We start from the raw sequence: 55,378 nt of genomic DNA on the forward strand, positions 1-55,378 counted from the left end.
CCCCCCCCCCCCCCCCGCTTCTCTTGCACGGCGACGGGCGCCGCTGGATTGCGCATCAAATCCCAAGTTGAGGCCAAAAGCCTCTAACTGCCGCGACAGGCAGGACAGCGACACCGGCGGCAACGCCCTTTTGCTTCCTGACCTGTTCCAGAGAATTCGGTGCCGATCTCTCGATCGGCGCCCTAACGAAAGGAACAAAACCATGGAAGTCATTCTTCTCGAACGCGTTTCCCGCCTCGGCCAAATGGGCGACACCGTCAAGGTCAAGGACGGCTTTGCCCGCAATTTCCTGTTGCCGCAGGGCAAGGCGCTGCGCGCCAACGAGGCCAACAAGAAGAAGTTCGAAGGCCAGCGCGCGCAGCTCGAAGCCCGCAATCTCGAGCGGAAGTCCGAAGCCTCGCAGGTCGCCGAACAGCTCGACGGCAAGAGCTTCATCGCCGTTCGCTCGGCCGGCGAGACCGGCCAGCTCTACGGCTCGGTGTCGACGCGCGATATCGCCGACCTGCTGACGGCAGAGGGCTTTTCGGTCAACCGCAACCAGATCCAGCTCAACCAGCCGATCAAGACCATCGGCGTGACCAATGTGGCGATCGCGCTGCATCCGGAAGTCGAGGTCACGATCACGCTCAACATCGCCCGCACGGCCGACGAAGCCGAGCGCCAGGCCAAGGGCGAGACGCTGACCACCGCCGAGGCCATCTATGGCGAGGACATCAACGACAATGCCCGGCCGGAGAACTTCTTCGACCCGAACGCCGAGTTCGAGGGCGGCGAAGAGAACGCCTGATATCGGCGCGGCGCGCCTGCCGGCGCGCCGCATTCGGCTTAGGCCAATCAGCTCCGATCAGACTGGCAGCTCCGATCAGACCGGCAGCTCCAGTCAGACCGGCAGTTCAAGTCAGACTGGACCAATGCCCGGGTTCACCACCTGGGCATTTTTGTGCCAAAAGGAACTTTTCGAAACCCTATATATTGATGCAGAGTAGGACAGCCTGTCTGACCGAGAGGGGACATTTGGGTCATGAATATTCTGTTGAAACGCGTTCTCGACCGCCTGGTGCGCACAGGCAATCTCAAGGTGACCGGCCCACAGGGCACGACATTCGTGTTCGGTGACGGCAGCGGCGAGCCGGTGCACCTGCACATCAAGACCAGGCACGCCGAGCGCGCCATTACCTTCGATCCGATGCTGGCCGTGCCGGAAGCCTACATGGATGGCGAACTCGACATCCTCGAGGGCGGCGTTCTTGGCCTGATGCGCATCGCTTTCCAGAACATGGGCAGCGGCGGCATCGACGCGACGTGGTCGAAAGCCATCGAAGGCCTGCGCCACGCTTTCCGCCGCCTGCAGCAGATCAACACCGCGTCGCGTTCGCGCCGCAACGTGCAGCGCCACTATGATCTGTCGGGCGACCTTTACCGGCTCTTCCTCGATGAGGACATGCAGTATTCCTGCGCCTATTTCGAGCAGCCCGACATGACGCTGGACGAGGCGCAGGCAGCCAAGAAGCGCCACATTGCCGCCAAGCTCAGGCTGAAGGCCGGGCAGACGGTGCTCGACATCGGCTCCGGCTGGGGCGGGCTAGGCCTCTACCTCGCCAAGGCCTTCGACGTCGACGTACAGGGCGTGACACTGTCGACCGAGCAGCACGGTGTCGCCACCGACCGGGCGCATGCCCAGGGCCTGGAAAACCACGTTCATTTCGAGCTGAAGGATTACCGCGAACTCAACGAACGCTTCGACCGCATCGTTTCGGTCGGCATGTTCGAACATGTCGGGGTCAACCATTACCGCACCTTCTTCGACAAGAGCGCGACGTTGCTGAAGCCTGATGGCGTCATGCTCCTGCACACGATCGGCCGCTCCGGCGTGCCGTGGGCGACCAGCGCCTTCATCCGCAAGTACATTTTCCCGGGCGGCTACATTCCCGCGCTTTCCGAAGTCATGCCGGCGATCGAGAAGTCAGGCCTCGTCGTCACGGACATCGAAATCCTGCGGCTCCATTATGCCGACACGTTGAAGCATTGGGGCCAGCGCTTCGCCGTCAACCGCGACAAGGCCAAGGCGATCTATGACGAACGCTTCTGCCGCATGTGGGAATTCTATCTGGCAGCCTCGGAAGCCGCCTTCCGCTGGCAGGATCTGGTCATCTTCCAGATCCAGCTTGCCAGGAAGAACGACACCCTGCCGATGGCGCGCGACTATATGGTCAAATGTGAAAAGGCGCTCGAAATGCGCGACATGGGCCATCGCGAAGCGGCTCCGGTCGAAGAGCCCGCCAAGCCCGCCCGGCGCCGCAAGGTGGCGGAGTAGGAACAGACCGCTTTGCCGCATTGGCGCTTGCCATTCCCGGCTCGTGCCCTGAAAAAGGCCTCGTGATCGTCGCGAGGCCTTTTTCATGACCTACTTCCTCTATGCAGCCGCGGCGCTCGCCGAGATCGCTGGCTGTTTTTCGGTGTGGGCGTGGTGGCGGCTGGAGAAATCGCCGCTGTGGCTGCTACCAGGGTTCGTTTCGTTGGTTGTGTTCGCCTGGCTTCTGGCCCTGGTGGACACCGGCGCGGCCGGCCGCGCCTATGCCGCCTATGGCGGCATCTACATCGCGGCGTCGCTGGCCTGGCTTTGGTTGGTGGAAAGCGTGCGTCCCGACCGGTGGGACCTTGCGGGGGCGGCGCTCTGCATAGTGGGCGCCTCTGTCATCCTGCTCGCACCACGAGGGGCATGAGCCGTGGAACTGCCTGCCCCGCTTCGACAGGCTGTCGATCGTGCCCTCGAAAATGTGCCGCTACCGGTGCTCAGGCAGGCGGCGAAAACCCTGTCGGACCGTTACCGCGCCGAGATGCGCGACGGTCGCCTGCATATGGCGCAGGATATGGCGGTCAAGGCTTATCTGGCGACGCGGCTGCCGGCGACCTATGCCGCCGTCCGCGCCAGTCTCGACGCGGTGAACGAAGCGCAGCCGGAATTCGCGCCGGAAACCCTGCTCGATGTCGGCGCCGGCCCGGGCACGGTGCTTTGGGCGACGGCGGACCTGTGGCCCGGTCTTCAACAGGCGGTTTTGCTGGAAGCCAGTGCTGCGGTGCGCAAGGTCGGCGAGGCGCTTGCCGCCGATGCGATCGCTGCCCGGATCGCCTGGCAGGCCGGCGACGTGACCATCGACCTTGACGGTTTGCAGCCGGCGGACCTGATCACCTGCGCCTATGTGCTGGACGAGATCGCACCGGCATCCCTGCCCAAAATGGTCGATCGGCTGTGGCAGCTCACGACAGACACGCTGCTGATCGTGGAGCCGGGCACGCCGGCGGGCTGGCAGCGTGTTCTCGCGGTTCGCCGGCAACTGATAGAAGCGGGCGCGCATGTGCTGGCACCTTGCCCGCACGAAGCCCCCTGCCCGCTCATCGCGCCCGACTGGTGCCACTTTTCGCGGCGCGTCGCCCGCTCGCGCCTGCACCGGCTGGCCAAGGGCGCCGAAGTGCCATGGGAGGACGAGAAGTTCATCTATGTCGCGGCTTCGAGGCAGCCGGCGCCAGTCCGCGCGGCGCGGGTGATCGCGCCACCGAAAACCGGCTCGGGCAAGGCGGCGCTCAAGCTTTGCCGGCCGGACGGCAGTGCCGGAGAGACGCTTTTCAGCAAGCGTGACGGTGAACTGTTCAAGGCGGCACGGCGGTCGGACTGGGGCGATGTGCTCGATACAGCGTAGGGATTCGGGTGACGATCGTTCTTGCTTTGTTCCAAACCGTTGCGTAGAATCAGCACCTTGTCGAGTCAATCGGAATCAGGGCACGGGAATACTGTCCTGTGGACGGTTTTTTGTTTCTGTGAACAGTGGGCATCAAATCTGCTTGGGTGATAACTGTTGCAGATAAGTCAGCACTCAATTTTCCGATTCTGATATCGAGAGACCGGGATCGAAATCGGGGACATCATGGCAGAGGCAGCGCGGAAATTCGGCGTGGCGGAGCAACCGCTCTATCGCGAGGCGCCGAACAACATCGAGGCGGAACAGGCGCTGCTCGGCGCGATCCTGGTCAACAACGATGCCTTCTATCGCGTCTCCGACTTCCTGAAGGCCAGCCACTTTTACGAACCCCTGCATCGCAAGATCTTCGAGATCGCGGCAGAGCTCATTCGCATGGGCAAGGTGGCGACGCCGATCACGCTGAAGACCTTCCTGCCGGCCGACGAGAAGGTCGGCGACATGACGGTGGCACAATATGTCGTGCGCCTGGCGGTCGAAGCCGTCACGGTCGTCAACGCCGCAGATTACGGCCGCGCCATCTATGACCTTGCGACGCGTCGCGCCCTGATCACCGTCGGCGAGGACATGGTCAACATCGCCTATGACGCGCCGGTCGACATGTCGCCGTCCGAGCAGATCGAGGATGCCGAACGGCGCCTGTTCGAGCTGGCCGAAACCGGACGCTATGACGGCGGCTTCGAGAGCTTCACCGACGCGGTCAAGACCGCGGTCGACATGGCCAACGCCGCCTACATGCGCGACGGCCACCTGTCGGGGCTGGCCACCGGCATGCGCGACCTCGACCGCCGCATGGGCGGCCTGCAATCGTCCGATCTGATCGTCCTTGCCGGCCGTCCGGGCATGGGCAAGACGTCGCTCGCCACCAACATCGCTTTCAACGTCGCCGAGGCCTATGTGCCGGCGCAGCAGGCCGACGGGTCGTTCAAGGCGGCGAATGGCGGTGTCGTCGGCTTCTTCTCGCTCGAAATGTCGTCGGAGCAGCTCGCGACCCGTATCATCTCCGAACAGACGGAAATTTCCTCGTCGAAGATCCGCCGCGGCGAGATTACCGAAATGGACTTCGAAAAGCTGGTCGCCTGTTCGCAGACCATGCAGAAGATTCCGCTGTTCATCGACCAGACCGGCGGCATCTCGATCGCCCAGCTCTCGGCCCGCGCCCGGCGCCTGAAGCGCCAGCGCGGCCTCGACCTCATCGTCATCGACTATATCCAGCTGATGCAGGGCTCCAGCGCCAGGGCCTCGCAGAACCGCGTGCAGGAAATCACCGAGATCACCACGGGCCTCAAGGCACTGGCCAAGGAGCTCGCGGTGCCGATCATCGCGCTGTCGCAGCTCTCGCGCCAGGTTGAAAGCCGCGACGACAAGCGCCCGCAGCTCTCGGACTTGCGCGAATCCGGCTCGATCGAGCAGGACGCCGACGTCGTGATCTTCGTCTACCGCGAGGAATACTACCTCAAGAACCGCGAGCCGAAGCTCGGCACCGACGAGTACATCAAGTGGGAAAACGAGATGAACGAGATGCGCGGCAAGGCCGAGGTGATCGTGGCCAAGCAGCGTCACGGACCGACGGGCACGGTCACGCTAGCCTTCCACGGCGAATTTACCCGCTTCTCGGATCTGGCGGAGGAACATCATATCGCGGAAAGGTTTGAGTAGCTTTTTTGACTCACCGTCACGCTCCGTCACACCCCCTCTGTCCCGCCCACCTATCCAGCATCGGCGATCCCGAAGCAGGCCTCGCTAATGGCTAAATCCCGCGTCCAGTTCATCTGCCAGAACTGCGGATCGGTGCATCAGCGCTGGGCCGGCAAATGCGACGCCTGCGGCGAATGGAACACGCTGGTCGAGGAAGGTACGTCCGGCGGCATCGGTTCCGGGCCGGCCAATACGCGCAACGCCCGCAAGGGCCGCGCGGTGGTGCTGACCACGCTTTCCGGCGATATCGAGGACGCGCCGCGCATCGTGTCGGGCATCGGTGAGCTCGACCGCGCCACGGGCGGCGGCTTCGTGCGCGGCTCGGCGCTGCTGGTCGGCGGCGATCCCGGTATCGGCAAGTCGACGCTGCTCACCCAGGCTGCTGCTGCCCTTGCCTCGAGGGGCCACCGCATCGTCTATGTCTCGGGTGAGGAGGCGGTCGCCCAGATCAGGCTGCGCGCGCAGCGCCTCGGCGTTGCTTCCTCGCCGGTCGAGCTTGCGGCCGAGACCAATGTCGAGGATATCCTTGCCACGATCGCCGACGGCAAGCGGCCGGACCTGGTGATCCTCGATTCGATCCAGACGCTGTGGACCGACCTCGCCGATTCGGCGCCCGGCACCGTCACCCAGGTGCGTGCGGCCGCCCAGGCGATGATCCGCTATGCGAAATCCACGGGTGCTGCGATCGTGCTCGTCGGCCATGTCACCAAGGAAGGCCAGATCGCCGGCCCGCGCGTCGTCGAGCACATGGTCGACGCCGTGCTCTATTTCGAGGGCGAAGGCGGCCATCACTACCGTATCCTGCGCACCGTCAAGAACCGTTTCGGCCCGACCGACGAGATCGGCGTCTTCGAAATGTCGGACAAGGGCCTGCGCGAGGTTGCCAATCCTTCCGAGCTGTTCCTCGGCGAGCGCCACGCGAAATCGCCGGGAGCGGCGGTTTTCGCCGGCATGGAAGGCACAAGGCCGGTGCTGGTCGAAATCCAGGCGCTGGTCGCGCCCTCCTCGCTCGGCACGCCGCGCCGCGCCGTCGTTGGCTGGGACGGCGCCCGGCTGTCGATGATCCTGGCGGTGCTCGAGGCGCATTGCGGCGTGCGCTTCGGCCAACAGGACGTCTATCTGAACGTAGCCGGCGGCTACCGCATTTCCGAGCCCGCGGCCGATGTGGCGGTGGCGGCCGCACTGGTTTCCTCGCTCACCGGTCTTGCCCTTCCCGCCGATTGCGTCTATTTCGGCGAAATCAGCCTTTCTGGCGCCGTGAGGCCGGTTGCGCATGCGCAGCAGCGTCTCAAGGAGGCCGAAAAGCTGGGTTTCGCAAGCGCGGTTCTGCCCTTGGGCAGCGAGGAACTTGCCGGAGGAATCGGGGCCGGCGCTTTCCAGCCCACCGAGCTCGCCGACCTCGTGGCGCGCATAGCCGGCTCACGGCGCAGCCGCGCCAACGACGAAGAATGACGGGCTCACCTGGTGGTGAGCGACAGGGAGTGGGGCGACAAAGATGCCGATAACGCTGCTTGACGGAATTCTCGTCGGCTTCACCCTGGTCTCGGCGATGCTCGCCATGGTTCGCGGCTTTTCACGCGAGGTCCTGTCCATCGTGTCCTGGGCGGCGGCAGCCGCGGCGGCGTTCTTTTTCTACAAGCCCGTGCTGCCCTACCTGAAACCCTACATCGACAATGAAAAGATCGCCATGGCGGCCTCCGCCGGCGTCGTCTTCATCATCGCTTTGATCGTCGTCAGCGTCATCACCATGAAGCTCGCCGACTGGATCATCGATTCCCGCATCGGCGCGCTCGACCGCACGCTCGGCTTCCTCTATGGCGCCGCCCGCGGCATTCTGGTGGTTGCCGTGGCCCTGCTGTTCTTCAATTGGCTGGCCGGCGCCAAGGCACCGGCCTGGGTCACGGAGGCCAAGTCGCGGCCGCTGCTGGAACAGATCGGCGCCAAGCTTGAAAGCCTGCTGCCCGAGGATCCGGAAAACGCCATCCTCAAGAAGCTCAATCCGAATCAGCCGGCCGCCGAAACGCCCGCCGCACCGGACGCACCGGCCACGGATGCCCCGGCGGGAGGGGACGATGCCAATGCGCCGGCTCCTGACGACAGCGATGCCGGAACGCCTCCCGCGGACAACGCACCGGCCAATCCGGCCCCGGCGGCGCCGGCGAATTGATGAGTGATCGGGCGCCGCAGAACAGGCGCCCGAGACTGGCGGTGATCGTGAACCATCGCCGGGCGCGTTGCTTTTACGACGCTGTCGCCTTATATGGCGATTTTAGCGGAGCTTGAGCCCCATGGCAGACGCAGACCACGTGCTTTCCGCGGAAGCTGACGATCACTTCCACGACGAATGCGGCGTGTTCGGCATTTTCGGCCGGCAGGACGCGGCGGCCATCGTCACGCTCGGCCTGCACGCGCTGCAGCATCGCGGCCAGGAAGCGGCCGGCATCGTCTCCTACGACGGCACCCAGTTTCATGTCGAACGCCATGTCGGCCTGATCGGCGACACCTTCACCAAGCAACGCGTCATCGACAGCCTGCAAGGCAATCGCGCCATCGGCCACACGCGCTACGCCACGACCGGCGGCGCCGGCATGCGCAACATCCAGCCCTTCTTCGCCGAACTGGCCGATGGCGGTTTTGCCGTGGCCCATAACGGCAATCTGACCAACGCCATGACCGTGCAGCGCGCGCTGCAGAAGCAAGGCGCGATCTTCTCCTCGACCTCCGACACCGAGACGCTTCTGCACCTCGTCGCCACCAGCAAGGAGCGCGATCTCAACTCGCGCTTCATCGATGCGGTGCGCCAGGTCGAGGGCGCCTTTTCGCTGGTGGCGATGACGGCCAAGAAGATGATCGGTTGCCGTGACCCGCTCGGCATCCGCCCGCTGGTACTGGGTGACCTCGACGGTGCCTGGATCCTGGCCTCCGAAACCTGCGCGCTGGACATCATCGGCGCGCGTTTCGTGCGCGACCTGAAGCCAGGCGAGATGGTCGTCGTTACCTCCAAAGGCATCGAGAGCCTGTTCCCGTTCGAGCCGCAGAAGACCCGCTTCTGCATTTTCGAATATGTCTATTTCGCACGCCCGGACTCTTCGGTCGAAGGCCGCAACGTCTACGAGGTGCGCAAGCGCATCGGCGCGGAACTCGCGCAGGAAAATCCCGTCGAGGCCGACATCGTCGTGCCGGTGCCGGATTCCGGCACGCCGGCGGCAATCGGCTTTTCGCAAGCCGCGGGCATCCCCTTCGAGCTCGGCATCATCCGCAACCACTATGTCGGCCGCACCTTCATCCAGCCCGGCGATTCGATCCGCCACATGGGCGTCAAGCTGAAGCACAACGCCAACCGCCGCATGATCGAGGGCAAGCGCGTCGTGCTGGTCGACGATTCCATCGTGCGCGGCACCACCAGCCAGAAGATCGTGCAGATGGTGCGAGACGCCGGCGCCAAGGAAGTGCATATGCGCATCGCCTCGCCGCCGACCAGCGCCTCCTGCTTCTACGGCGTCGATACGCCGGAAAAATCGAAGCTTTTGGCATCACGTATGTCGATCGAGGAGATGGCCGAATTCATCCGCGTCGATTCGCTCGGCTTCCTGTCGATCGACGGACTCTATCGCGCCGTCGGCGAGGCCAGCCGCGACAACGAGCAGCCGCAATTCTGCGACGCCTGCTTCACCGGCCAGTATCCGACCCGCCTGCTCGACTTCGAAGGCCACGACAATGTGCGCACGCTGTCGCTGCTGGCGACGAGCGGCGCATAGGATTGCCGCACTGCCAGTTGCCATAGCCATATTTCCGGAATCTATCGCATGACCTTCGACCTTTCCGGCCGCGTTGCGGTCGTCACCGGCGCCTCGCGCGGCATCGGTTACTTCATCGCCAGGGAACTGGCTGCCGCCGGCGCCCACGTCATTGCCGTGGCGCGCACCGTGGGCGGGCTGGAAGAACTCGACGACCAGATCAAGGCCGAGCGCGCCAAAACCGGCAAGGGCGAAGCGACGCTGGTGCCGCTCGACCTTGCCGACATGGTCGGCATCGACCGCCTGGGCGGCGCCATCCATGAGCGGTGGGGCAAGCTCGACATTCTCGTCGCCAATGCGGGCGTGCTCGGCGTGATCTCGCCGATCGGCCATGTCGAGGCGAAAACCTTCGAGAAGGTGATGACCATCAACGTCACCTCGACCTGGCGGCTGATCCGCTCGGTCGACCCGCTGCTGCGGCTCTCCGACGCCGGCCGGGCCATCATCCTGTCGTCCAACGCTGCTCACTCGGCGCGCGCCTTCTGGGCGCCCTACGCGGCTTCCAAGGCGGCGGTCGAGACGATGATGCGCTCCTGGGCACATGAGACGCAGAGTCTGCCCTTGCGCGTCAATGCCGCCGATCCGGGGGCCACCCGCACCGCGATGCGCGCGCAGGCCGTGCCCGGCGAGGACCCGGAAACGCTGCCGCATCCCTCCGAGATCGCCAAACGCATCGTGCCGCTGGCAAGCCCCGATCTGAAAGAGACAGGATTGATCTTCCAGGCCAAACACAACCGTTTCGTCGCCTACCGACAGCCGGAATAGCCGCATCTTTTTTATCGGAAGAATTCGGCTCCGGGCGGCGTTCCTCGAATGTAGATTCGAAGCTCAAACCCGGAGGACCGACATGCGCAGACTTATTCTCATCGCCGCCACCGCCATTGCCTCAGCCTTGGCCGCCGGCACAGCCTTGTCACAAGATGCCAAGATGAGCTTCTTCGTCACCAGCGTCGGCTCGGGCAAAGGGGCAGACCTCGGCGGCCTGAAGGGCGCCGACGCGCATTGCGCCTCGCTGGCGGAAGCAGCCGGCGTCACCGGCAAGACCTGGGCCGCATATCTGTCGACCAGCACCGAGGATGCGCGCGACCGCATCGGCAAGGGACCGTGGGTGAATGCCAAGGGCATCAAGATAGCCGACGACGTCGCCTCGCTGCACGGCGATGCCAACGGCATCACCAAGCAGACGGCGCTCAACGAAAAAGGCGAGATGGTGAACGGCCGCGGCGACACGCCGAACCGCCACGACATGCTGACCGGCTCGAAGCCCGACGGCACCAGGATCGCCGACCAGACCTGCGGTGACTGGACCCTGAGCGGCGCGGAAGGCGCTGCCATGATGGGCCATCACGACCGCACCGGGCTCGACGATTCGGCTGCCGCCAAATCCTGGAACTCTTCGCATGCTTCGCGCGGCGGCTGCGGCCAGGAGGCGCTGAAAGGCACCGGCGGCGACGGCTTGTTCTATTGTTTCGCAACGAATTGACCAGACCCCGCCCGCCCGCCACATCACGCGGCTGTGATGTGGCGGCGGAAAGCTGAGTCGCGGTCATGCTTTCGTCATTTCCGCAGAGTTGATAGGATCGCATAGATTCCCACAACAAGCCCGGCTGGGCAGAGCAAGGAAATTCCCATGGCTTCGAGCGTAGCGTTGGTCTGGTACCTAGTAATCGCCGGCCCGCAAGGCGGCATGGTCGTGTTGCCCAGCACGTTCGACAAGCGCGAACAATGCACCGCCGCCATCACCGAATACCAGAAGCAGCCGGCCCCGACCGGCTGGTCGCTGCAATGCGTGCCGAGCGCGTCACCCTTCACCGACGAGGGCGACGCGGAGGAACCGGCAGCGCAGTAAGGCGCGATGCGGCGTCAGCGCCGTGCGCTGACCGTCAGTTCCGGCTTCTGGTTGATGGTCTGGAACACCACGCAGTAGCGTTCGGTCAGCTTCAGCAAGGAATCGATGCGCTCCTGCGGCTCATCGGTGTCGAGACTGAAATTCAGCCTGATGGCGCAAAAACCGACCGGCGCATCCTTGGCAACGCCAAGCGTGCCGCGAAAATCAAGGTCGCCTTCGGCCTCGACCGTGGCGGCGCCGAGCTTGAATTCGAGCGCCGTCGCCACCGCCTTGAGCGTCACGCCGGCGCAGGCCACAAGTGCCTCCAGCAGCATGTCGCCCGAGCAAAGCTCGAGCCCCGAGCCGCCGGTTGCGGGATGCAGACCGGCAATCGCGAGAGCCCTGCCCGTCTCGACCTTGCAGGCGATCGACTGGTCATCGAGACTGCCTCTGGCCCTGAGCGTGATGAGCGCGCGCGAAGCATCATCGCGATAGGTCTCTTTCAGCGGCGCCTGCATGGCCTTCAGTGCGGTGGCGTCCATTTCGCTGCCCCTTTCGACGATCGTTTCTGGCGCTGGCATGCGTCAACCCACCGAGATTTGACCCGATCACACCGGAAAGCAAACATAATCATCGCGTTGGGACACAGGCGCGCAATCACTATCCCAAATGGACATTGACGGACGAGGTCTCAAAGACCGTCTGAGCCGTGCGAGTGCCGTCGTCCCATTTTCTGGTGACTGACTCGGGTCAACAAGGGCTGGCGATGGGCAGTCGGGTGTGCCAACGGTTTCTCCTGATAGGAATTTTTTCTTGACAGGGTGAAGGCAGCTATGGTACATTTCTGGTTATGGTGCTGAGTTGCGCCAGGGACCCGCCGTACAGGCGGTTTTTTTCATTCAATGCTCTCTCAATAGCGCGTCGAGAAGGCTTGCACGGAACCCGCTGACCCGGATTCGTTGCTTGATGGCGGGCGATCCGTCTTCAGCCGGACAAGCCTTTCCTTTGACTTCGATCGCATCGGCTATAGCTATGCGACAAGCGTTCTCGCGGAGGCGTCATGCCGTTCAAGTTGAAACTGATCTCTCTCATCCTGCTGATGCTTGCTGCCTTCGCACAGCCTGTCCTGGCTGAAACGCCGGAGAGGCCGGCGCCGACCGGCGGTGTGCTGTCGCTGCTGCCGCCGCCGCAGGTCACCAGCCATTCGATCACGGTTGCCGGACGCAAGCTGGACTATCAGGCCAAGACCGGCACGCTGTCGCTGCTTTCAGGCAAGGCCGACGTCACGGCGGAGATCTTTTATGTCGCCTATACGCTGCGGCCACCGGCTGACGCGGCAAAAACGGCACCACGCCCCATTACCTTCGTCTTCAATGGCGGCCCCGGGGCGGCTTCCGCCTATCTGCATCTCGGTGCGCTCGGTCCGCGCATCATCACGACCGGAGCCGATGGCGAATTCCTGCCGCCGCCGCAAAAGATCATCGACAATCCGGACAGCTGGCTCGACATGACCGACCTCGTCTTTGTCGATCCGGTCGGCACCGGCTACAGCCGCGAGGCTCCCGGGCAGAACACCCACGACTTCTGGGGCGTCAACCAGGACGCCAGCTCGATCGGCGCCTTCATCCGGCTCTATCTGGCGCAGAACGGCCGCAGCAGCTCGCCGCTTTTCCTGGCCGGAGAAAGCTATGGCGGGTTTCGCGCGGCGCTGCTCGCCAGGACTTTGCAGGAAGATGTCGGCCTTAGCCCGAGCGGCATCGTGCTGATCTCGCCGGCGCTGGAATTCATGCTGGTGCAACCCGACGAATTCGAGCCGCTGCACTGGGCTCTCGAACTCCCCTCGCTGGCGTCGGTGCGGCTCAGTGCCGACGGCGTTACCGGCGAGGCGCTGCGGGCGCAGTTGGCCGCGGTCGAGCGCTATGCGCTTGGCGACTACCTCACGGCGCTGGCCAGCGGGCTGGAGCAAGGCGGGCGGCTGGCGAGCCAGCGGGTGGCCGAGATCACCGGCCTGCCCCTCGACCTCGTGCAGCGGAATTTCGCGCGTATACCGACCAGCCTTTTCGCGAGGGAGTTTGCCCGCTCGAAAAGCAAGGTGCTCAGCCCCTATGACGCCATGATCGGCACGGCCGACATCGCTCCTGAAAGCGCTCGCACCGCCGGACCCGATCCGGTGCTCGACCGCAGCGTTCCAGCATTGACCTCGGCTTTTGTCGGCTATGCCCGGGACGAATTGAACTACCACACCGATGTCAGCTACCGGCTGCTCAATGGCGAGATCAGCCGCAATTGGGACTACGGCACATCGCGGCAAGGCTATGCCGGCGTGATGAACGATCTGCAGCGGGCGCGCTCGCTCAATCCCGCACTCGGCGTCGTCATCGTCAACGGCTACACCGACCTCGTCACGCCCTATCTGGCGTCTCGCTATCTGGTGAACCAGGTACCGACGCTGGCCGGTGCAAAGCCCATCCGCGTCGATGTGCTGGACGGAGGACACATGATGTATTTCAGGCCGGACGGAAGGCGGGCGCTCAAGGCAGCGGCGGCGGAGCTTTACCAAGCGACGCAGTAAGCGTCGCTTGGTAGCACCGGAGTGACCGGCAGTCCGCGACACGCTGGCGGGACAGTGCCCTCCTCTGTCCTCCAGGCAAAGGAGCCGCGAAGGACATTGCAGTTCATCTTGGCGGCCGGCCGCCTTCAACCGGCCTGCGGCGCCGAAGCGATCTCACACCCGTGGCTGTGACTTCACATGGGCAATGTAGCCGCGCACGTCGCTGGCCGGGTCTGCATAGGCCTTGCCGAGCTTCTTCTCCATCGCGGCCATGTAGTCGCTGGCCCATTCGGGCAGGGCATAGTCGATGACGGCGAGAAATTCGAGTGTCGCCGCCAGGCGGATATCGGCGATAGACGGGTTCTTGCCTCCGATGAAGGGCTTGCCATCCCTGAAGAAGGAGTGGAACACCTCCAGCGGTTCGGAGATGGCGGCGATCGCCGCCTTCTGGGCCTCGGCCTTCCTGTCGGGATGAGCGTCGCTGTGGCCGACCTCTCCGGCATATTGCGGGAAACCGAGCGCCGGATAGGTGGCGCGCGCCACATAGGGATAGAGCGTGCCGATCAGGTAGAACATGGCGCTGTCGATCATCGCCCGCTTGGCAGGCGCCTTGGGGTAGAATTTCTCCAGCCCGTGCTTGTTGGCGAGATACTGCATGATGGCGCAGCTTTCCCAAAGCACCCCTCGCGGCAGGCCCTTGTCCTCGATCATCGGAGTCAGATGGGCCGGGTTGCGCGCCATGAATTCGGGCGAACGCGTGCTGCCCCAGGCGTCGGCCTCGGCATGGTCCAGCCCGGCGGCGCGGGCAAACACCCGAACCGTCATGTTGTTGACGCTGGGCTTCAGCATGCTGATCATCAGGGCGGGGTTCTTCGCCGATTTCCCCTTGGTCCTGGACGCGGTTTTGCCGGCGGTTGCTGCTTTTGACGCCGCCTTGGCCGAAGGCTTTGCCGATATTTTTGGCGCCGGCTTGGTTGAAGCTTTTGCTGCTGGTTTTGCCATAGCCTTTGGTGTGCCCTTAGCCGCCGGCTTCCTCGCACCCTTCGTCGCTGTCTTTGCCATGTGTTCCTCCCTTTGCTTATTCAAAAATCAATATGGATTGCGCGGCGCCCTGTCGGCCGACAATGTCGCGCGCGAGCGCTCGACCAGCGCCTGGATGGCGTCGGCCAGATGCGCCTCGGCGATGTTGTAGTCGCCGCGCGCGACGCGCAGCTTGTGCGCTTCCATCAGCACGTCGGCATGGCCAAAGCCGGCCGGCGGCTCGAAACGGTAGGAAGCAAGTTCGATCAGCAGGCCAAGCGGATCCTCGAAATAGATCGAATCCATGAAACCGCGGTCCTTGACGCCACTGTGCTTGATGGCGCGCTCGTCAAGCCGGGCGACCGCCTGCAGGAAGGTCACGCGCGACACGGCGAAGGCGATGTGGTGGACGCAGCCGGTATCGGTCGGGGTGCGGCGCTTTGCCGGCGTGCGGGTCTCGTCGGTAAAGATGGTGATCAGCCGCCCGTCGCCCGGATCGAAATAGAGATGGCTTTCGGCTGCCTTGTCGAGGTTGGGTTGCTCGAAAATGAAAGGCATGCCCAGCACGCCTTCCCAGAAATCGATCGATGTCTGGCGACCGGCGCCGACCAGCGTGATGTGATGGACGCCTTGCGATTGCAGTTTCTGCATTGCGTTCTCCCCCTGATGTCGGCGTTTCGATATCCGTAAGTGCCAGCTGTCAGGCCCACCGCGCATGATGCGAATGGCGTCTCTTATGCGAGCGCTGGCTTCCTGATCCGCACCGTTCCCTTGGCTCGCCGAACCTTACGCGCCGGCTTTGTGAGACGATGCTAAACCAATCAGTCGCGCCGCGCCAGAAGCCGCATCGGGATCGGCCCTGCCCCAACGCAAGCACGGCGCTGGAGCAGCGCCATGCAAGGTTTCGCCCCTATAGCTGGCGGGAGCGGAGCCGACAGGGGCCGGAGCCGTTTTCACACAAGGCCGCTTGTCGCATGGCCGATGTCGCCATTCTCGAAACACGCGAAAGGGTTCTCGCCGGTATCCTCCTGACCGGCGCCGCCTATTTGCTTTTTTCGACGCAGGACGCTTCGATCAAGCTGCTGGTAGCCGGCATGAGCGTCTGGCAGATCCTGTTCTTCCGCAGCATCACCATACTGACCGCCTGCGCGGCGATCGGCGGACGGCATCTCTATGCGGAGACGGCGCGGTCGCCGATCGTGTGGCTGATGCTGTTGCGCAGCGTCTTCACCCTGGCGGCGTGGCTTTGTTATTACAATGCCGCGCGCAGCCTGCAGCTCGCCGAACTGACCACCGTCTATTACGCGGCCCCGATCATCGTCATCGTGCTTTCGGTGGTGATGCTTGGCGAAAAAGTGCCCATGCTACGCTGGCTGGCGGTGGCGATCGGCTTCGCCGGCGTCTTTGTCGCCTGCGACCCTGCCCATCTCGGCCTGTCCGTGCCGGTGCTGCTGGTGCTGGCCGCCGCTTTCCTGTGGGGCGTCGCCATCGTGCTGTTGCGCAAGACAGCACTTGCCGAGCGCTCGATGATCCAGCTCATGCTCAACAATTTCTATTTCCTGATATTCTCGGCGGTGCCCGCGCTGCTCTGGTGGAAGATGCCCGGCTGGAGCGAACTGCTTCTGCTTGCCAGCGTCGGCGCGCTCGGCGGCTTGGCGCAGTATCTTCTCTTCGAAGGCATGAAACGGACGCCGGCCTCGATCATCGCGCCGCTGGAATACACTTCGCTGTTGTGGGCCTTCGCGCTCGGCTTCGCCATCTGGGGCGACGTGCCGCGTCGCGAAGTGTTTTTCGGCGCTGCTCTCATCATCACCGCAGGGCTCCTGATCGTCGGCGGCGAGCATTTCCGCAAACGGCTGTGACGGGCCAGACTGCTGACACTACGATGTCAGGACAGAACCACGTAAATTGGCTTTCATGACCGATGTAGCAGCCGCCACCGACACCGCAGAACGGACACTTGGCATCATCCTGGTGTCGTCGTCGGCGGCGGTGTTCGGATTGACCGGCGTGCTGACCAAATCGATCCATGCCGATCCGCTGACCATCACCTGCTGGCGCGGTTTCGTCGGCTCGATCCTGATCAGCCTCTATGTGCTGTGGCGCCGCCACCGCTCCGGCAACCGCCAAACGCTGCGGCTCGGCTGGCGCGGCTGGCTGCTGGCGGTGGAAGGCGCGCTGGCCAGCATCGCCTTCATCTGCGCCTTCAAATTCACCTTCGTCGCCAATGTCACGGTCATCTACGCGACGTCGCCTTTCATTGCCGCGCTGCTCGCCCTCCTGCTGGTGCGCGAACCCTTCCGCCTGCAGACGATGTTAGCCGCCGCCGTCTCGCTTTGCGGCGTCGCGGTCATGGTCTGGTCGAGCTTCGGCACTGGCAATCTGTTCGGAGACGGGCTGGCGCTGCTGATGACGATCGGCAGCGCGCTCTACATGATCATGGTGCGCGCCTTCCGCGACACGCCGGCGGTCTGGGCAGGCGCGGTCTCGGCCCTGCTGTTGTTCATACTCGGCTGGTTCGTCACCGACCCGCTTGCCGTCTCGGCAAGGGATGCCGTGCTGCTCGTCGCCTTCGGCTCGAGCTTCGCACTCTCCTCGATCCTGTGGACGGAAGGCGCGAGGCTCATCCCGGCGGCTGAATCCGGCCTGCTCGGCTCTGCCGAAGTGCCGTTCGCGATCCTGTTTGCCTTCCTTTTCCTGGCCGAGATACCGCCCATGGCCAGCATGATCGGCGGCGCAATCGTGCTTTGCGCGGTCTTTGCCCATGCCGGCCGCGACTGGCTGTCGGCAAAGCCGCAACAAGCGCCAGGGCCGTTGTGAAAGCCGAGCCCAAAAAAATTTGCGCAGTCACGGAACCATCATCCCGTTCAGGCATTGTTGAGCTGACGGACCACCCCCCGAGTCCCCCCAAACCCCTCGGTCCGTCCTACTCCAAGCCGACCGCAAGGTCGGCTTTTTCTTTGGCCCCGCGCGGGACGACGGGCGGCTGTCAGCCAAAAAGTCCTGGCACAGCCAGGCCGGTGCCGAGCAGTGCGGCCAGATCCCGCGCCGGGTTCTCGGCATCGGCGCGCAGCCGGATGGCGAATTCGGCAACGGGCACGGGCGGCAGGTCGAACGTGCGCGGTGCTTCGACGATGCCGGAATGGGCAAAGCGCGCGGTGCGCAGCGTCAGCGCGATGCCGGCCTTGACCGCCGTGCGCAGGCCGGCCAAGCTCGCGCTGCTGGCCGCGATGCGATAGCGCCGGCCGGCCGCATCGAGCGCCGAGATAGCCGCTTCGCGGAAGCCGCAATGCGGATCGAGCAGTGCAAGCGGCAACTCGTCCTGTCGCGCTGCCAGTCCTTTTTGCGAACAGAGCCACATCATCGGCTCGCGCAGCATGCCGATTTCGTCCGGCGTCGCAGCTTGCCGCATAACGATCGCCAGATCCAGGCTACCGCCCTGAAGGGCTTGCGCCAGCTCGGCGGAGCGGCCGACGCGCAGCTCGATCCTGACACGCGGATGGCTTTCGGCGAAAGCACGCAGCAGATCGGGCAAGCCGCTGTCGGCGAAATCCTGCGTCGTACCGATCGCGATGCGTCCATCGGCCCTTGCGCCCTTCAGGCCGAGCCAGGCTTCACGATGCGCTGCAAGGATACGCCGGGCATGGCCGACAAGCTCCTCACCGGTCGGCGTCAGGCTGCGGCCCCTGCCCTGCGGTGCCAGCAGCGGTTCGCCGACAGCCTCTTCCAGACGCTGCATCTGCGCCGTCACAGCCGACGGTGAACGGCCGACGATAGAGGCCGCCTGCGCCAGCGAGCCGCCGTCGGCGAAGGCGAGGAATGTCCTCAAGAGGTCGGGATCGAGCGTTTTCATAATTCGATATTATCGAAGTATTCTCTGAAAACAATTCGATTTTCATGTTTCCTGGTTGGTGACAGGGTTGCGTCATCGGCTGACAGAGGCCGCCAGAACCAAGGAGAAGGACAATGCCCATCATCAACGTCAGCGTCACCGGGAAGCCCGACGCGACGCTGTCCGCCAGGATCGCCAAGGAGGCGACCGAACTCACCGCCACGCACCTTCGCAAGGATCCGACCATAACGGCGGTTGCCGTCTCTTATCTCGATCCGCAGCACTGGTTCGCCGGCGGCACGTCGCTGGCCGAGCATGGGACCAATACGTTCTGGCTCGACATCAAGGTGGTCGACGGCACCAACACCAAACTCGAGCTGGAAGCCTATCTCAAGGCGATCTTCGCCGCCTTTGGGCGCCTGCTCGGGTCCGTGCACGAAGAAAGCTACGCCTTTGTCCACGAAGTGCCGGCCGCCGCCTACGGTTATGGCGGCAAAACGCAGGAATTCCGCTTCATCAGCGGGAGACTGAAGACGGCGTGAAGGATGCCGCTTTTGCCCCTCGCTTCGTGAGAGGCGCAGGAGGCCTTCCTCATTGACCTTGCCCGCACATCGTCTAGGTTCTTGCCGAAGCGGCCGCAGAGCCGAGGTGCAAGGAACGTTGGGAGAGACGCGGCATGATCCTGACACTGGCGCTGCTTGCGGGTCTGGTCGTGGCCTGGCTGCTGATCGGGGTGATGGAAAAGTTCCGCCTCGGCCTGCGCTTTACCCAGGCGCTGCTCTACGTGCCGTTCAAGCTCGCCTACCGGATCAGCGACAGCCGCATCGCAATCGCGCGCGATGCGGCGGCGCCAGTCATCTATGTCATCTCACATCAGTCGCACTTCGAACCGGCGCTGATGCTGTCGCTGCTGCCTGACGACACGCTGCACATCCTCGACGGAGCCTCGGCCAGGGCACCATGGCTGGAGCCGTGGCGCGAGCTTGGCCGCACCATCGCCTTCAACGCCGAACACGTCTTCGTCAGCCGCAGGCTGGTGCGCGTGCTGAAGGGCAAGGGCCGGCTTGCCGTCTACCTGCCGGACGCGGTCGAGCCCGACGTCAAGTCGTTCCGGCTGTTTCGCGCTGTCACCCGCATCGCCATGCAGGCCGATGCCCGCATCGTGCCGATCTTCGTCGGCGGCGCCCGCGACCTTCCGGTCTCGTTGACGCCGGCCAGCATCGTGCCCCGGCGCTGGTTCCCGCGCCTGTCGATCAGCGCATTGGAACCAATGACCATCGCCGAGCTGGTGGCGCGCATTCGCGAGCAGGCCTCGAACACCAACGCGCTGTTCGACCGCTTCGCCGAGGCGCGCTTCGCAGCCGCCGATCTCGATCGCGGCCTGTTCCTGGCCATGCGTGATGCCGCAACCAGGGTCGGCGCATCCCATCCGATCATCGAGGACGTCGTCTCGGGCGCGCTCAGCTATCGAAAACTGTTCATCGGCGCGCGCGTGCTGGGCAGGCGTTTCGAGGCGGTGACGGCGCCCGGCGAAGCGGTCGGCCTGCTCCTGCCCAACGCCAATGGCGTGGTGCTGTCCCTGGTCGGGCTGCTCTCGGCCGGGCGGGTGGCCGCGATGATCAACTACACCGCTGGTCCGGCCAGCGTCACCGCCGCCATCCGCACGGCGGTGATCCGCACGGTCGTCTCCTCCCGCGCCTTCATCGAGAAGGCCGACCTCGGCGATATCGTGACGGCGGTCGAAAAGGGCGGCGCGAAATTTCTCTGGCTGGAGGATACACGCGCAAGCGTGACGGCGCTGGAAAAGCTTACCGCCGCCTTGCTGTGGCGCTGGCCGCTGCAGCGCCAGGACGCAGCCAAACCCGCGGTCATCCTGTTCACCTCCGGTTCGGAAGGCACGCCGAAGGCGGTGGTGCTGTCGCACAAGAACCTTTACGCCAACGCCATGCAGGCGGAAGCCCGTATCACCATCTCGCCGGCCGATATCCTGCTCAACGTATTGCCTGTGTTCCACTCCTTCGGGCTGACGGGCGGCACCATCCTGCCGCTGGTTACAGGCGTAAAGCTGTTCCTTTACCCTTCGCCTCTCCACTACAAGATCATCCCCGAGATCGCCCGTAAGGTGAAGCCGACGGTCATGTTCGGCACCGACACTTTCCTCGCCAATTACGCGCGCACCGCCAAGGACGGCGATTTTTCCAGCCTGCGCTTCGTCGTCGCCGGCGCCGAAGCGGTGAAGCCGGAAACCCGCCGCACCTATCGCGAGCGTTTCCAGGCCGAGATCATCGAAGGCTTTGGGCTGACCGAGGCCGCGCCCGTGGTTGCCGTCAACACCGCCATCCATAGCCGCGACGGCACCGTCGGGCGGCTGCTGCCGGCCATCCGCATGAAGCTCGAACCCGTCGACGGCATCGATGGCGCCGGCCGTCTGTGGCTCGACGGCCCGAATATGATGATGGGCTACATGACCGCCGACCGACCGGGCGAATTGCAGCGGCTCGAGGGCTGGCACGACACCGGCGACATCGTCTCGGTCGACCGCGAGGGCTTCATCACCATTCGCGGCCGGGCCAAGCGTTTCGCCAAGATCGCCGGCGAGATGGTGTCGCTGGGTGCGGTCGAGATGCTGGTGCAGTCGCTGTGGCCGGAAGAGCGCCATGCCGCCGTGGCGGTGCCCGACAAACGGCGCGGCGAGCGCATCGTGCTGGTGACCACCGCCGACGATGCGAGTGCCGAGGAACTGCGCCAATTCGGCAAGAAGGCCGGGGCGGCCGAACTGATGGTGCCCAACGACATCGTCAAGGTGGAAGAGATCCCGGCGCTGGGCTCGGGCAAGACCGACTACGTGTCGGCCCGCAGACTGGCCATCGATCGTCTGGGGCTGAGTGCGGCGGCGTAGGCGAACGGCCTGAAGGGTCGTCTCGCCTAAATCGCAGGGCCCGGGCGCAAAGCGCTGGCCTTCAATGCACCCTCTGTCGCCTTCAAAGAGGGATAACAGCGTTATCCTATATCCGAAGGCGGCACCTGCTCGCCTTCCAGCCTGGCGCGCTTCGAATAGGCACGCACGCTGAACGGCAGGAAGAGGAGATAACCGGCGACGGAGGCCGTCAGCGTGTACCAGGGATAGGTCATCAAGAGCAGGATATAGAGCACGACCCCCAGGATGACGGGCAATACCTTGTCACCCGGCACCTTGATGCTCTTACCCGAATAGACCGGCAAACGGCTGACCAGCAGGAAGGCGACCAGTACGGTGAAGCCGGTGGCGATGAAGGCGGCCGGGCGGCCGGGCTCCAGCCCAAGCCGCAGGAAATACAGATAAAGCGGCAGCATCACCAGCACGGCGCCCGCCGGCGCCGGTACCCCAACGAAATATTCGGTCTGCCATGCCGGCCGCTCGGCCTTTTCCTCGTCAAGAACATTGAAGCGGGCGAGCCGCATGCCGCAGGCGATGGTGAACAAAAGGGCGGCAATCCAGCCCGGCGATCCCGCGCGGTCGAGCAGGAAAGCGTAAAGCACCAGCGCGGGCGCGACGCCGAAATTGACGATGTCGGCCAGCGAATCCATCTGCGCGCCGAATTTCGACGTCGCCTTCAGCATTCGCGCCAACCGGCCGTCTATGCCGTCGAGGAACGCGGCGAGCAGCACCATGACCACCGCGGGCTCGAAGCGGTTCTCGAAAGCGAAGCGGATGCCGGACAAGCCGGCACAGATGGCGAGCACCGTAACCAGATTGGGCAGCACCATGCGCATCGGGATTTCGCGGATGCGCGGGCCGCCGCTGGCATGCGCCTCGAATTTCTTGAACGGCGCGCCCACCGGTCAGGAGATCCGCACGAGAGGCGTGGCGGCGATACCGCCGAATTCCGCCAGCACCGTTTCGCCGGCGACCGCCGTCTGGCCGACGGCCACGCGTGGTGTCGCCGCCTCCGGCAGGAAGACGTCGACGCGCGAGCCGAAGCGGATCAGGCCGAAACGCTCGCCGATGGCGATCGAGCCGCCGGTCTCGGCCCAGCAGACGATGCGCCGCGCCACGAGGCCAGCGATCTGCACTGCCGCGACGGTGCCGTTGGGGCTGTCGATGACCAGCCCGTTGCGCTCGTTCTCGGTGCTTGCCTTGTCGAGTTCGGCATTGAGGAATTTCCCCGGCCGATGCTCGATACGGGAAATCTTGCCGCGCACCGGGGCGCGGTTCACGTGGCAGGAAAAGACGTTCATGAACACCGATATGCGGGTCATTTCGGCATTGCCGAGGCCAAGCTCGCGCGGCGGCACGGCCGGGCCGACCGCCGAGATGACGCCATCGGCGGGGCTCACCACCAGACTGTCATCGACCGGCGTCACCCGCTCGGGATCGCGGAAGAAATAGGCGCACCAGGCGGTGAGGATGAGCCCGATCCAAAACAGGATCGAGGAGAAATAGCCGAGGAAAAGCGTGCCCGCGCCGAAGGCGGCGATGAACGGATAGCCCTCGCGATGGATCGGTACGAACGCGTTCTTGACCGTATCGACAAGGCTCATGGGATGGGGCAGTCCCTGTTTCAGGTTCGGCCTCAATAACCGAAACACCCTCTGCCCGCAACGCGACAATGGGGAAGGAGGGTGGACGAGCTAGCCCGCAGCAGCGGAACGATCAAAGTGCTCGGCGAGTTCCGGGATTGTAGCGTCGGCAAGCTTTTCGTTATCTTTGCCACGCAAGAGCACACTACCATTCCACGAAGACAGCAAGAGGAAGGCCCGGTCAGACGCCAACACCACCCAGTTCACGACCACGCCTTCCGCCGTTTGCACGATTGAGTTCGCTGAAACGATGGCGTCCGTCGGGTCGAATCCGGCTTTGCGCAGTAGAAGGTCGACAGCAGCCGGGGCATGATACTGCTCAGCCAATTCGACAACCATTTTGATTTCCGAGCCTTCAGCGTGGCCAAGTCGGTTGCCTACTCGCGGAGCGATGGCTCCCAAAGAATTCTCACCCGGGCGTATGACCGGTGGGTCTTCCGCCGCGATGTATTCGTAGATATCGGCGTGCGTCTCAGTTGCAACGCATAGCCGAGGCTCCTTCGCACTGGTACGCAGTTGGAAAACCATCTGCATCTCACCCCCGACATCCAGCATTCTTGCCATGCCAAAGCCCAATCTGACCTCAGGCGGAGACACCTTGGCGCAGGCGAGACCGGCCCCAACGTCGCGCCAGCCGATCATCTGGCGCACCAGCTTGCTAATCGAACGATGAAGAAGCCTGGCTTCGCGTTGCGGGTTGGCCATCACCAGACCGTGTATAACATCGCTGTAGTCGTCATCTTCGACAATCTGTAGATCAGGCCACGAGACGATCCAGCGCGCCAAGAAACCCTGCATCGGTGCAGCCTCATCTGCGTGGTAGAACTCACCGTCAAGCGCATCCAGAAAATCGTCGCAACCACCCTCGAAGCCCGTTTGTTCGGCCGCCTCATCGGGATGCTCGGCAATCCAGGAGGACATCTTTTCCAAAGTCGCCAATTGGCCGCTCGCACCGCTAGCAGCGAGTCCAACTCGGGCGTTCGTAATCATGGCGTTGGTTTCCTCTGCGCCATTGTAGATGAATTGACTGTGCCCGCCATTCTTCACCTCAGCCGAGTACGAGTTTGCGTGGGAAACCTGCATCGCCCTCGGGCTGATCTCCGGATATCGGTAGAGCCCTTCATAAGTCATGGTATGGATGAAAATCTCAACGGCGAAGACGAGTTCCGAGGGGCTATCGATTGCCTTTTCTACTGTTGAACGGCGCACAAAAACCGGCAGCGGCAGCCTGACCTGTGGCCACCTGGCAGCATTCGGCGCGAGTTTTTCAGACGTTTTTTTAGACTTGCGAAAGAAAAATCCGAACATCGAAAATGCTTTCATAGACCGCAAAGCAACCGCGGCTGGTTGTTCCCGAGGTGACAATATCACCTGCTTTTAGATTTGAAAGAGACCCAGGTATGTGCAGATTTGGCGGGATCACCATCGCGTATTAGCCTTTCAGAATTGTCGGCCGCAATGTCGGCAAGCCATACGCTCGCCCGTCCTTGGCAGGACAGTGCCTCGCGACGCCTTCGGAAGGGTGACGTGGGTCACGCAGCCAAGGAGCCAGCCAATGTCATCCGTTGCCGAGAACGCCAAGATTATCACCATGGGCCTCGCTTTCGGGGAATCGCCGCGTTGGCATGAGGGACGCCTGTGGCTCTGCAACTGGGGTACCGGAGAGATCGTCGCCGTGAGCGAAGACGGCAAGAGCAGGGTGATGCTCACCATGCCAGCGGTCCTGCCCTACTCCATCGACTGGCTGCCGGATGGCAGGTTGCTCGTGATTTCAGGCCGCGAAGGCCTGCTGCTAAGGCAGGAGGTGGATGGCAGGCTCGTCACCCATGCCGATCTGCGCGACCTTTCGAAAAGCCCCTGGAACGAGATCGTCGTCGATGGGCGCGGCAATATCTATGTCAATGGCGGCGGCCCGGCGCCGGCACCCGGCCAGCATTTCGGCCCGGGCACGATCGTGCTGATCACGCCGGACGGGACGGCCAGGCAAGTGGCTGGGAATATCGCGTTTGCCAATGGCATGGCTGTGACCCCGGACAACAGGACGCTGATCATTGCCGAATCCCACTCCAACCGGCTGACCGCCTTCGACATAGCCGCCGACGGCACTCTGGCTAATCGGCGGGTGTGGGCCGATGTCGACGGCTATCCCGATGGCATCTGCCTAGATGCCGAAGGGACGGTCTGGTACGCGGATGTTCCCAACAAGCGCTGTGCGCAGGTACGCGAAGGCGGTGAGCTGCTGCAGACCGTGACCGCCGATCGCGGCTGCTTCGCCTGCATGCTGGGCGGTGTCGACGGCAGGACGCTGTTCATCACCGCAGCCGAGTGGCGCGGCTTCGACCACATGTCGAGCGACGCCCGCACTGGTCAGGTGCTGGGCGTCGCTGTTTCCTCGCCTGGCGCGGGATGGCCGTCTTACATTTCGGGCACACGCTGATTGGCGAAAGCGACGGAGATAGCCAACGCCGCTACGACAGCTCCGACGTGCGCCTGCGCACCACCACACCCAGTTCGTCGCTTTCGCGGGCGATGCGCAGACGCTCCTCGGCTTCGGTCGCCTCGCGCTGGCGGTCCCACATCGAGGCGTAAAGCCCGTGCTTGCGCATCAGATCGGCATGTGTACCGCGTTCGGCGATCTGGCCGTCCTTGAGCACGATGATTTCGTCGGCCGTGATCACCGTCGACAGCCGGTGGGCGATGACGATGGTGGTGCGGCCCCGGCTGACCAGGTCGAGCGCGGCCTGGATTTCCTGTTCGGTATGGCTGTCCAGCGCCGAAGTCGCCTCATCGAGCATCAGGATTGGCGGCGCCTTGAGGATGGTGCGGGCAATCGCCACGCGCTGCTTCTCGCCGCCGGAAAGCTTCAGCCCGCGCTCGCCGACCATCGAGCGGTAACCCTCGGGCAGCCGCTCGATGAAGGGGCCGATCTGGGCGAGTTCGGCCGCCTTGCGCACCTCCTCCTCGCTGGCGCCGATGCGGCCGTAGCGGATGTTGTAGGCGATGGTGTCGTTGAACAGCACGGTGTCCTGAGGCACCATGCCGATCGCCGCGCGCAGGCTCTCCTGCGTCACCTCCCTGACATCCTGGCCGTCGATCAGCACCTGGCCCGACTGGATGTCGTAGAAGCGGAACAGCAGCCGCGAGATGGTCGACTTGCCCGCGCCCGAAGGACCGACGATGGCGACGGTCTTGCCGGCCGGCACCTCGAAGCTGATGCCTTTCAGGATCTTGCGGTTCGGGTCGTAGGAGAAATGCACGTCACGGAATTCGACCTTGCCGGCCTCGATCGCGAGCGGCCTGGCATCAGATTTGTCGACGATCTCCTGCGGCACGTCGAGCAGGTCGAACATCTGCTCGATATCGGTGAGGCCCTGGCGAATCTCGCGGTAGATGAAGCCGATGAAATTGAGCGGCACCGAGAGCTGCATCAGCATGGCGTTGATGAAGACGAAATCACCGACGGTCTGCGTGCCACGTTGCACTTCGAGCGCGGACATGCACATCACGATGACCGTGCCCAGCCCATAGATGACGCCCTGGCCGAAATTCAGCCAGCCGAGCGACGTCCAGATTCTCGTCGCCGACATCTCGTAGCGCGCCATGGAGCGGTCGAAGCGCTCGGCCTCCATGGCCTCGTTGTTGAAATATTTGACCGTCTCGAAATTGAGCAGAGAGTCGATCGCCTTGGTGTTGGCGTCGGTGTCGCTGTCGTTCATGTCGCGGCGGATCGAAATGCGCCAGTCGCTGGCGCGAACCGTGAACCAGACATAGAGCCAGACGGTGACCGCCACCACGGCTACGTATTTCCAGCCATAGGTGTAGGCGAAGATGCCCGTGGTCAGCGCGAATTCGAGGATGGTCGGCGCCGTGTTGAGCATGATGAAGCGCACGATCGTCTCGATGCCCTTGGTGCCGCGCTCGATGATGCGCGACAAGCCGCCGGTGCGCCGTTCGAGATGGAAGCGCAGGGACAACTGGTGCATGTGGACGAAGGTGCGGAAGGCAAGCTGGCGCACCGCGTACTGGCCGACGCGGGCAAACAGCGCGTCGCGCAACTGGTTGAAGCCGAGTTGCACGAGCCGCACCACATTGTAGGCGACAACCAACATGACCGGGGCGAGCAGGAAGGCGGGCAGCGGCGGCGTCGATCTGCCGTCACCGGCCAAGGCGTCGGTCGCCCATTTGAAGAAATAGGGTCCCGCGACCAATGTCAGCTTGGCAACCACCAGCAGAATTGTCGCCCAGGTGACGCGCGCCCGCAGATCGGCACGATCCGCCGGCCACATATAGGGCCAGAGGTTAAGCAGCGTCTTGAAGGTCGGGGAATCGGCGGAGACGGTTTTTTCGGCCACTTTTCTTGCCTTTTGGGTGAGAGGGTCAGCGGCTGGTCGAGCAGGAAACGACGAGCGCGCTCAGCGAAGCCGACACGCCGGCAAGCGCGGCTTGGTCCACCTCGTAGCGCGAGCGCTGGCGGTCAGGCGCGAAGCGCACCAGCCCCGCCTCGACCAGGATCTTCAGATGCTGCGAGACGGTCGACTGGGCGAGATCGAGATGGTCGACAACGTCCCGACAGCAGCAGAAACCGCTGGCGGACAGGCGTTTCAGGATCTCGATGCGCGCAGGGTGCGAGAGCGCGGCGAAGCGGGCCGCGATGGAGTGGCTGTCGGTGGTGCAAGAGGTTGGCGCGCTCGTCGCGCGGTCCGGTTCAGGCAGGGATTCGGTCATCGTTCATCGGCGATAGACGATGAACGATGACGAGGCAAGCTGGCCGGATGGGGAGATTGCAGGCGGAGGGCTGCGAAGGATCGGCTTCGGAACGGCTTGCAGCCGCCCCGCTGACGCTTGCCTACTCCGTCTTCGCCGAATGCGTCGTCATCTGGTCACCCATCGCCTTGAGGTCGGCGGCCTCGCCTTCCTTCGACCGTGGCGGGACCTTGAACACCTGTCCCGGCCAGATGCGGTCGGGATTGCGGATCTGGTCCTGGTTGGCGAGATAGATGGTCGAGTAGCGCATGCCATAGCCGTAAACGCGCCGCGAAATCCGCCACAGCGTGTCGTGACGGCGGATGATCACGGCGCCGTTGGCATGTTCGAGCTTAGGTGAAACAGTCTCGGCCACATCGGAAGGCGGCGTGGCCACTGCATCGGCCGGAGCCGGTTCCGCCGGGTTGGCGGGCGCTTCAGCGGCAGCCGACGGTTCGGCAGACTTTGCATCGGCCGCCTTGGATCCAGCAGGCGCCACGGCGGCGACCGCCTCGCCCGGTTCGCGCTCGAACGGTACGGCGGCGCGGGCCACCACCTTCACCCCGTCGGCATCGAGGCCATCGACACGGATGGTGTAACTGCCGACCGGTACGTCGCGCCTCGCCTCAACCAGGAAATGGCCATTCGGCGATGTCTGCGCTTCGCCAAGCAGGATGTCGTTGGCATAGGCGCGCACCTTGCGGCCCGGGTCGGCGAGGCCGGCGACAAAAATCTTGCTGCCGTCAATCTCGACCGCTTCGACGACGATCTTGGGTTCGGCCACGGATGGCGCGGGCGGCGTTGTCGGCGCCGCAGGAGCAGGCGTTGCTTCGATGGCGGCGGACGCGCCTGGCGCCGGAGCCGCGGCTGCAGGCGCTTCCGGTGTTGTCTGCGGCTGGGGCACGGTCAGCAGTTCGGCCGGCTTGCCCGGTTCCTCGACCATGGCCAGCACCTGACCGCTCGCATTGGCGGGAATGGAGACGACGGCCGTCTGGGCCGAAGCGGTCACCACATCGCCGGCGGTGGAGCGCAAGGCAATCGTATAGTCACCGGGCTTCAGCGGATCATCGAGCACGATGACGAAGGCGCCATCGGGACCAGCGACCGTCGAGCCGATCACGGTCGAACCGTTGAGGATCTCGACCTTTGAATTGGGCGCCGCATTGCCGGCGACGACGATCGAACCATCGCCTTCAACGCGCACCACGTCGAAGGTCGGGGCGATCGGACCCGCGACGGCAGGCGCGGTTGCCTCAGAGGTGGGAGCGGACGGTGCCGCAGCCTGCGGCAGCCGCGCTTCCGTGCCCGGATTGGCCGGCTTCGGCGCCACAGGCGGAGCCTGCGCCGCGACGTCCGCCGGCGGCGTGCGATTGAAATATGGGTCGAGCGCGCCCGACACATAGGCGGTTCCCGCGACCGCAACGGTCCCACCCGCCGCGAACAGAAACGCCTTCAACGGATTGATCGCCATCTACTTCCCTGCCCCTTAGCCACCTAACGCCGGTCTAGCCTGTTTTACCATCACCGACAAGAAAAAGCCCGGACTTCTCGGCCCTTAGGGCTTGACCGCGCTTTCAGACCCAATCACCAATCATCGGCATGAATACGATTCGATCCGTCTGCGTGTATTGCGGCTCGTCTCCGGGCCGTGATGAAACCTATGTCAAGGCTGGTCACCTGCTCGGGCGATCGCTTGCGCGCTCCGGCCTCAGGCTGATCTATGGCGGCGGCACCAAAGGCATCATGGGCGCCGTCGCTGAAGGCGCGCTCAAGGCCGGCGGCAAGGTCACCGGCATCATTCCCCGCTTCCTGATCAACAGGGAAGCAACCGAAACCGCGCTAGACCGGCTCGACGAGCTCGTGATCACCGAAAACATGCACGAGCGCAAACATAAGATGTTCGAGAAATCCGACGCCTTTGTGGCGCTGCCGGGCGGCATCGGCACAGTCGAGGAGATCGTCGAGGTCATGACCTGGGCGCAACTTGGCCATCACCGCAAGCCGATCGTCTTCGGCAATGTCGGCGGATTCTGGGATCCGATGCTGGCGCTTATCGACCATATGGCAACCGAAGGCTTCATTCACACCGCACAGCGGGTCAAGCCGCTGGTCGTCAATGACCCCGAGGCAATCGTCGCCGCCATCATGGTGGCAGGCTCCTCGGTCGATGCGCCGACGGAGGGCGTGCAGTCGGTGATAGACAAGATGTAAGGCTGTAGCTGAAGACAGAACCTACTGCCCTACTGCCCTACTGCCCTACTGCCCTACTGCCCTACTGCCCTACTGCCCTACTGCCCTACTGCCCTACTGCCGGCCAGCCGCAGATCATCGATTACCGCCCGCCGATCCTGGCGCCGCCAGGCGAGATGGATCGAGACCTTGCGCTCAAACCATGGCAGGTCCCGAAACAGGATCCCGGGCGGCGCGGCGATGCGCAGGCTCGACTGGACGGTGGCAAGGCCGAGGCCGGCGCTGACAAGGCCGAGCGAGGTCAACGGGTCCGCCGTCTCATAGGCGATATCGGGCAGGAAACCCGCCTTGGCGCAGGCGGCCAGGAACTGGCCGCGATTGGTGTCGTCGGGCTGGCGCACGACGGTGATCCAGACGCGGCCGTCGAGATGGTGCGGCTGGATATCGGCCACTTCGGCGAGCGGATCGCCTTCGGGCATCGCCAGCGCCAGCGGCTCGTGGCGCAGCGGCATGCTGGCGACATCGGGATCGTCCGCGGCGGGCGGCGAATAGACCAGGCCCAGATCCAGCGACCGCTGCCGCAGCTCCTCGATCTGCGCCGCCGAGCGCAGGCTTCTCAACTGGAGATGAAAATCCGGCCGGTCGCGGCGGAATTGGCGCAGCATCGCGGCGACAAGCCCGGAATGCACGGCGCCTTCGACATAACCGATGGCAAGACGCCCGACAGACCCGCTGGCAAGGTTTCGACCAAGTTCCTCCAGCCGGCGCGCGTTCGACAGCAGCGCGCGGGCCTCGGCGAGAAAGGCGCGGCCCTCGGCATTGAGATGGACGCGCTGTTTTACCCGTTCGAACAGGATCACGCCAAGCTGCTGTTCAAGCTGCATGATCTGCCGGCTCAGCGGCGACTGCGAAATATGCAGCAGTTCGGCGGCGCGACCGACATTGCCGGTTTCCGCGACTGCGACGAAATATCTGATCTGGCGCAAGTCGAACATTTTTTGCTCCGGCATCAAGTCCTCAAAGGTCTCAACTTTACCCTAATCAGTCTTGGACAGTCTGACGATCCAGCGCGATACCTGCCGTCATCAACCGCTGACAAACAGGAGACCAACATGCAGTTCTTTGCCCTTCTCACCCGCAACACCGAAAAGTTCACCGATGCCGATTTCGCGCCGCTGCTGCCCGGCGAGGCCGAGCAGCGGCGCACGCTCTATGCCCAGGGCGCGGTTCGCCAGGTCTGGAACCGTGGCGACATTCCCGGGAGCGGCATGATGTTCGAGGCGGCCAGCGATGCCGACGTGCGCAGTCATCTCGGCAGCTTGCCGCTGGTCAAGGCCGGCATGATGGACATTGCCGCAATCGTGCCGCTGAACCCTTATCCCGGTTTCGGTCCGAAGCGCTAAGTGTGGCAGTCGCAATGCGGTGGCGGCGAAAGGCGCCGCCGCACTGCCGCGGCCGCTCAAGAGAGTGTGATCGGCTGTCAAGGAACCGTCACACGAAACCCCGCCGCCCATGCTAGATGTTGCAATCACGCGCCGCCAAGCGGTGCGATGCTCGAAATATGCATCCGGCACTACACCATGGATACTGCTCTCGCCCCGGAAGGCGCCGACCTGTCGCCCTACCTGCCAGACGAGCATGGGCTGTTCTTCATCTATCATTTCACCGCCGACGGCCTGCGCACCAAGGATGCCGCCGGCGCGCATTGGACGTGGCGCAGCTACCAGCTTTCCGACATGCGCGCACGCCACGAGATCGCCGCCGAACAGGCCCTGCCGGCGCCAGTGCGCGAGGCCTTCCTGTCCGCCAGCCATGGCTGCCACATCGACCTCGAGGATGACTGGCTCTACGGCGACCTGCCGGACCTGCGTCACGACTATTCGGCGGAAGCCGGCGGGCTCGGCCATTTCCGTTTCGCCCTCAACGACACCATGCTGGTCGGCGCCCGCAAGCAGCCCTTGCAGTCGGTCGACAATATCCGCAAGGCGATCGAGAACGGCTCGCGCAAGTTTCGCTCGCCGGCCGAGCTGATCGAGGCGGTCGTGGGCCAGTCGTTCGACGGCATGGCGGTGGAACTCGCTGCACTTGGCGACAGTCTCGACGGCATCGAGGACCGCATCGTCTGCGACGCATGGGACAATGAGCGGCAGGCGCTCGTCGATGCGCGCCGGCACCTGGTGGTGATCCACCGGCAGATGGCGACCCTGACCAATCTGTTTCGCCATCTCGACCATTCGCACCGCAACGACCTGCCCGATTCGATCAACGACATGGCAGCACGGCTTTCGCACCGCGCGCAGACGCTGCACTATGATGGCGAGCAGTTGCAGGCGCGCGCCAGGCTGTTGCAGGACGAGCTGATGGCCAAGCTGACGACGCAGTCGAACCGGCTGCTCTACGTGCTGTCGGTGATGACCGCGGTGCTGTTGCCAATGACGATCATCTCGGGCCTGTTCGGCATGAATGTCGGCGGCTTGCCGCTGGTCAACACGCCGATAGGCTTCTGGGTGGTGACTGCGGTTTCGATGCTGATCGCCGGAGCGACCTATCTCTTCGTCAGGCGGCTCGGGCAGATGTAGCCCGGCGCGCCGTCGCCAGCATCGACCAGGAATACATGGCCAGCGCCGCCCAGATCAGGGCAAAGGCGACAGCCTGGGTGGTGTCGAACGGCTCTTTGAAGATCAGCACGGCGATCAGGAACACAATGGTCGGCGCAATATATTGCATGATGCCTATGGTGGAGAGACGCAAAAGCCTGGCGCCGAATGCGAACAGCAGCAGCGGCACCGCGGTCACCGGCCCGCAACCGGCCAGCAACGCCGCATCGACGCCGTTGCCGGAAACGAAATGGTCCTGTCCGGTGGCGATCAGCCAGGCGATATAACCCAAGGCCGGCACCGACAACAGAAGCACTTCGAGCAGAAAACCCTGGCTGGGGCCGATCGGCAGCGTCTTGCGGAAAAAACCGTAGGCGGCGAAGGAAAAGGCCAGCGCCAGCGATACCCATGGCAACTTGCCAGCCTCGATCGTCAGCACGGCGACCGCGATCGCCGCAAGCACCACGGCCGCGATCTGCAGCCGATCGAGCCGCTCGCCGAGCAGCAGGGCGCCGACCACGACGCTGACCAGGGGATTGATGTAATAGCCAAGGGCGGTTTCTACGGTGCGGTCGACGGCGATCGCCCAGACGTAGACGCCCCAATTGACCGAGATCAGCGCCGCCGTCAGCGCCGCCATGGCGATCGTGCGGGGCGAACGGATTGCCGCCTTGAAATCCGCCGTGCGGCCGGCCCAGACCAGAACCGCGGCGGCGATCGGCACCGACCAGACGATGCGGTGGGCAATCACCTCGGCAAGCGGCAGGTGCGCAACCGCTTTCATGTAGAAAGGCAGCAAACCCCACAAGAAATAGGCACCCAGCGCCAGCAGGAAGCCGCGGCGGGCTTTTGAAACTGCGTCCTGGGTAATTGCTTCAGCGGCCATGGCCCAACGCTATGGCCCAGTAACCTTGGCAAGACCATCGCAAAGTTCTGATGGATCAATGGACTTTCGCTGATGGTTCAAGCGGTGTGCCTTGCTCCGCTACACGCCTGCCAACGCAACGCTTTGTTCTACCGTGAGTAGGCTACCTCTCTAGAGGTGGCTCATAGCCCTCCCGGATTTCCCGCCCAGGCGGCGGCTGCGGTTTCTGTTCGTCACGCGGCCGTTCGTCTTCTTTGTCTTTGTCATCGCCCATTTCAATCCCTCCTCAGCCAAAAATAAGATAGTGACCGTAAGTTATGATTCCGCAAGCGAAGGGCAACAAGCTCCAGGCAAACCAGCGTTTCGCCTGAAAATAATTTTCTGTTTTTTCGTCATTTGCCCGCGCATTGTGCGTCCCAAATAACACAAATTGACGTGTCACTGCGTCAGCAAATTCCCTCTCAGCTGCCTGATTATTCTCTCGATAATACGACTCCAACTCGGTATAATATTTCATCATTTCGCTCGGATAATCAACATATTTGTAGGTTCTGCCGTAAAATCCTATGAGCAGAAATAATATAGAACCCCCTAAAACAAATGCACATACCGCAAATAGAGAAAGTATCATCCTCTTGTCCGGATAGGGGTTCTTCTCACCAATATCACTTACGACAAAGACCATCGAGACAATAATTCCGGTGACGGCCGTCAGCATAACCCCGACAGAGCCGTCTAACTTATCCTTCCTTTCAATTTCAAAGGAGTACATCTCTTTGAAGAAGAGGTTGACGTCCATATCTCACTCCGCCGCCACCAGACCCGCCATGTCCCGGTTCTTCATCAGCTTGTAGATGATGGAATCCATCAGCGCCTGGAACGAGGCGTCGATGATGTTTTCGGAAACGCCGACCGTCCACCAGCGGGCACCGGTCGCATCATGCGATTCGATCAGAACGCGAGTGATCGCCTCGGTGCCGCCATTGAGGATACGCACCTTGAAGTCGGCGAGTTCCAGATCGGCGATTTCGCCCTGGTATTTGCCGAGATCCTTGCGCAGCGCGATGTCGAGCGCATTGACGGGGCCGTGCCCCTCGGCCACCGACATCTTCTCCTCGCCCTCGACCAGCACCTTGACCACCGCTTCCGACACCGTCTTCAACTGGCCATTGGCATCGAAGCGGCGTTCGATCATGCAGCGGAACGAGGTGACATGGAAGAACTCGGGCAAACCGTGCAGCATCTTGCGTGCCAGAAGCTCGAAGGAGGCGTCGGCGCCCTCATAGGCATAGCCGGAGGCCTCACGCTCCTTGACCACCGATATCAATGCGTCGAGCCGGTGATCGTCCTTCGGCACATCGATGCCGCGCCGCTTCAGCTCGGCCAGGAAATTGGCCTTGCCGCCCTGGTCGGAAACCATGACGCGGCGGCGGTTGCCAACCGCTTCCGGCGGCACATGCTCGTAGGTCGCAGGTTCCTTGGCGAGCGCCGAAGCGTGGATGCCGGCCTTGGTGGCGAAGGCTGAAGCGCCGACATAGGGCGCCTGCGCCTCCGGAGCGCGGTTCAAGAGTTCGTCGAAGGCGCGCGACAAGCGCGAAATGCCGGTAAGCGCCTCGGCGGAAATCCCCGTCTCGAAACGGTCGGCGAAGGCCGGCTTCAACGCCAGCGTCGGCACGATGGAGATCAGATTGGCGTTGCCGCAGCGTTCGCCAATGCCGTTCAGCGTGCCCTGGATCTGGCGCACGCCCGCTTCGACCGCGGCCAGCGAATTCGCCACCGCCTGGCCGGTGTCATCATGGGCATGGATGCCGAGATGGTCGCCGGGAATGCCCGCGGCGACGACCCTTTCGACGGTTGCGCGTAGTTCCGAGGGCTGCGTGCCGCCATTGGTGTCGCACAGCACCACCCAGCGCGCGCCGGCATCATAAGCGGTCTTGGCGCACGCCAGCGCATAATCCGAATTGGCCTTGAACCCGTCGAAGAAATGCTCGCAATCGACCATCGCCTCCTTCCCCGCGGCAATGGCGGCTTCCACCGAGGCCTTGATGGACTCCAGATTCTCCTCATTGGTGCAGCCGAGCGCCACACGGACATGATAGTCCCAGCTCTTGGCGACAAAGCAGATGGCGTCCGATCGCGACTGGACGAGTGCGGCAAGCCCAGGATCGTTGGAAGCCGACACCCCCGCCCGCTTGGTCATGCCGAAGGCGACGAACTTTGCCTGCGCGGTTCGCTTCTCCCTAAAGAAGGCCGTGTCGGTCGGGTTGGCGCCGGGGTAACCGCCCTCGACATAGTCGAGGCCGAATTCGTCGAGCAGCTTGGCGATGGCGATCTTGTCCTCGACCGAGAAGTCGATACCGGGCGTCTGCTGGCCATCGCGAAGTGTTGTGTCGAAGAGGTAGAGGCGTTGCTTTTTCATCGTCCTGTGGGCGCTTGAACGCCCCCCTCTGTCCTACCGGACATCTCCCCCTCAAGGGGGGAGATCGGCAGTTCGAATGTCCCGCCATCACCTGCGGCGCTGAAAATTTGCGAAACCCCAGGTGATGGCCAATCTCCCCCCTTGAGGGGGAGATGGCCGGCAGGCCAGAGGGGGGTGAGCGCCGACATCAGTTTTTCCCCACAAACCCATCCGTCGCCCGGATCAGCCGGTCCAATATACCTGGCTCGGAATAGGCATGGCCGGCACCCTCGATCAGGTGAAAATCCGCCTTCGGCCAGGCCTTGTGCAGCGCCCAGGCGTAGCGTGCCGGGCACGGCATGTCGTAGCGGCCGTGGACGATGGTGCCGGGAATGTCCTTCAACTTCCAGGCATCGCGCAGCAACTGTCCCTCCTCCAGCCAACCGGCATGGACGAAGTAGTGGTTCTCTATGCGGGCGAAGGCGACGGCGTAGTCGTCCTCACCAAATGGTCCGCTGGTCTCCGGCTCGGGCAAAAGCGTGATCGTCTCGCCTTCCCACAGGCTCCAGGCGCGGGCCGCCTCGATCTGCGCGTTTCTGTCGGACCCCACCAGCCGCTTGCGATAGGCGGCCATCATGTCGCCGCGCTCGGCCTCGGGGATCGGCGCCAGGAAGCGCTCCCACTTGTCGGGAAACATCTCGGAGACGCCGAACTGATAGTACCATTCGAGCTCGGGGCGGGTCAGCGTATAGATGCCGCGCACGACGAGCTCACTGACGCGTTGCGGGTGCGTCTCGGCGTAGGCGAGCGCCAGCGTCGAACCCCAGGAACCGCCGAAGACCAGCCATTTGTCGAAGCCGGCCATTTCGCGCAGGCGCTCGATATCGGCGACCAGGTGCCACGTGGTGTTGGCCTCCAGCGAGGCATTCGGCGTCGACTTGCCGCAACCGCGCTGGTCGAACAGGATGACGTCGTAGAGATCGGGATCGAACAGCCGCCGATGCTTTGGCGAGATGGTGCCGCCCGGCCCGCCATGCAGGAACACCGCCGGCTTGGCGCCTTTGGTGCCGGAGCGTTCCCAATAGACCTGGTGGCCGTCGCCGACGTCGAGCATACCGCTCTCGAAAGCTTCGATCTCGGGATAAAGCGTGCGCAGTTCAGAGCTCATAGTTGCAAACCTTTGGACGGCCAGTCCGTCGTTTCATGGTCGGGATGCTGGAAGGAGATGATCTCCTCCTGCCTTGCGTAATAGTCTGGATCCTGGTGGACGGGCTGTTCGAAGATCGTCTCCACCCAAGGCAGCCGCCCGGCGTAATTGACCTGGATCTGCGGCGCCAGGTCGGAGCGATCGTCGAAGGCGCCGATGGCGATCTCCAGGCCGCCGGGCTGGCGGTAGGTCAGCGGCGTGCCGCAGCGGGCGCAGAAACCGCGATCGATGTTGACCGAGGACTGGAAATAGCTCGGCTCCTCACGGGTCCATTCGACGCCGTCCTTCGGCGCTGTCACCAGGGCGCCGAAAAAGGAACCGAACTGTTTCTGGCACATGCGACAGTGGCAGATGGACGGGCGTCCAAGCTTGCCCTTGATGCGGAAGCGCACGGCGCCGCACTGGCAGCCGCCGGTTCGAATGGTCTCGCTCATGATGTTTTCTCCGGCGGCCATTGCTCGGTGTCGTGGTCGGGATGCTGGTAGGAGACAAGCTCTGCCAGATAGGGGGCCGAACCCATGTCCGCCATCGTATCCTCGCCCGGCAATTCTGGAATGGAATCGACGTAAGGCAGCTTTGCCTCCGTGCCCCACTGGATGGTCGGCGCGATATCAGCCGGATCGTCGAAGGCCGCAATCGCCAGCGCCATGCCGTCCGGCGCCTCGAAAGTCAGCGGCGTTCCGCATTCGGCGCAGAACCCACGCCAGGCAGCGTTCGACGAGCGGAAGCGCTTGGGCTCGCCGCGCGTCCAGTCCACCTTGGCGCCGCGCACCGAGACCAGCGGAAGGTAGAAATTGCCGCTCGCCTTCTGGCACATGCGGCAATGGCAGACCGAGGCATCGCCGAGTGCGCCCTCGACGCGAAAGCGCACGGCGCCGCACTGGCAGCCGCCGGTGTAGATCGGCCGGTTGTCGAGGCTCATGGCAGGTCACTCCGCATCATGGCAGACGGCCTCGACATTGTTGCCGTCGGGATCGAAGACGAAGGCGCCATAGTAGTCCGCATGATAGTGCGGGCGCAGGCCCGGCCCGCCATTGTCCTTGCCGCCGGCGGCGAGAGCGGCAGCATGGAAAGCATCAACCTCGGCGCGGCTGCGCGCGGTGAAGGCAACGTGCTGGCGGGCCTTTTGGCCCTCCTTGCCTTCCTGGAGCCAGAACACCGGCCGATCGCGGCCGTAGCCACCGACCTTGGCGCCGCCGGTGTATTCCAGCGGCACCATATGGAGCAGCGAGGCGCCAAGCGGCGCCATCGCCTTGTCATAGAAAGCCTTCGAAGCGTCAAAGTCAGCAACGTCGATGCCGAGATGGTCGATCATGGAACGAACTCCTCCGTTGCTGGTTCCGGCACTTCCGCGCCAGCCAGGCCGGCCGCAATCACGATGTGCTGACAGACATTGTCGATATCGCGGATCACGTCATCATTCCAGAAGCGCAGGGCGGTCCAGCCGCTGGATGTCAAGTAGGCGGTCCGTGCCTCGTCGCGTTCCGCGTGCTCAGCGTCTGCATGCTGGCTGCCGTCGACTTCGACGATGAGGCGATGAGCTGAACAAGCAAAGTCCACGATATAGGGGCCGATCGGCACCTGCCGGCGAAAGCTTAGCCCCATCAGCCGATGAGCGCGAAGTTCATTCCATAGCTTTAATTCGGCGTCGGTCATGACGCGACGCATGGACTTTGCGTTCTTGCGCTGGCGTGCGGGAACGAGGTCGTGCCCCATGGCTAGACAACACCACGCTGAAGATTAGCGAAACCGCTGATAGCCGTCATCAAAGCCTCCGCCAACTTTGAAACGATGCTCTGCAGCGCCCTCACCGCTTCACCTCCCACGTCGTCACACGTTCGCCGGTGACCGGGTCCTTGCCGTCCTTCAGTTGCACGCCTTGCGCCAACAACTCGTCGCGGATGCGGTCGGCTTCGGCCCAGTTCTTGGCGGCGATCAATTCCAGGCGCCTGGCGATCGCCTTGGCGAGCGCGGCTTCGTCGACCTTGGCCGCGCCGACATCGAAACCCAGGAAGGCAAGCGCACCCTTCAGCGAGGCCGCTGCGGCGTTTTCGCCATCGCCGCTGAAGTCGACCGCCTCGCCGGCCAACTGGGTCAAAACCTGGAAGGCGGCGTAGGTGGCGAGATCATCCGACAACGCCTGCACGACCTCGTCCGGCAATTGCCCGACCGCCGGCGCCAGATCGGCCGCGCGTTTCCACTTGCGCAGCGTGTTCTCCGCTTCCTCGAGCTTGCGCACGGAAAAGTCGATCGGTTCGCGATAATGGGTCATCAGCATAGCCAGCCTGAGCACCTCGCCGGGCCATTTGCGGCCGCCGAACGTTTCGGTCTCCAGCAGCTCGTTGATCGAGTAAAAATTGCCGAGGCTCTTCGACATCTTCTGCCCTTCGACCTGCAGGAAGCCGTTGTGCATCCAGATGTTGGCCATCACATCGGTGCCGTGCGCGCAGCGTGACTGGGCGATCTCGTTCTCGTGGTGCGGGAAGATCAGGTCGAGACCGCCGCCATGAATATCGAAGACCTCGCCCAGATAGGCGGCGGACATGGCCGAGCATTCGATGTGCCAGCCCGGCCGGCCCCTGCCCCATGGGCTCTGCCAGCCCGGCTCCTCCGGGGACGACAACTTCCACAGCACGAAGTCGCCAGGATTCTTCTTGTGCGCGTCGACTGCAACGCGAGCACCGGCCTGCTGCTCGTCGAGATTTCGCTTCGACAACTGGCCGTAGTCGGGCATCGAAGCGGTGTCGAACAGCACTTCGCCTGCGGCAACATAGGCATGGCCGCGTTTGATCAGGCTTTGAATCAAGGTGATCATGTCTGCCTTGCCGTCGGCACGGGGCTCGACGAACTCGGTGGCGCGCGGCTCGACTGTTGGCTCCAGGCAGCCGAGCGTCGCGACGTCCTTGTGGAATTGGCCCGCGGTCTTCTCCGTCACCCGCCTTATCGCCTCGTTAAGCGACAGTCCGCCGGCTGATATCTCGCTGCCGAAATCGCGCAGTGCGCGTGCATTGATCTTGTCGTCGACATCCGTGATGTTGCGCACATAGGTGACGTGCGTCTCGCCATAGAGATGGCGCAGCAGCCGGAACAGCACGTCGAAGACGATCACCGGCCTGGCATTGCCGATATGGGCGAAGTCGTAGACGGTCGGACCGCAGACATACATGCGCACGTTCAGCGCGTCGATCGGGACGAAATCCTGCTTCGCGCGCGTCAGCGTGTTGTAGAGGCGCAGGCCCTTCGGTGCGTCAGACATTCCATGCCTTTCCGGTTCAGAACTTTTGCCTGGATGAAGCCAGCTCCGCGCCGAGGCGCAAAACGGACTCCAGCCTGCTGGCCGGGGCGTTTGTCCAATCTAGGGGAAGATGAGGCGAAAACGTCCGGACCAGCGCGAAGCTAGCCAATAATGCAAATGCCACAAATGGCGAAAGACGTTTTCATAGGCGGCTTTATCGCCTTGGCCAGTGTTGCCGTCAAGTCGCTTATCCCGAGAAAAACGACGCCAGAACCGGCAAATGCGTCGCCCGATCACACGGAATCAGCCACTGAAACATTTATTAAACATGTCGGCACAGTCATGAAACATACTCCGGCTAGATCAACCTGCGTCACGATTTGGTCGGATTCGGCCGCCAAACGCAGACACGGAAACGTTATCTGGGAAGAGACACATGCCTCGAAGCAAGCAGGAAGCCAACCGCGCCAAGCAACCAGCGCTGGCAAACCATTATCGCGCAATCGGCCCGGCCGCGATCGTCGCCGCCCTGCTCCACACCGCGAAGAAGAAAAAGCCGGTGCAGAAAATCGTATCGCCCCGCGCTGCCTGAAGCAGTGCGCGATCGGCCCAAGGGTCGGAACGAGGCGCCAAACCGCACCTCGAACAGAGTTCCTGCTAAAACAGCGTCATCTGACTGTCGTCCGCGCCGGGTTTCCGGCGCTTGACCTTCTCGGGCTCGGGCCCGATCTCCCCCTTCTCCTGAATCTCCGGCCCGGTGTTGGCGACCTTGTTGACGAGGTCGGAGACCGGAATCGCTTCGAAGAAGTCGCGTTGCGCCGGCCGCAACAGGTCGGCGACGTCGCGCGGCTCAAGTCCGCGGCAATCGAGCCAGCGGGTGAAGTCTTCAGGTGCGATCACCACGGGCATGCGGTCATGGATATGCGCGATGTCGGCATTGGCCTCGACCGTCAGAATGGCGCCGGTGTCCAACTCCGAGCCGCCCGGTTCCGCATAGGTTTCAACCAGCCCGGCAAAGGCGACCAACTCGCCATGCCGCGGCCTGATCCAGTAAGGCTGCCCCTTCCTGCCGCCCGCCTCTCCGGGCCGCGCCTGGCGCCATTCGTAAAAACCTGATGCCGGCACCAGCGCCCGGCGATGGCGCATGGCGGCTTTGAACGAGGCCTTTTCGATCACGCCTTCGGAGCGTGCGTTGAACAGCAGCGGAAATTCGCCGACATCCTTTACCCAGGCGGGGATCAGGCCCCAGCGCACCAGCATCGGCCGGCGGTCCGGCAGGTTGGAACCCGGCGCCCGCGGCGGGCCTGAGATCGCCATCAGCACCGGCTGCGTCGGCGCTATATTGTAGCGCGCAGGAAACTGCTCCACCTCCGCCAGCCCGAGGAAAGCGGCTGTCTGGTCCGGTGTCGCGGTCAAGGCAAAACGTCCGCACATGTCTATTGGTCCTGATGTCCGGTTTCGAAAGTGGCGATAGAACAGCAGCACTGCAACCGCTAAAGCTGTCCGGCGTCGGCCGGTCCACAACAGGCTGCCGTAAATCAGGGCGATCGGATATCCATGGACGAAGTGCGAAAAGTCATTCCCGCGGTCTCGGTCGCCGTTGTGCGCGGCGACGCCGTGCTTCTGGTCAAGCGGGCGCGACAACCCTCGCAAGGGTTCTATGCATTCCCGGGCGGCAAGGTCGAAGCCGGTGAGACGCTGGAACAGGCGGCACGGCGCGAATTGCTGGAGGAGACGCAATTGCAGGCCGAAAACTACCGACGGCTGCGCGAAATCCTCATCGACGGCACGCTCGACGGGCATCCGGTCGATTACCTGCTGACGGTATTCGGTGCGGCCCATGCCGGCGGCGAGGCCGTGGCCAGCGACGACGCCGAGACCGCCGCCTTCTACACGCTGGCCGAAATGGCTGATCTGCCGCTTGCCGGTTCGGTGCTCGCGGTCGCCGAGGAACTGCTCGGACGGCCGTCGCAAACCCCTGAGCGACCCTGAAATCCGGAATTCGCCCGGCACAATCGCCTTGCAGGCGGCAAATTGTTTGGCCAGATTGACTTATGCGTTGCCTTCCTCTCCTTCTCGCGACATGCCTTGCCGTCAGCCCTGTGGCGGCACGACCGGCGTTCAGCGCGGAGGCACCCTTCGAACCGGGGCTGATGCGGCTGGCGGAGGTTCTGGGGTCGCTGCATTTCCTGCGCAATCTGTGCGGCGAAAAGGGCGACCAGTGGCGCGGCGAGATGCAGAAGCTGCTCGAATCGGAGAACCCGGATCCGCAACGGCGCGCCCGCTTCATCGCCAGCTTCAATCGCGGCTACCGCTCATTCGGCGGCACCTACACGCAATGCACCGCGTCGGCGACCGAAGCCATCGGCCGCTACATGAAGGAAGGCGAGACCCTGTCGCGCGACATCGCCTCGCGCTACGGCAACTAGCGCATATCGCCCAAAGTGCCCTCGCAAGAGCGCATCCGGCCTTCATCAACAGATATCCGGTCCATTGGCGGCGACTGCGGGCATATCCAGCTTGTGTCGAGAACTGTCATGGTGCAATCCTTTTGTTGCGCTTATGCAACAGCGTTAATGAAACGTTAGCGCGCGGATGTGGAATTAACTCAAACTGAAGGTTTTCACCCCGCAGGCACGCCTAATCGGCTAAGTTTGACCAGGATTGAATGCAGCTTCGCAAGCGCAACCGGCCTCCTGTAAAGAACGATCAAAAAAATGTCGTATTTACAAAGACTTATTTGCGGCTGCGTGTAAACGGAACAGATCAAGCCTGATCCATCGACGGATCGCTGCTTGCAAGGGTGGACATCGCTTATGGAACATGGTGTCAACGACATCGACGCGCTGGTCAGGGAAGAAAAGCGCCTGACCGCGGTGGAGAGCCACAGCGAGGCCTGGGCCGAAGGTCTTTCGGCAGGCATAGAACCCGAGATCATCGCCGAAGCGGCGCTTGAAACCGCGTTCGGCGAAATGCTGCGCGCCAACGGCGAGACATCGGCCCTTGCCCTGCTCGACCGCATGCGTGAAAAGGTGATTGCTGGCGCCTTCGAACCCGAACGGCTGCGGCACTGAACCGACGTCCGGTTCTTTGACGGCAAATGCCGCTCGGGCATCATGCCCGGAAGCAGGGAGAAACGGGCAGTGAATTTTTCGATGTCAGGCGAGCCGCGCGGCTTGGTCCTTTGCATCTGTTTCGCCGCGTGCAGTGCCGCGATTCCCTTGGTTGCGTGTCTGACAAGCAGTCCCGCTTATGCGCTGAGCGAGATCAAGCGCGAAGAATTCCCCTCGCCGGCCCAACCGATGGTGGACGACGACGTGTCGCCGCCGGGAAGCACCGTGCCGATACCCGATCCGGTCGGAACGCCATCTTCGACGAGCCAGCCAACCGCCCCGGACAAAGCCGAGCCGGTCACCCCGCCGAACGGCGACGGTGCCACCAACAGGCCGCGCGTCGATCCCGACGCGCCCACGCCGGAGGTCGTCTACGACCTCAGCAAGCTGCCTGAACCGGTGCGGCGCATGCATGACCTGATCATCGAAGCCTGCGAGAGCGGCGACATCGAAAGACTGAGGCCTTTGATCGGCAAGGGCGACGGCATGACCCAACTGTCGCTGGCCGACATAGATGGCGACGCCATTACCTTCCTCAAGGGGCTCTCCGGCGACCAAGATGGCCAGGAGATTCTTGCCATACTGGAGGAGGTGCTCAATGCCGGCTATGTCCATGTCGATGCCGGGACGCCACAAGAGCTCTATGTCTGGCCGTATTTCTTCGCTCTACCCCTGGACAAGCTCGACGCCAGGCAACGGGTCGAGCTGTTCAAGATCGTCACCGCGAGTGACTTCGACGACATGAAGCAGTTCGGCGCCTACATCTTCTACCGCGTCGGCATCACGCCCGCTGGGCAATGGACGTTTTTCGTCGCCGGCGACTGAAACTCGGACACGCGAGTGCCTATTCGTGCGGATCGCCTCGTCGAATGGCTGCATCGGGCCCGTTAGTATTCCAGTTGCGGAGAAATCAGGAAGGAAACGAAACTTCAGCCAGTGGTCAAAAGAATGCCCTGGCCGAATTTTTCCGCCAGGTTCTGGATAAGCAGCCTTTCAGATGTTGTAAGGCGCTCTTGATCGACAAACCGCCAGTTGCGCTCGTAGATGGCGAAAGCTTCCTCGGCAGGAATCGGGCGCGTTGCATCGCGGCTCCAGACGAGTGCGTGTAGCTCCGGAAACTCAGCGGGGACAATCATTGGCGTGATATCTGTGCGCATAACCCACTCAACTTAGTGGATCGTGCCTAAGAAATCCAACGATGTGAAATGGCTATGCGGGCAACGCCTCGGAGAACTCCACTGCCCTGCCCTGGCCCGGCGTCGCGATCTCGCCCTCCCACATGATGCGCTGGCCTCGAATGACAGTGCCGACCGGCCAGCCGGTGACTTCCTTGCCGTCATAAGGCGTCCAGCCGGCCTTCGAGCCGGCTTGTGCATTGGTGATAGTCTCGCGCCGCTTCATGTCGACAATTGTGAAATCGGCATCATAGCCGGCGGCGATACGGCCTTTCCTGGCCATGCCGAAGATGCGCTGCGGGCCGTGGCTTGAAAGATCGACGAAGCGCTGCAAGGTCAGCCTGCCGGCGTTGACGTGGTCGAGCATGATCGGCACCAGCGTCTGCACCCCGGTCATGCCCGAGGGCGATGCCGGATATGGTTTTGCTTTTTCGGCCAATGTGTGCGGGGCATGGTCGGAACCGAGTACGTCGACAATGCCTTGCGCGATTCCGTGCCAGACGCCGTCGCGATGGCGCGGGGCACGGACGGGCGGGTTCATCTGGATCAGCGTACCGAGCCGTTTGTAGTCGTGCGCCGACAGTGTCAGATGGTGCGGTGTCGCCTCGCAGGTGGCGACATCCTTGTGCTGTTCGAGGAACAAGATTTCCTCGGCCGTGGAGATGTGCAGGACGTGGATGCGGGCACGGACGGCGCGTGCGATGCGCACCAGCCGCTCGGTGCAGCGCAAGGCGGCGATCTCGTCGCGCCAGACCGGATGCGATGAAGGATCGCCCCCGATGCGCTCGCCAAGGCGTTCGCGCAGCCGGAACTCGTCTTCCGAATGGAAAGCGGCGCGGCGGCGGGTGTTCCTGAGGATCGAGGCGACGCCTTCATCGTCCTCGACCAGCAGGTCGCCGGTGGACGAGCCCATGAAAACCTTTATCCCGGCCGCGCCCGGCAGGCGCTCGAGCTCGGCGACATCGTTGGCGTTGTCGCGGGTGCCGCCGACCCAGAAGGCGAAGTCGCAGTGCATACGGCCGGTGCCGCGCCGGACCTTGTCGGCAAGCGTTTCTTCGCTGGTCGTCAACGGATTGGTGTTGGGCATTTCGAACACGGCGGTGACGCCACCGAGCACCGCCGCCCGAGATCCAGTCTCCAGATCCTCCTTGTGCTCCAGTCCCGGCTCGCGGAAATGCACCTGGCTGTCGACGACGCCCGGAAGGATATGCAGGCCCCGGCAGTCGATCGTCTCGCCGGCCGAGGCCTGGCGCAGATCGCCGATGGCGGCGATGCGCCCATTCTTCACGCCGACATCGCGTTGCCCCTCGCCGTCATGGTTGACCACCATGCCGCCTGTCAGGATGAGGTCGTAGGTGTTGGCCATGCTGATCGATCTCTTGCAGGGGAAGTGTCAGCGGCTTACGTAATGGCCATCCGTTTTGCAAGATCAGGCTTTTATCCGCCCATGCCCTTTGCCCTGCTGAAAGACCGCGCGCTCATCTCCGTCTCCGGTCCGGATGCCGAACACTTCCTGCAGAACATCCTGACCACCGACCTCGACGCGCTCGGCGCCGGCGAGGCAAAACCGGGCGCGCTTTTGACACCGCAAGGCAAGATCCTGTTTGACTTCCTGATCTCACGGGCCGGCGAAAACGCGTTCCGCCTCGAATGCCGCGCCGACATCGCTGACGATTTCGTACGCCGGCTGATGCTGTACAAGTTGCGCGCCAAGGTCGAGATTGCCAAATCCGAACAGACGCTTGTCTCCATTGCCTGGGGAAATGAGTCAGCTCCCTCACAAAAGGATTCAACCGTGCTGGCCGACCGGCGCTTTCGCGATGAAAGCGTCACCCGCTCCTATGGCAGCGCTCAAGAGACTGACGACGGTGCCGCATGGCAGGCCTTGCGCATCGCGCATGGCATTGCCGAGAGCGGCACCGACTACCAGCTCGGCGACGCCTTCCCGCATGACGTGCTGCTCGACGAGACCGGTGGCGTCGGCTTCAGGAAAGGCTGCTATGTCGGCCAGGAGGTCGTCTCGCGCATGCAGCATCGTGGCACGGCAAGGCGGCGGGTGCTGATCGTCAGGGCCGAACGGGCCTTGCCTGAGGCCGGCGCCGAATTGACCGTCGACGGGCGATCGGTAGGCACTCTCGGCTCGAATGCCGGCACGATCGGCCTCGGCATCGCCCGTATCGACAGGGTCAAGACAGCGCTCGACGCCGGCCAACCGATCCTGGCCGGAGACGTGCCGGTTACGGTGGCCATTCCACCTTTCGCCAAATTCAGCTTTCCCCAGGAAGCCGCCGGCACGGAGGAGGCCTGATGGCGGCCGACCGCATCGGTGCGCCGCCACGCGCCTGGCAGCGCATGCTGTCCGGCCGCCGGCTCGACTTGCTCGACCCCTCACCCCTCGATATCGAGATTTCGGACATCGCCCACGGGCTCGCCCGCGTCGCGCGCTGGAACGGCCAAACCCGCGGCGAGCACGCCTTCTCGGTCGCCCAGCATTCGTTGCTGGTGGAAGCGCTGTTTTGCGACCTGATGCCCGATGCGCCGGCGGACGCCCGGCTTATGGCATTGCTGCACGATGCGCCCGAATATGTCATCGGCGACATGATCTCGCCGTTCAAATCTGTGATGGGCGGCAGCTACAAGGACTGTGAACTGCGCTTGCAGCGCGCCATCCATCTGCGCTTCTCCCTGCCGCCGGAACCAGGCGCCGGCCTGCGCAAGGAGATCAAGCGCGCGGACCAGATCGCCGCCTATTTCGAGGCAACGCTGCTCGCCGGCTTTTCGACCGCGGAGGCGACCGAGTTCTTCGGTCGTCCACGCGGCTTCAGTGCCGAGCGCTTCGATTTCACGCCGCGCTCGGTAACCTGGGCACAGAATGCCTTCCTGAAGCGTTTTTCCGCGATCGAGAAGTCGCGGCGCAAGGTTGCTACGGCGGTAGGGTAGAAAACGCTAAATTAACCGGAACAGCCGACAGTGCGGTGTTCGATCACGAGCCGCAGGCACGCCTCATGCCCGTCGTTGACGACAAGGATGGTTCGACCGTCCCTGAACAGGGGGCCGAAGGCGTGGATCGTCGTGATATGGAAGACGAACTGCGCGAACAAAACGAACGCTTTTCGGCCGCCGTCGAGAACATGTCGCATGGTCTTTGCATGTTCGACGCCGACGAGCGCATGATCATCTGCAACGGCAACTATATCAACATCTTCTGCCTCGACGCCAACGTGGCGCAGCCGGGGATCCGTTTCATCGACATCCTGCGGCACAGCGTCGATGTCGGCATCGCCTCGCAAAGCGCCGAAGAACTTTACGCCATCCGCAAGCCCTATATCGATGGAGCGAAACCCTCGACCTATGAGGAGGCGCTCTCTGATGGGCGCATCATCAGCATCTCGCACCGGCCATTGGCATCGGGCGGCTGGGTTTCGATCTACGAAGACATCACCGAGCAGCGGCGCGCCGAACAGGATCTCAAGGAACAGCATCGCCGCTTCGACGCGGCGCTCGCGAACATGTCGCAGGGCCTGCTGATGTATGACGCCGGCGGCAGGCTGATCGTACGCAATCAGCGCATCCTGGAGCTTTATGGTGTGACCGAGGTGGATCTGCCGCTCGGCATGACTCACCGCGAACTCCTCGAACGGCTGGTGCGCCTTGGGGTCTATGCGCCCATAGATGTCGAGGACGAAGTTTCGAGGACCGAGGCTCGCGTGCTGGCCGGCCAGACGCGGTCGACCCCCCGCCGGCTCGCCGACGGACGAACGCTGATGGTTGCCCGCCGGCCGATGAGCGGCGGCGGCTGGGTCGCCACTTTCGATGACGTGACCGAGAGCAGGCTTGCCGAGGAGCGCATGACCCATCTTGCGCATCACGACGTGCTGACCGGGTTGCCCAATCGCTCGGTGTTTCGCGACCGGCTCGACCGGGCACTGGAGGATGCGGCCGCGGGACCGCTGGCAATCTTCTCGCTCGACCTCGACCGCTTCAAGGTCGTCAACGATACGCTGGGACATCCGGCTGGCGACCGGCTGCTGAAAGGCGTGGCCGCAAGACTGCTGCGCTGCGTGGACAACGACGCAGATATCGTCGCCCGTTTTGGCGGCGACGAGTTCGTGATCGTCCAATTCAACGTCGAGGGCCTGGCGAGCGCGGAAAAACTGGCGAAACGCATTGTCGAGGCCATCGCCAAACCATTTCATGACAAGAGCCGGGACATGCATGTTGGCGTCAGCGTTGGCATCGCGCTTTCTCCCGGCGATGGCAGGGACGCCGATACATTGCTGACAAACGCCGACATGGCGCTCTACCGGGCAAAAAGCGAAGGGCGCAACCTGTACCGTTTCTTCGAGCCCGGCATGGATGCCACGGTGCGCGCGCGCCGGGCCCTCGAAGCCGATCTCGATACGGCGCTGCCGAGCCGGGAATTCGATCTCGATTTCCAACCGATCATGGCCATAGCTTCGGGCGAGATTGTCGGCGCCGAGGCCCTGATGCGCTGGCATTCGCCGTCGCGCGGCACTGTGGCGCCGGACGAATTCATTCCGGTCGCCGAGGAAACCGGGCTGATCGTGCCGCTTGGCGAATGGGCGCTGCGAAAGGCCTGTGCGACGGCGGCAGCCTGGCCACCTGGCCTGCGCATTGCGGTCAATGTCTCCGCCGTGCAGCTCAAAAGCGGCGGCTTTGCTCGCAGCGTCATCTCTGCCCTGGCCTTTTCGGGCGTGCCGGCCAGACGACTGGAACTGGAGATCACCGAAACCGTGCTGATGGACGAGAGCAAAGCCGTCCTGAAGACGCTGCGACAGTTGCGTGAACTCGGCATCCGCATCGCGCTCGACGACTTTGGCACCGGCTATTCCTCACTCGGCTATCTCAGGCGCTTTCCCGTCGACAAGATCAAGATCGATCGTTCCTTCATCTCCGACATCGGCAATCTCGATACCGCAGCGATCGTGCGCACCATCATCGGGCTGGGCGCCGAACTGGGCATCACCGTCACCGCCGAAGGCGTGGAAACCGAAGCACAGCTCGACATGCTGCGCCGAAACGGCTGCGTGGAGGCGCAAGGCTATCTGATCGGCGTGCCGTCAAAGGCGGCGGAGATTCAGCACCTGTTGAAATCGAGCGCGGTGCGCAGCCAGACCGGCTGACGCCATAAATCAGCGCAGCGTCTCGATGTATTTTTCATGGAAGCCGATATAACCCGGCTCGACAACCTTCAGATGCCGCTCGATCAGCGCGTGAAACTCCGGCAACCGGTGGAAGGGCACGCCCGGATAGGCGTGATGCTCGGCATGGAAGGGCATGTTCCAGGCAAGCTTGCGCACAGCCCAGTTGGTCAGCGTCGTCCTGGTGTTCTCCAGCATGTTGGCGACGAAGGGGCAGCGGCCATGCTCGGCCAACAGGTAGAGCCGCAGGAACGGCTGGCCGAGCAGCGCGGGAAAGATCCAGACATGGAGCAGCACCGTCGCCTTGAACCACAGCGCGAGCACCAGCACGACGGCATAGAAGGCAATCATCGCGCGTGCCTCGGCGCGTACCTTCGGACGCCCCTTTGGGGGCACGTAGCTGTCCTGGCAACGTCCCATGGCATTGGCCTGGAGCGTCTTCAGATGCCCCAACCACACTGGAAGTCCGGAAACGTGGACCAGGTACTGCCGCCAGGTTTCCGGCTTCGGGAAAGCCAGCTCCGGATCGCGTTCGGGATCCTGGGTGAAACGGTGATGGGCGAAATGGAAATAGCGGAACCAGTCGGCCGGCAGCGCGATCGCGAGGCTGCAGACGCGCGCGACTGCGTCGTTCAGCCATTGACTTTCGAAAGCCGTGCGATGCACCGTCTCATGCAGCAGCGTGAACAGGAACACGATCAGTATGCCTTGCGGCAGCATCAGCAGCGGCCAGAACGGCACCTTGGCGGCGATCAACCATCCGAGGAGCAGGATCGCGCCGAGGTGGAAAGCGAGCTGAACAAGGCCGGGCCCATCCGACTTGCCGGTTAGCCGGCTGCGCTCCTCATTCGTCAGCGAGGCGATCACGTCACGATGATCCATAGGGGCATCCCGGCTGATTGAATTCATTCGGTCAGCATACCCCAGCAAGAAACCTTTCTAACAACGAGGATTTCTGCAATATAGATAAGCTGAACTTATCTTTTTGGTCACCGCCATGGTTGCAATGCCATCGTTGCGAGGTCTTCAGGCCTTCGAGGCGGCGGCGCGCACCGGCAGCTTCGCCGCGGCGGCGGAAGAGCTTTCGGTCTCGGCCGCCGCAGTCAGCCAGCTCATCCGCATGGTCGAGGAGCAAGTCGGCCGCAAGCTCTTCCACCGCGCCAACCGGCGTGTCGTCCTGAGCGAGGCTGGCGTCGAGATGCTGCCTCGATTGACCATGGCCTTCCAGGAAATCGGCAGCGTCTCGCGCCAGCTTGCAGGCGATGCGTTCCGCCCGCGGCTCGTCGTCTCGGTCCCGCCGTCCATGGCCATGGGCTGGCTTTCCGAGCGCCTTGCCGGCTTCATCGCCATCCACGGTGCCGTCGACATATCTCTCAGGGGCGATGACGACCCGGTGTCGTTCGACCGCGACCTGATCGACCTCAGGCTCTCCTACGGTCCGCACTATCGTGAGCACCCGATCGAGGACATTGTCCAGGACGCGGTCTATCCCGTCTGCGCGCCAAAGCTCGCCAGCGTGCTGGAGGCGGATGGCGGTCCGCTCGCCGGGCTGCCCCTGATCCACACCGACTGGGGACCGACCGGCGCATCCTTTCCCTCATGGCGCAGTTGGTTCGAGGCGGCCGGCATAGCGCCTGGGCGCGGCATTCAGCGCGGCCTGTCGGCAAACTCCTCGCGCGCGGCGCTCGACCTCGCCATTTCGGGACTGGGCGTGGCGCTGGCGCAAGGGATCTATTGCGCCGAGGCCGTGGAGGACGGCCGGCTGGTCCGGCCTGTCGCCAAGGCGATTGCGCTGCGCCAGCCCTATTGCCTGACAATTCCGCAGCGGAGCGCAAGAAGGGACGTCGTGGCGGCGTTCCGTGACTGGCTGGTCGATGAATGCCAGCGCGCGGTGGGCTCGCCGGCGCTCCGCTGAGCCAGCAAGCGGCGATGGTCAGAGGTGCCCGCTCAATGCCTCGACCATGTCCTTGTTCGCCGCCACGGGCACGATCTCGAACTCCACCAGATCCGCCCACTCGATCACCCAGCGCTGCAGCAGCGTGACGTCGTCGGTCTCCACCAGCAGGAAACAGCGGCTCATGTCCGCCGCGATCCAGCTATGGTGCACCAGAAGCTCCTCGGCTTCAGGCGACCGTAATCGCGGAAGCGGCGGTAGATCTCCTTGCGGTCGCAGCCGCGAAAATCCTCGGTCACCAAAAACAGCATCTCTGCCCCAATCGGATAATTATCGGCCCGGCCGCTCCAAACGTTCCAGGAACCATTGCGTCAGCCGTACCCAGACCTCGTCCTTCTCGCCGGAGTCCTCCCAGCCATGATCGAGGTTGGGATTGTCGTTGACCTCGATGACGAAGACGCCGTCCTTGGTCTCCTTGAGGTCGACGCCGTAGAGGCCGTCGCCGATGCAGCGCGCCGCCTTGACTGCCGTCTCGACGACATGGGGCGGCGTCTCCTTCAGCGTGAAGGTCTTGATGCCGCCCTGGTCGGGCTTGCCGCTGGCCTTGTGGTTGACGATCTGCCAGTGCTTCTTGGCCATTAGGTAATGTACGGCAAACAGCGGTTGGCCGCCGAGCACGCCGACACGCCAGTCATATTCGGTCGGGATGAATTTCTGCGCGATCAGAAGATCGGAATCCTCCAGCCATTCGGTGGCGAGTGTCTTCAATTCCTCGAAATTGGCGCATTTCTTGACGCCGCGCGAGAAGGAGGAATCCGGGATCTTCAGCACCAGCGGAAAACCCAGCGTCTGCGCCGCCAGTTCAAGGTCGGAAGTGCCGGCTATCATCACGGTCGGCGGAACCGGCACCTTGTTGTAGGCCATCAGCTCGTTGAGATAGACCTTGTTGGTGCAGCGGATCATCGACAGCGGGTCGTCGATGACCGGCATGCCTTCCTGCTGGGCGCGGCGCGCGAAACGATAGGTATGGTTGGAGATCGAGGTGGTCTCGCGGATGAACAGCGCGTCGTAATTGGCGAGCTTGGCGAGGTCCCTCTTGGTGATCGGCTCGATTTCGACGCCCATCTTTTCGGCGATCCTGGCCCAGTAGCGCAGCGAGGAGATTTCCGAGGGCGGCAATTCCTCATGCGGATCGACCAGCGTGGCGAAAGTGTAGCGCGCCGGCGTGCGGCCCTTGGTGTCGCGCCATTCGCGATTGGTATAGGTGTCCAGGCATTGCAGGAAGAAGCTCTCCTCCTCCTCGGTCATGCGCGCAAGGGGATGAAAGCCGATCTTGCGGATCGAGGCCCACTCGGCGCTGTCCTTGATGTGGACCTCGAGCGCCGGCGCGCGGAACCAGTCGAACAGGAGCTTGGCGAATCGGTCCCACACCTTGGACGGGCCAATGCCGAAGAAGATGCAGACCTTCGCCGGAAAAGCGCCGCCAAGATCCTTGCGGCACTTGTTGAGCGCCAGCTCCAGTTCGGGCAGCGCATGTTCGTAAAGCTTGCGCTCCGACAGATCGATCATGGTTTCTACGGTCGGGATGACCTTGTGGCCGCGCGAACCCGCCAGCAGCGAGGCATAATAGCCGCGGCTCTGGTAGCCGTAATTGTTCGACAGGTTGATGACCTTGGGACGCTGGCCGCGAAACAGCGCCGGATGCGCGAGATAGTCGCGGTTGGTGATAATCTTGTGCGGTGTCGCCACCTGGTCGAGATCGCTCTGCCGGCCAGTTAAGATAACCCAGGTCATTGTTATCAGCGCTTCCCCAGAGTGATGGCGGCGCGCAGTCCGTCGCGGCCGAACTGCGCCATGTTCATAAAGATGCCGTAAGGCACGGGAATGTTGGCGGCATCAAGGATGGTCTCCTGCCTCTCGTCCTCAACCCAGGGATCGTGGATCAGGATATGGTCACCGTCGTCGCCGATGGCCAACACCCAGTGCGGCACCTTCTTGCCGAACATCAGGAAGCCGCTGATCAGCACCAGCACCAATTTTCCTTTCGCGATCGCGGCGCGAATGTCGTCGATGGTGAATGAACGGTAATTCACCGGGATGCCGTAAAGTTCCGCGCGTCGGCGAAAGTCGACCTGGGCCAGTTCCATCACCCGGCGCTTGTCCGCGCTGCGCACCGACTGGAGGAACAACGCGCCGTAGAACGACACGTAAATCTCGGCCGCAAGGCCGCTCTCATAGCCGGCGACCGCGAGGCCGAACGGCTCGCAGCCACCCGGGCCCGACATCATGAAGACGGTCGTCGCTTCGCGCCAAAGACGAATTTCCCTGACCGGGTCCGGTACGAAGTCGTGATCGAAATTGCCCATGGCCATCATCAGGCAGCAGGGACCGCAAGTGAATTCGCAGGTCTGCTGGTAGAACGGCACGCTGGTGGCGGCCGGAAGTTCGCCGCGCAAGGTCTTCTCGTAGCGCAGCGCCGTGGCGCCGTCCTCGTAGTAATCGGGTTCGCGGCCGATCTTGCGGTAGCCGGCCCGCTCGTAGATGCTGATGGCGCGGGCATTATCCTCCCGCACTTCTAGGCGCAGCATCATGCGATCGTGTTCGAAGGCCGCCTCCTCCGCCGCCACTAGCAACCGGCGGCCGATGCCGAGGGCGCCAAAAAAGGGACTGGTGGCGATCGAATAAAGGCGCGCCACGCCGCTGCCCTTGCGAAACAGCACAATCGCATAACCGGCGACGCGGCCATCTCTTTCGGCGACCAGCGTCTCGGCGGTCTCGCGCTCGATGAACTGTCGGAAGGAGCGACGGGAAATGCGGTCGCTGGAGAAAACAGCTTTCTCGATGGCGGCGAGATCATCGACGTCAGTCGCGCGGGCCGTGCGAATCTCGGCAGGCATGCGGGCTTGGAAAACCTCGATTGGGTTGTGATGAAGGCCCTATTCGAAACGTCCAGACACCAGCCCAAAACGGCAGCGCCCATCCAGCGCTATCGCACCTCGATTAGGGCCGAATTGTGACAGATTGGCGCCAGCCCGGGAGGACAAAGGCTTTGAACCAGGTCACCGTTTTCGAGTAGGCGGCGGCGCCAAAAAACGATGCTGTTCAACTCGCCAGGCCGGCCAGAAGCTGGCTGTAGGCGCTCTTGGCCACGATGGCCAATTGCTCGCGCGGCACTGAGCCGACGACAGCGCAGCCATAGCCCTTGTCCAGCCAGTAGACGGCCTGCGGGCCGGCTTGCGCCGAAGCGTAGGTCCCCCTGGCGTTCTCCACCGATTCGGCCGTTACAAAGAGCGATATGCGCTCGCCCTTGTCGTCTTCATAGAGCAGCATTGCCGCCTTGCTCTCGCCAGCCGGCAGCAACCTGCCGCCGACCAGTTGGAACCCGCTGCCGGTCAAGTCCGGCGCAACCAGCTTCAATCCGACCCGGTTGGACAGCCAGGTCAGCAGATGATCCTTGTCGCTTGCCGGCACTTCCACCGCATGCCGCTTCTCGGCGGCATAGATGACATGCGCGGCGATCGCCTGCTCGGCCAACTGATCCTCGGCCTGATCTTCCCGGCCAATACCGTCGCTGCCGGCAAAGTAGCCGCCAAGCCCGCCCGCGGCCAGTAGACCGGCAGCGGCGGCGGCAAGCCACCAGCGCGAGCGTGGCATTGGCGTCCTGGCTGGCGTCTCGCCAAGCACCACCTTGCGCAACCGCACCGGCACCGGCTCGTCGATCACGCCAGCGAAGGCATCTCGCAATGCCGTCCTGTCGG

General features: G+C 63.3%; 57 protein-coding genes and 1 pseudogene (1 of these 58 cut by a window edge). 30 read left to right on the forward strand and 28 right to left on the reverse strand.

What is annotated here, in order from left to right:
- Positions 1-202 precede the first annotated feature (202 nt).
- The 11 genes from rplI to LB545_RS28040 all read left to right on the forward strand — a co-directional run bounded on the left by rplI (position 203) and on the right by LB545_RS28040 (position 11,099).
- Positions 203-787 carry a 50S ribosomal protein L9 gene (gene rplI / locus LB545_RS27990; RefSeq protein WP_140494465.1) on the forward strand — a complete coding sequence of 195 codons (585 nt, stop codon included), beginning with the start codon at positions 203-205 and terminating at the stop codon, positions 785-787.
- A 234-nt stretch (positions 788-1,021) separates the two neighbouring features.
- Positions 1,022-2,314, forward strand: a complete 1,293-nt coding sequence (locus LB545_RS27995) for an SAM-dependent methyltransferase (RefSeq protein WP_140565048.1) — start codon at positions 1,022-1,024, stop codon at positions 2,312-2,314.
- An 85-nt stretch (positions 2,315-2,399) separates the two neighbouring features.
- Positions 2,400-2,723, forward strand: coding sequence for a YnfA family protein (locus LB545_RS28000; protein ID WP_224706150.1), 324 nt, complete (start codon positions 2,400-2,402; stop codon positions 2,721-2,723).
- Between the two features lie 3 nt (positions 2,724-2,726).
- A complete protein-coding gene (locus LB545_RS28005; RefSeq protein WP_224706151.1) occupies positions 2,727-3,698 on the forward strand; it encodes a small ribosomal subunit Rsm22 family protein in 972 nt (323 codons plus the stop codon).
- Between the two features lie 225 nt (positions 3,699-3,923).
- Entirely contained in the window at positions 3,924-5,414 is a 1,491-nt protein-coding gene (locus LB545_RS28010) for a replicative DNA helicase (RefSeq protein WP_140494474.1), read from the forward strand.
- 87 nt (positions 5,415-5,501) lie between these two features.
- Positions 5,502-6,905, forward strand: a complete 1,404-nt coding sequence (gene radA / locus LB545_RS28015) for a DNA repair protein RadA (protein ID WP_140520656.1) — start codon at positions 5,502-5,504, stop codon at positions 6,903-6,905.
- A gap of 43 nt (positions 6,906-6,948) precedes the next feature.
- Positions 6,949-7,620, forward strand: a complete 672-nt coding sequence (locus LB545_RS28020) for a CvpA family protein (protein WP_140494478.1) — start codon at positions 6,949-6,951, stop codon at positions 7,618-7,620.
- 121 nt (positions 7,621-7,741) lie between these two features.
- Positions 7,742-9,211, forward strand: coding sequence for an amidophosphoribosyltransferase (gene purF, locus LB545_RS28025; RefSeq protein WP_224706152.1), 1,470 nt, complete (start codon positions 7,742-7,744; stop codon positions 9,209-9,211).
- Positions 9,212-9,259: 48 nt separating this feature from the next.
- The gene (locus tag LB545_RS28030) at positions 9,260-10,015 is read left to right on the forward strand and encodes an SDR family NAD(P)-dependent oxidoreductase (protein WP_224706153.1); all 756 of its coding nucleotides are present in this window, start codon (positions 9,260-9,262) and stop codon (positions 10,013-10,015) included.
- Positions 10,016-10,097: 82 nt separating this feature from the next.
- Positions 10,098-10,733: a hypothetical protein gene (locus LB545_RS28035; RefSeq protein ID WP_224706154.1), complete on the forward strand. Its 636-nt coding sequence runs from the start codon at positions 10,098-10,100 to the stop codon at positions 10,731-10,733.
- Positions 10,734-10,880: 147 nt separating this feature from the next.
- Entirely contained in the window at positions 10,881-11,099 is a 219-nt protein-coding gene (locus LB545_RS28040; protein ID WP_140494486.1) for a hypothetical protein, read from the forward strand.
- 14 nt (positions 11,100-11,113) lie between these two features.
- Here LB545_RS28040 and LB545_RS28045 read toward each other — a convergent pair whose 3' ends face one another.
- Entirely contained in the window at positions 11,114-11,620 is a 507-nt protein-coding gene (locus tag LB545_RS28045; RefSeq protein WP_224706172.1) for an OsmC family protein, read from the reverse strand.
- A gap of 518 nt (positions 11,621-12,138) precedes the next feature.
- Between LB545_RS28045 and LB545_RS28050 the strand changes: the two genes are divergently transcribed.
- The gene (locus LB545_RS28050; RefSeq protein ID WP_140517839.1) at positions 12,139-13,650 is read left to right on the forward strand and encodes a S10 family peptidase; all 1,512 of its coding nucleotides are present in this window, start codon (positions 12,139-12,141) and stop codon (positions 13,648-13,650) included.
- 153 nt (positions 13,651-13,803) lie between these two features.
- On the opposite strand, the gene LB545_RS28055 is transcribed toward LB545_RS28050, so the two are convergent.
- The gene (locus tag LB545_RS28055) at positions 13,804-14,586 is read right to left on the reverse strand and encodes a glutathione S-transferase family protein (protein ID WP_224706173.1); all 783 of its coding nucleotides are present in this window, start codon (positions 14,584-14,586) and stop codon (positions 13,804-13,806) included.
- Between LB545_RS28055 and LB545_RS31070 the strand changes: the two genes are divergently transcribed.
- Positions 14,477-14,821, forward strand: coding sequence for a hypothetical protein (locus LB545_RS31070; protein WP_224706174.1), 345 nt, complete (start codon positions 14,477-14,479; stop codon positions 14,819-14,821). The genes LB545_RS28055 and LB545_RS31070 overlap by 110 nt on opposite strands.
- Here LB545_RS31070 and LB545_RS28065 read toward each other — a convergent pair.
- The gene (locus LB545_RS28065) at positions 14,719-15,300 is read right to left on the reverse strand and encodes a VOC family protein (RefSeq protein ID WP_140562452.1); all 582 of its coding nucleotides are present in this window, start codon (positions 15,298-15,300) and stop codon (positions 14,719-14,721) included. The two genes, LB545_RS31070 and LB545_RS28065, sit on opposite strands and share 103 nt — an antisense overlap.
- A gap of 323 nt (positions 15,301-15,623) precedes the next feature.
- Here LB545_RS28065 and LB545_RS28070 point away from each other — a divergent pair, with 323 nt between their 5' ends.
- Positions 15,624-16,511 (forward strand): DMT family transporter, encoded by an 888-nt coding sequence (locus tag LB545_RS28070; RefSeq protein ID WP_224706155.1) that lies wholly within the window; start codon positions 15,624-15,626, stop codon positions 16,509-16,511.
- Between the two features lie 55 nt (positions 16,512-16,566).
- Positions 16,567-17,469: a DMT family transporter gene (locus LB545_RS28075; protein WP_224706156.1), complete on the forward strand. Its 903-nt coding sequence runs from the start codon at positions 16,567-16,569 to the stop codon at positions 17,467-17,469.
- Positions 17,470-17,638: 169 nt separating this feature from the next.
- Here LB545_RS28075 and LB545_RS28080 read toward each other — a convergent pair whose 3' ends face one another.
- Positions 17,639-18,502, reverse strand: a complete 864-nt coding sequence (locus LB545_RS28080) for a LysR substrate-binding domain-containing protein (protein WP_224706157.1) — start codon at positions 18,500-18,502, stop codon at positions 17,639-17,641.
- Between the two features lie 113 nt (positions 18,503-18,615).
- On the opposite strand from LB545_RS28080, the gene LB545_RS28085 reads away from it, so the two are divergent.
- Together LB545_RS28085 and LB545_RS28090 are read left to right on the forward strand one after the other, a co-directional pair.
- Complete coding sequence (locus LB545_RS28085; RefSeq protein ID WP_140650548.1) at positions 18,616-19,023, forward strand: tautomerase family protein; 408 nt, start codon at positions 18,616-18,618, stop codon at positions 19,021-19,023.
- A gap of 134 nt (positions 19,024-19,157) precedes the next feature.
- Positions 19,158-21,380 (forward strand): AMP-binding protein, encoded by a 2,223-nt coding sequence (locus LB545_RS28090; protein ID WP_140650545.1) that lies wholly within the window; start codon positions 19,158-19,160, stop codon positions 21,378-21,380.
- A gap of 101 nt (positions 21,381-21,481) precedes the next feature.
- Here LB545_RS28090 and LB545_RS28095 read toward each other — a convergent pair whose 3' ends face one another.
- The 3 genes from LB545_RS28095 to LB545_RS28105 all read right to left on the reverse strand — a co-directional run bounded on the left by LB545_RS28095 (position 21,482) and on the right by LB545_RS28105 (position 24,364).
- A complete protein-coding gene (locus LB545_RS28095) occupies positions 21,482-22,300 on the reverse strand; it encodes a CDP-alcohol phosphatidyltransferase family protein (RefSeq protein ID WP_140562458.1) in 819 nt (272 codons plus the stop codon).
- A 3-nt stretch (positions 22,301-22,303) separates the two neighbouring features.
- On the reverse strand, positions 22,304-23,002 hold the full coding sequence (locus LB545_RS28100) for a phosphatidylserine decarboxylase (protein WP_140520667.1): 699 nt from the start codon (positions 23,000-23,002) through the stop codon (positions 22,304-22,306).
- Between the two features lie 90 nt (positions 23,003-23,092).
- On the reverse strand, positions 23,093-24,364 hold the full coding sequence (locus tag LB545_RS28105) for a DUF4375 domain-containing protein (protein WP_140517831.1): 1,272 nt from the start codon (positions 24,362-24,364) through the stop codon (positions 23,093-23,095).
- Between the two features lie 232 nt (positions 24,365-24,596).
- Between LB545_RS28105 and LB545_RS28110 the strand changes: the two genes are divergently transcribed.
- Entirely contained in the window at positions 24,597-25,478 is an 882-nt protein-coding gene (locus LB545_RS28110; protein WP_224617567.1) for an SMP-30/gluconolactonase/LRE family protein, read from the forward strand.
- A 31-nt stretch (positions 25,479-25,509) separates the two neighbouring features.
- Here the strand turns inward: LB545_RS28110 and LB545_RS28115 are convergent, their stop codons facing one another.
- The 3 genes from LB545_RS28115 to LB545_RS28125 all read right to left on the reverse strand — a co-directional run bounded on the left by LB545_RS28115 (position 25,510) and on the right by LB545_RS28125 (position 29,255).
- Positions 25,510-27,393, reverse strand: coding sequence for an ABCB family ABC transporter ATP-binding protein/permease (locus tag LB545_RS28115; RefSeq protein WP_140494512.1), 1,884 nt, complete (start codon positions 27,391-27,393; stop codon positions 25,510-25,512).
- Positions 27,394-27,418: 25 nt separating this feature from the next.
- Entirely contained in the window at positions 27,419-27,766 is a 348-nt protein-coding gene (locus tag LB545_RS28120; protein WP_140494514.1) for an ArsR/SmtB family transcription factor, read from the reverse strand.
- 121 nt (positions 27,767-27,887) lie between these two features.
- A complete protein-coding gene (locus LB545_RS28125; RefSeq protein ID WP_140517828.1) occupies positions 27,888-29,255 on the reverse strand; it encodes a LysM peptidoglycan-binding domain-containing protein in 1,368 nt (455 codons plus the stop codon).
- 128 nt (positions 29,256-29,383) lie between these two features.
- Here LB545_RS28125 and LB545_RS28130 point away from each other — a divergent pair, with 128 nt between their 5' ends.
- Positions 29,384-29,995, forward strand: coding sequence for a TIGR00730 family Rossman fold protein (locus tag LB545_RS28130; protein ID WP_140517827.1), 612 nt, complete (start codon positions 29,384-29,386; stop codon positions 29,993-29,995).
- Positions 29,996-30,072: 77 nt separating this feature from the next.
- Here the strand turns inward: LB545_RS28130 and LB545_RS28135 are convergent, their stop codons facing one another.
- A complete protein-coding gene (locus tag LB545_RS28135; RefSeq protein ID WP_224706158.1) occupies positions 30,073-30,969 on the reverse strand; it encodes a LysR substrate-binding domain-containing protein in 897 nt (298 codons plus the stop codon).
- 117 nt (positions 30,970-31,086) lie between these two features.
- Between LB545_RS28135 and LB545_RS28140 the strand changes: the two genes are divergently transcribed.
- Positions 31,087-31,377: a muconolactone Delta-isomerase family protein gene (locus LB545_RS28140; RefSeq protein ID WP_140555775.1), complete on the forward strand. Its 291-nt coding sequence runs from the start codon at positions 31,087-31,089 to the stop codon at positions 31,375-31,377.
- Positions 31,378-31,554: 177 nt separating this feature from the next.
- Complete coding sequence (locus LB545_RS28145; protein WP_224706159.1) at positions 31,555-32,553, forward strand: transporter; 999 nt, start codon at positions 31,555-31,557, stop codon at positions 32,551-32,553.
- Here LB545_RS28145 and rarD read toward each other — a convergent pair.
- The 9 genes from rarD to cysS form a co-directional block, all read right to left on the reverse strand.
- Entirely contained in the window at positions 32,531-33,457 is a 927-nt protein-coding gene (gene rarD / locus LB545_RS28150) for an EamA family transporter RarD (protein WP_140494526.1), read from the reverse strand. The genes LB545_RS28145 and rarD overlap by 23 nt on opposite strands.
- A 265-nt stretch (positions 33,458-33,722) precedes the next feature.
- The gene (locus tag LB545_RS28155) at positions 33,723-34,235 is read right to left on the reverse strand and encodes a hypothetical protein (RefSeq protein WP_140494528.1); all 513 of its coding nucleotides are present in this window, start codon (positions 34,233-34,235) and stop codon (positions 33,723-33,725) included.
- 3 nt (positions 34,236-34,238) lie between these two features.
- Positions 34,239-35,855: a citramalate synthase gene (gene cimA / locus LB545_RS28160; protein WP_140494530.1), complete on the reverse strand. Its 1,617-nt coding sequence runs from the start codon at positions 35,853-35,855 to the stop codon at positions 34,239-34,241.
- Between the two features lie 187 nt (positions 35,856-36,042).
- Positions 36,043-37,002, reverse strand: a complete 960-nt coding sequence (gene pip / locus LB545_RS28165; RefSeq protein ID WP_140517824.1) for a prolyl aminopeptidase — start codon at positions 37,000-37,002, stop codon at positions 36,043-36,045.
- Complete coding sequence (locus tag LB545_RS28170; protein WP_140559467.1) at positions 36,999-37,475, reverse strand: GFA family protein; 477 nt, start codon at positions 37,473-37,475, stop codon at positions 36,999-37,001. The genes pip and LB545_RS28170 overlap by 4 nt, the downstream gene beginning before the upstream one ends.
- Entirely contained in the window at positions 37,472-37,963 is a 492-nt protein-coding gene (locus LB545_RS28175; protein ID WP_140818856.1) for a GFA family protein, read from the reverse strand. Before LB545_RS28175 ends, LB545_RS28170 begins: the two co-directional genes overlap by 4 nt.
- 6 nt (positions 37,964-37,969) lie before the next feature.
- Positions 37,970-38,356 carry a VOC family protein gene (locus tag LB545_RS28180; RefSeq protein ID WP_140580914.1) on the reverse strand — a complete coding sequence of 129 codons (387 nt, stop codon included), beginning with the start codon at positions 38,354-38,356 and terminating at the stop codon, positions 37,970-37,972.
- The gene (locus tag LB545_RS28185; protein WP_224706160.1) at positions 38,353-38,757 is read right to left on the reverse strand and encodes an endonuclease domain-containing protein; all 405 of its coding nucleotides are present in this window, start codon (positions 38,755-38,757) and stop codon (positions 38,353-38,355) included. Before LB545_RS28185 ends, LB545_RS28180 begins: the two co-directional genes overlap by 4 nt.
- A 91-nt stretch (positions 38,758-38,848) precedes the next feature.
- Positions 38,849-40,297 carry a cysteine--tRNA ligase gene (gene cysS / locus LB545_RS28190; protein WP_224706161.1) on the reverse strand — a complete coding sequence of 483 codons (1,449 nt, stop codon included), beginning with the start codon at positions 40,295-40,297 and terminating at the stop codon, positions 38,849-38,851.
- A 415-nt stretch (positions 40,298-40,712) separates the two neighbouring features.
- Between cysS and LB545_RS28195 the strand changes: the two genes are divergently transcribed.
- Positions 40,713-40,868 carry a hypothetical protein gene (locus LB545_RS28195; protein ID WP_140494544.1) on the forward strand — a complete coding sequence of 52 codons (156 nt, stop codon included), beginning with the start codon at positions 40,713-40,715 and terminating at the stop codon, positions 40,866-40,868.
- Between the two features lie 65 nt (positions 40,869-40,933).
- On the opposite strand, the gene LB545_RS28200 is transcribed toward LB545_RS28195, so the two are convergent.
- Positions 40,934-41,710 carry an SOS response-associated peptidase gene (locus tag LB545_RS28200; protein WP_224706162.1) on the reverse strand — a complete coding sequence of 259 codons (777 nt, stop codon included), beginning with the start codon at positions 41,708-41,710 and terminating at the stop codon, positions 40,934-40,936.
- A 123-nt stretch (positions 41,711-41,833) separates the two neighbouring features.
- Between LB545_RS28200 and LB545_RS28205 the strand changes: the two genes are divergently transcribed.
- From LB545_RS28205 to LB545_RS28220, 4 genes are all read left to right on the forward strand, one after another.
- Complete coding sequence (locus LB545_RS28205) at positions 41,834-42,268, forward strand: NUDIX hydrolase (RefSeq protein ID WP_140494548.1); 435 nt, start codon at positions 41,834-41,836, stop codon at positions 42,266-42,268.
- A gap of 62 nt (positions 42,269-42,330) precedes the next feature.
- Positions 42,331-42,705, forward strand: coding sequence for a TIGR02301 family protein (locus tag LB545_RS28210; protein ID WP_140494550.1), 375 nt, complete (start codon positions 42,331-42,333; stop codon positions 42,703-42,705).
- Between the two features lie 387 nt (positions 42,706-43,092).
- On the forward strand, positions 43,093-43,350 hold the full coding sequence (locus LB545_RS28215) for a hypothetical protein (protein WP_008874920.1): 258 nt from the start codon (positions 43,093-43,095) through the stop codon (positions 43,348-43,350).
- 69 nt (positions 43,351-43,419) lie between these two features.
- Positions 43,420-44,214: a hypothetical protein gene (locus LB545_RS28220; RefSeq protein ID WP_224706163.1), complete on the forward strand. Its 795-nt coding sequence runs from the start codon at positions 43,420-43,422 to the stop codon at positions 44,212-44,214.
- Between the two features lie 104 nt (positions 44,215-44,318).
- On the opposite strand, the gene LB545_RS28225 is transcribed toward LB545_RS28220, so the two are convergent.
- Together LB545_RS28225 and LB545_RS28230 are read right to left on the reverse strand one after the other, a co-directional pair.
- The gene (locus tag LB545_RS28225; RefSeq protein ID WP_140580909.1) at positions 44,319-44,546 is read right to left on the reverse strand and encodes a hypothetical protein; all 228 of its coding nucleotides are present in this window, start codon (positions 44,544-44,546) and stop codon (positions 44,319-44,321) included.
- Positions 44,547-44,598: 52 nt separating this feature from the next.
- Entirely contained in the window at positions 44,599-45,930 is a 1,332-nt protein-coding gene (locus LB545_RS28230; protein ID WP_224706164.1) for a dihydroorotase, read from the reverse strand.
- Between the two features lie 81 nt (positions 45,931-46,011).
- Between LB545_RS28230 and LB545_RS28235 the strand changes: the two genes are divergently transcribed.
- The 3 genes from LB545_RS28235 to LB545_RS28245 all read left to right on the forward strand — a co-directional run bounded on the left by LB545_RS28235 (position 46,012) and on the right by LB545_RS28245 (position 49,708).
- Positions 46,012-46,872, forward strand: coding sequence for a YgfZ/GcvT domain-containing protein (locus LB545_RS28235; RefSeq protein WP_140580904.1), 861 nt, complete (start codon positions 46,012-46,014; stop codon positions 46,870-46,872).
- On the forward strand, positions 46,872-47,504 hold the full coding sequence (locus LB545_RS28240; RefSeq protein ID WP_140517817.1) for an HD family hydrolase: 633 nt from the start codon (positions 46,872-46,874) through the stop codon (positions 47,502-47,504). The genes LB545_RS28235 and LB545_RS28240 overlap by 1 nt, the downstream gene beginning before the upstream one ends.
- A 65-nt stretch (positions 47,505-47,569) precedes the next feature.
- Positions 47,570-49,708 carry a putative bifunctional diguanylate cyclase/phosphodiesterase gene (locus LB545_RS28245; protein WP_140494561.1) on the forward strand — a complete coding sequence of 713 codons (2,139 nt, stop codon included), beginning with the start codon at positions 47,570-47,572 and terminating at the stop codon, positions 49,706-49,708.
- Positions 49,709-49,717: 9 nt separating this feature from the next.
- Here the strand turns inward: LB545_RS28245 and LB545_RS28250 are convergent, their stop codons facing one another.
- On the reverse strand, positions 49,718-50,608 hold the full coding sequence (locus tag LB545_RS28250) for a fatty acid desaturase family protein (RefSeq protein ID WP_140580896.1): 891 nt from the start codon (positions 50,606-50,608) through the stop codon (positions 49,718-49,720).
- Between the two features lie 115 nt (positions 50,609-50,723).
- On the opposite strand from LB545_RS28250, the gene LB545_RS28255 reads away from it, so the two are divergent.
- Positions 50,724-51,641: a LysR substrate-binding domain-containing protein gene (locus LB545_RS28255; RefSeq protein ID WP_140666261.1), complete on the forward strand. Its 918-nt coding sequence runs from the start codon at positions 50,724-50,726 to the stop codon at positions 51,639-51,641.
- Between the two features lie 18 nt (positions 51,642-51,659).
- Here the strand turns inward: LB545_RS28255 and LB545_RS31235 are convergent.
- The 4 genes and pseudogenes from LB545_RS31235 to LB545_RS28275 form a co-directional block, all read right to left on the reverse strand.
- Positions 51,660-51,931 (reverse strand): annotated as a pseudogene (locus LB545_RS31235) (DUF3303 domain-containing protein).
- 19 nt (positions 51,932-51,950) lie between these two features.
- Positions 51,951-53,414, reverse strand: coding sequence for a RimK family protein (locus LB545_RS28265; RefSeq protein WP_140494569.1), 1,464 nt, complete (start codon positions 53,412-53,414; stop codon positions 51,951-51,953).
- A 5-nt stretch (positions 53,415-53,419) separates the two neighbouring features.
- Positions 53,420-54,517 (reverse strand): GNAT family N-acetyltransferase/peptidase C39 family protein, encoded by a 1,098-nt coding sequence (locus LB545_RS28270; protein WP_140494571.1) that lies wholly within the window; start codon positions 54,515-54,517, stop codon positions 53,420-53,422.
- A gap of 205 nt (positions 54,518-54,722) precedes the next feature.
- A protein-coding gene (locus LB545_RS28275; protein WP_140517812.1) for an anti-sigma factor family protein crosses the window boundary here: on the reverse strand, positions 54,723-55,378 show its 3' portion. The gene runs 136 nt beyond the window's last position; the window shows 656 of its 792 coding nt (coding positions 137-792); its start codon lies beyond the right edge, outside the window; its stop codon occupies positions 54,723-54,725.

It is taken from the genome of Mesorhizobium sp. BR1-1-6, from assembly GCF_020165355.1.
Classification (GTDB): domain Bacteria; phylum Pseudomonadota; class Alphaproteobacteria; order Rhizobiales; family Rhizobiaceae; genus Mesorhizobium.

Bases quoted from the DNA above. Each gene is read 5' to 3' on its own strand.
- rplI (WP_140494465.1), top strand. From the start codon at position 203: ATGGAAGTCATTCTTCTCGAACGCGTTTCCCGCCTCGGCCAAATGGGC.
- LB545_RS27995 (WP_140565048.1), top strand. From the start codon at position 1,022: ATGAATATTCTGTTGAAACGCGTTCTCGACCGCCTGGTGCGCACAGGC.
- LB545_RS28000 (WP_224706150.1), top strand. From the start codon at position 2,400: ATGACCTACTTCCTCTATGCAGCCGCGGCGCTCGCCGAGATCGCTGGC.
- LB545_RS28010 (WP_140494474.1), top strand. From the start codon at position 3,924: ATGGCAGAGGCAGCGCGGAAATTCGGCGTGGCGGAGCAACCGCTCTAT.
- radA (WP_140520656.1), top strand. From the start codon at position 5,502: ATGGCTAAATCCCGCGTCCAGTTCATCTGCCAGAACTGCGGATCGGTG.
- LB545_RS28020 (WP_140494478.1), top strand. From the start codon at position 6,949: ATGCCGATAACGCTGCTTGACGGAATTCTCGTCGGCTTCACCCTGGTC.
- purF (WP_224706152.1), top strand. From the start codon at position 7,742: ATGGCAGACGCAGACCACGTGCTTTCCGCGGAAGCTGACGATCACTTC.
- LB545_RS28030 (WP_224706153.1), top strand. From the start codon at position 9,260: ATGACCTTCGACCTTTCCGGCCGCGTTGCGGTCGTCACCGGCGCCTCG.
- LB545_RS28035 (WP_224706154.1), top strand. From the start codon at position 10,098: ATGCGCAGACTTATTCTCATCGCCGCCACCGCCATTGCCTCAGCCTTG.
- LB545_RS28040 (WP_140494486.1), top strand. From the start codon at position 10,881: ATGGCTTCGAGCGTAGCGTTGGTCTGGTACCTAGTAATCGCCGGCCCG.
- LB545_RS28045 (WP_224706172.1), bottom strand. From the start codon at position 11,620: ATGGACGCCACCGCACTGAAGGCCATGCAGGCGCCGCTGAAAGAGACC.
- LB545_RS28050 (WP_140517839.1), top strand. From the start codon at position 12,139: ATGCCGTTCAAGTTGAAACTGATCTCTCTCATCCTGCTGATGCTTGCT.
- LB545_RS31070 (WP_224706174.1), top strand. From the start codon at position 14,477: ATGCTGATCATCAGGGCGGGGTTCTTCGCCGATTTCCCCTTGGTCCTG.
- LB545_RS28065 (WP_140562452.1), bottom strand. From the start codon at position 15,300: ATGCAGAAACTGCAATCGCAAGGCGTCCATCACATCACGCTGGTCGGC.
- LB545_RS28070 (WP_224706155.1), top strand. From the start codon at position 15,624: ATGGCCGATGTCGCCATTCTCGAAACACGCGAAAGGGTTCTCGCCGGT.
- LB545_RS28075 (WP_224706156.1), top strand. From the start codon at position 16,567: ATGACCGATGTAGCAGCCGCCACCGACACCGCAGAACGGACACTTGGC.
- LB545_RS28080 (WP_224706157.1), bottom strand. From the start codon at position 18,502: ATGAAAACGCTCGATCCCGACCTCTTGAGGACATTCCTCGCCTTCGCC.
- LB545_RS28085 (WP_140650548.1), top strand. From the start codon at position 18,616: ATGCCCATCATCAACGTCAGCGTCACCGGGAAGCCCGACGCGACGCTG.
- LB545_RS28090 (WP_140650545.1), top strand. From the start codon at position 19,158: ATGATCCTGACACTGGCGCTGCTTGCGGGTCTGGTCGTGGCCTGGCTG.
- LB545_RS28100 (WP_140520667.1), bottom strand. From the start codon at position 23,002: ATGAGCCTTGTCGATACGGTCAAGAACGCGTTCGTACCGATCCATCGC.
- LB545_RS28105 (WP_140517831.1), bottom strand. From the start codon at position 24,364: ATGAAAGCATTTTCGATGTTCGGATTTTTCTTTCGCAAGTCTAAAAAA.
- LB545_RS28110 (WP_224617567.1), top strand. From the start codon at position 24,597: ATGTCATCCGTTGCCGAGAACGCCAAGATTATCACCATGGGCCTCGCT.
- LB545_RS28120 (WP_140494514.1), bottom strand. From the start codon at position 27,766: ATGACCGAATCCCTGCCTGAACCGGACCGCGCGACGAGCGCGCCAACC.
- LB545_RS28125 (WP_140517828.1), bottom strand. From the start codon at position 29,255: ATGGCGATCAATCCGTTGAAGGCGTTTCTGTTCGCGGCGGGTGGGACC.
- LB545_RS28130 (WP_140517827.1), top strand. From the start codon at position 29,384: ATGAATACGATTCGATCCGTCTGCGTGTATTGCGGCTCGTCTCCGGGC.
- LB545_RS28135 (WP_224706158.1), bottom strand. From the start codon at position 30,969: ATGTTCGACTTGCGCCAGATCAGATATTTCGTCGCAGTCGCGGAAACC.
- LB545_RS28140 (WP_140555775.1), top strand. From the start codon at position 31,087: ATGCAGTTCTTTGCCCTTCTCACCCGCAACACCGAAAAGTTCACCGAT.
- LB545_RS28145 (WP_224706159.1), top strand. From the start codon at position 31,555: ATGGATACTGCTCTCGCCCCGGAAGGCGCCGACCTGTCGCCCTACCTG.
- rarD (WP_140494526.1), bottom strand. From the start codon at position 33,457: ATGGCCGCTGAAGCAATTACCCAGGACGCAGTTTCAAAAGCCCGCCGC.
- LB545_RS28155 (WP_140494528.1), bottom strand. From the start codon at position 34,235: ATGGACGTCAACCTCTTCTTCAAAGAGATGTACTCCTTTGAAATTGAA.
- cimA (WP_140494530.1), bottom strand. From the start codon at position 35,855: ATGAAAAAGCAACGCCTCTACCTCTTCGACACAACACTTCGCGATGGC.
- pip (WP_140517824.1), bottom strand. From the start codon at position 37,002: ATGAGCTCTGAACTGCGCACGCTTTATCCCGAGATCGAAGCTTTCGAG.
- LB545_RS28170 (WP_140559467.1), bottom strand. From the start codon at position 37,475: ATGAGCGAGACCATTCGAACCGGCGGCTGCCAGTGCGGCGCCGTGCGC.
- LB545_RS28175 (WP_140818856.1), bottom strand. From the start codon at position 37,963: ATGAGCCTCGACAACCGGCCGATCTACACCGGCGGCTGCCAGTGCGGC.
- LB545_RS28180 (WP_140580914.1), bottom strand. From the start codon at position 38,356: ATGATCGACCATCTCGGCATCGACGTTGCTGACTTTGACGCTTCGAAG.
- LB545_RS28185 (WP_224706160.1), bottom strand. From the start codon at position 38,757: ATGGGGCACGACCTCGTTCCCGCACGCCAGCGCAAGAACGCAAAGTCC.
- cysS (WP_224706161.1), bottom strand. From the start codon at position 40,297: ATGTCTGACGCACCGAAGGGCCTGCGCCTCTACAACACGCTGACGCGC.
- LB545_RS28195 (WP_140494544.1), top strand. From the start codon at position 40,713: ATGCCTCGAAGCAAGCAGGAAGCCAACCGCGCCAAGCAACCAGCGCTG.
- LB545_RS28200 (WP_224706162.1), bottom strand. From the start codon at position 41,710: ATGTGCGGACGTTTTGCCTTGACCGCGACACCGGACCAGACAGCCGCT.
- LB545_RS28205 (WP_140494548.1), top strand. From the start codon at position 41,834: ATGGACGAAGTGCGAAAAGTCATTCCCGCGGTCTCGGTCGCCGTTGTG.
- LB545_RS28210 (WP_140494550.1), top strand. From the start codon at position 42,331: ATGCGTTGCCTTCCTCTCCTTCTCGCGACATGCCTTGCCGTCAGCCCT.
- LB545_RS28215 (WP_008874920.1), top strand. From the start codon at position 43,093: ATGGAACATGGTGTCAACGACATCGACGCGCTGGTCAGGGAAGAAAAG.
- LB545_RS28225 (WP_140580909.1), bottom strand. From the start codon at position 44,546: ATGCGCACAGATATCACGCCAATGATTGTCCCCGCTGAGTTTCCGGAG.
- LB545_RS28230 (WP_224706164.1), bottom strand. From the start codon at position 45,930: ATGGCCAACACCTACGACCTCATCCTGACAGGCGGCATGGTGGTCAAC.
- LB545_RS28235 (WP_140580904.1), top strand. From the start codon at position 46,012: ATGCCCTTTGCCCTGCTGAAAGACCGCGCGCTCATCTCCGTCTCCGGT.
- LB545_RS28240 (WP_140517817.1), top strand. From the start codon at position 46,872: ATGGCGGCCGACCGCATCGGTGCGCCGCCACGCGCCTGGCAGCGCATG.
- LB545_RS28245 (WP_140494561.1), top strand. From the start codon at position 47,570: ATGCCCGTCGTTGACGACAAGGATGGTTCGACCGTCCCTGAACAGGGG.
- LB545_RS28250 (WP_140580896.1), bottom strand. From the start codon at position 50,608: ATGGATCATCGTGACGTGATCGCCTCGCTGACGAATGAGGAGCGCAGC.
- LB545_RS28255 (WP_140666261.1), top strand. From the start codon at position 50,724: ATGGTTGCAATGCCATCGTTGCGAGGTCTTCAGGCCTTCGAGGCGGCG.
- LB545_RS28265 (WP_140494569.1), bottom strand. From the start codon at position 53,414: ATGACCTGGGTTATCTTAACTGGCCGGCAGAGCGATCTCGACCAGGTG.
- LB545_RS28270 (WP_140494571.1), bottom strand. From the start codon at position 54,517: ATGCCTGCCGAGATTCGCACGGCCCGCGCGACTGACGTCGATGATCTC.